General features: G+C 38.6%; 53 protein-coding genes and 1 pseudogene (2 of these 54 cut by a window edge). 29 read left to right on the top strand and 25 right to left on the bottom strand.

Annotation, left to right across the window (positions count from 1 at the left end; all coding sequences use genetic code 11):
* Together ACFSR8_RS16140 and ACFSR8_RS16135 are read left to right on the top strand one after the other, a co-directional pair.
* Positions 1 to 1,750, top strand: the 3' portion of a protein-coding gene (locus ACFSR8_RS16140) for a T9SS type A sorting domain-containing protein (RefSeq protein WP_380293924.1). Its footprint begins 410 nt before the window's first position; the window shows 1,750 of its 2,160 coding nt (coding positions 411-2,160); its start codon lies off the left edge, out of view; its stop codon occupies positions 1,748 to 1,750.
* 113 nt (positions 1,751 to 1,863) lie between these two features.
* Positions 1,864 to 2,274, top strand: a complete 411-nt coding sequence (locus ACFSR8_RS16135; RefSeq protein ID WP_380293922.1) for a LuxR C-terminal-related transcriptional regulator — start codon at positions 1,864 to 1,866, stop codon at positions 2,272 to 2,274.
* Between the two features lie 361 nt (positions 2,275 to 2,635).
* Here ACFSR8_RS16135 and ACFSR8_RS16130 read toward each other — a convergent pair whose 3' ends face one another.
* Positions 2,636 to 4,672, bottom strand: coding sequence for a dipeptidyl-peptidase 3 family protein (locus ACFSR8_RS16130; RefSeq protein ID WP_380293920.1), 2,037 nt, complete (start codon positions 4,670 to 4,672; stop codon positions 2,636 to 2,638).
* Positions 4,673 to 4,859: 187 nt separating this feature from the next.
* Between ACFSR8_RS16130 and ACFSR8_RS16125 the strand changes: the two genes are divergently transcribed.
* The 3 genes from ACFSR8_RS16125 (at position 4,860) to ACFSR8_RS16115 (ending at position 7,357) form a co-directional block, all read left to right on the top strand.
* A complete protein-coding gene (locus ACFSR8_RS16125; protein WP_380293918.1) occupies positions 4,860 to 5,882 on the top strand; it encodes an SRPBCC family protein in 1,023 nt (340 codons plus the stop codon).
* Positions 5,883 to 6,062: 180 nt separating this feature from the next.
* On the top strand, positions 6,063 to 6,428 hold the full coding sequence (gene crcB, locus ACFSR8_RS16120; RefSeq protein WP_380293916.1) for a fluoride efflux transporter CrcB: 366 nt from the start codon (positions 6,063 to 6,065) through the stop codon (positions 6,426 to 6,428).
* A 131-nt stretch (positions 6,429 to 6,559) separates the two neighbouring features.
* The gene (locus ACFSR8_RS16115; RefSeq protein WP_380293914.1) at positions 6,560 to 7,357 is read left to right on the top strand and encodes a nucleotidyltransferase domain-containing protein; all 798 of its coding nucleotides are present in this window, start codon (positions 6,560 to 6,562) and stop codon (positions 7,355 to 7,357) included.
* Between the two features lie 90 nt (positions 7,358 to 7,447).
* Here the strand turns inward: ACFSR8_RS16115 and ACFSR8_RS16110 are convergent, their stop codons facing one another.
* Positions 7,448 to 8,191: a DUF1684 domain-containing protein gene (locus tag ACFSR8_RS16110; protein WP_380293912.1), complete on the bottom strand. Its 744-nt coding sequence runs from the start codon at positions 8,189 to 8,191 to the stop codon at positions 7,448 to 7,450.
* A gap of 365 nt (positions 8,192 to 8,556) precedes the next feature.
* Here ACFSR8_RS16110 and ACFSR8_RS16105 point away from each other — a divergent pair, with 365 nt between their 5' ends.
* Genes ACFSR8_RS16105 through ACFSR8_RS16095 form a run of 3 tightly spaced genes read left to right on the top strand, consistent with a single transcriptional unit; the run spans position 8,557 to position 11,117 of the window.
* Positions 8,557 to 9,771 (top strand): MDR family MFS transporter, encoded by a 1,215-nt coding sequence (locus ACFSR8_RS16105; protein ID WP_380293910.1) that lies wholly within the window; start codon positions 8,557 to 8,559, stop codon positions 9,769 to 9,771.
* Positions 9,768 to 10,733, top strand: coding sequence for a YpdA family putative bacillithiol disulfide reductase (locus ACFSR8_RS16100; protein WP_380293908.1), 966 nt, complete (start codon positions 9,768 to 9,770; stop codon positions 10,731 to 10,733). Before ACFSR8_RS16105 ends, ACFSR8_RS16100 begins: the two co-directional genes overlap by 4 nt.
* A gap of 3 nt (positions 10,734 to 10,736) precedes the next feature.
* Complete coding sequence (locus ACFSR8_RS16095) at positions 10,737 to 11,117, top strand: VOC family protein (protein ID WP_380293906.1); 381 nt, start codon at positions 10,737 to 10,739, stop codon at positions 11,115 to 11,117.
* Between the two features lie 5 nt (positions 11,118 to 11,122).
* On the opposite strand, the gene ACFSR8_RS16090 is transcribed toward ACFSR8_RS16095, so the two are convergent.
* Positions 11,123 to 11,566 carry an Lrp/AsnC family transcriptional regulator gene (locus ACFSR8_RS16090; protein ID WP_380293904.1) on the bottom strand — a complete coding sequence of 148 codons (444 nt, stop codon included), beginning with the start codon at positions 11,564 to 11,566 and terminating at the stop codon, positions 11,123 to 11,125.
* A 123-nt stretch (positions 11,567 to 11,689) separates the two neighbouring features.
* Between ACFSR8_RS16090 and ACFSR8_RS16085 the strand changes: the two genes are divergently transcribed.
* The gene (locus tag ACFSR8_RS16085; RefSeq protein ID WP_380293902.1) at positions 11,690 to 12,085 is read left to right on the top strand and encodes a hypothetical protein; all 396 of its coding nucleotides are present in this window, start codon (positions 11,690 to 11,692) and stop codon (positions 12,083 to 12,085) included.
* 1 nt (position 12,086) lies between these two features.
* Here the strand turns inward: ACFSR8_RS16085 and ACFSR8_RS16080 are convergent, their stop codons facing one another.
* The gene (locus ACFSR8_RS16080) at positions 12,087 to 12,521 is read right to left on the bottom strand and encodes a lipocalin family protein (protein ID WP_380293900.1); all 435 of its coding nucleotides are present in this window, start codon (positions 12,519 to 12,521) and stop codon (positions 12,087 to 12,089) included.
* 76 nt (positions 12,522 to 12,597) lie between these two features.
* Positions 12,598 to 16,098, bottom strand: a complete 3,501-nt coding sequence (locus tag ACFSR8_RS16075; RefSeq protein ID WP_380293898.1) for a methylmalonyl-CoA mutase family protein — start codon at positions 16,096 to 16,098, stop codon at positions 12,598 to 12,600.
* 147 nt (positions 16,099 to 16,245) lie between these two features.
* On the opposite strand from ACFSR8_RS16075, the gene purU reads away from it, so the two are divergent.
* Together purU and ACFSR8_RS16065 are read left to right on the top strand one after the other, a co-directional pair.
* Positions 16,246 to 17,100, top strand: a complete 855-nt coding sequence (purU, locus tag ACFSR8_RS16070; protein WP_380293896.1) for a formyltetrahydrofolate deformylase — start codon at positions 16,246 to 16,248, stop codon at positions 17,098 to 17,100.
* Between the two features lie 125 nt (positions 17,101 to 17,225).
* Entirely contained in the window at positions 17,226 to 18,323 is a 1,098-nt protein-coding gene (locus ACFSR8_RS16065) for an OmpA family protein (RefSeq protein WP_380293894.1), read from the top strand.
* A gap of 44 nt (positions 18,324 to 18,367) precedes the next feature.
* Here the strand turns inward: ACFSR8_RS16065 and ACFSR8_RS16060 are convergent, their stop codons facing one another.
* Complete coding sequence (locus tag ACFSR8_RS16060) at positions 18,368 to 19,486, bottom strand: TlpA family protein disulfide reductase (RefSeq protein ID WP_380293892.1); 1,119 nt, start codon at positions 19,484 to 19,486, stop codon at positions 18,368 to 18,370.
* A gap of 278 nt (positions 19,487 to 19,764) precedes the next feature.
* Here ACFSR8_RS16060 and ACFSR8_RS16055 point away from each other — a divergent pair, with 278 nt between their 5' ends.
* The 3 genes from ACFSR8_RS16055 to ACFSR8_RS16045 all read left to right on the top strand — a co-directional run bounded on the left by ACFSR8_RS16055 (position 19,765) and on the right by ACFSR8_RS16045 (position 21,017).
* Positions 19,765 to 20,469 carry a DUF4197 domain-containing protein gene (locus tag ACFSR8_RS16055; RefSeq protein WP_380293890.1) on the top strand — a complete coding sequence of 235 codons (705 nt, stop codon included), beginning with the start codon at positions 19,765 to 19,767 and terminating at the stop codon, positions 20,467 to 20,469.
* A gap of 126 nt (positions 20,470 to 20,595) precedes the next feature.
* Positions 20,596 to 20,793, top strand: coding sequence for a Lacal_2735 family protein (locus tag ACFSR8_RS16050; RefSeq protein ID WP_380293888.1), 198 nt, complete (start codon positions 20,596 to 20,598; stop codon positions 20,791 to 20,793).
* A gap of 77 nt (positions 20,794 to 20,870) precedes the next feature.
* Entirely contained in the window at positions 20,871 to 21,017 is a 147-nt protein-coding gene (locus ACFSR8_RS16045; RefSeq protein ID WP_380293886.1) for a hypothetical protein, read from the top strand.
* Here ACFSR8_RS16045 and ACFSR8_RS16040 read toward each other — a convergent pair.
* On the bottom strand, positions 20,992 to 21,780 hold the full coding sequence (locus tag ACFSR8_RS16040) for an ABC transporter substrate-binding protein (RefSeq protein WP_380293884.1): 789 nt from the start codon (positions 21,778 to 21,780) through the stop codon (positions 20,992 to 20,994). The two genes, ACFSR8_RS16045 and ACFSR8_RS16040, sit on opposite strands and share 26 nt — an antisense overlap.
* Positions 21,781 to 21,782: 2 nt before the next feature.
* On the bottom strand, positions 21,783 to 23,195 hold the full coding sequence (locus ACFSR8_RS16035) for an MATE family efflux transporter (RefSeq protein WP_380293882.1): 1,413 nt from the start codon (positions 23,193 to 23,195) through the stop codon (positions 21,783 to 21,785).
* A 195-nt stretch (positions 23,196 to 23,390) separates the two neighbouring features.
* Here ACFSR8_RS16035 and ACFSR8_RS16030 point away from each other — a divergent pair, with 195 nt between their 5' ends.
* Positions 23,391 to 24,080 carry an HAD family hydrolase gene (locus ACFSR8_RS16030; RefSeq protein WP_380293880.1) on the top strand — a complete coding sequence of 230 codons (690 nt, stop codon included), beginning with the start codon at positions 23,391 to 23,393 and terminating at the stop codon, positions 24,078 to 24,080.
* Here ACFSR8_RS16030 and mscL read toward each other — a convergent pair.
* The 5 genes and pseudogenes from mscL to ACFSR8_RS16005 all read right to left on the bottom strand — a co-directional run.
* Positions 24,070 to 24,507 (bottom strand): annotated as a pseudogene (gene mscL, locus ACFSR8_RS16025) (large conductance mechanosensitive channel protein MscL); the annotation flags it as partial. The gene ACFSR8_RS16030 and the pseudogene mscL overlap by 11 nt on opposite strands.
* 96 nt (positions 24,508 to 24,603) lie before the next feature.
* Positions 24,604 to 27,897, bottom strand: a complete 3,294-nt coding sequence (gene ccsA / locus ACFSR8_RS16020; RefSeq protein ID WP_380293878.1) for a cytochrome c biogenesis protein CcsA — start codon at positions 27,895 to 27,897, stop codon at positions 24,604 to 24,606.
* Between the two features lie 222 nt (positions 27,898 to 28,119).
* Positions 28,120 to 28,548 carry a DUF4268 domain-containing protein gene (locus ACFSR8_RS16015; protein WP_380293876.1) on the bottom strand — a complete coding sequence of 143 codons (429 nt, stop codon included), beginning with the start codon at positions 28,546 to 28,548 and terminating at the stop codon, positions 28,120 to 28,122.
* 151 nt (positions 28,549 to 28,699) lie between these two features.
* Complete coding sequence (locus ACFSR8_RS16010; RefSeq protein WP_380293874.1) at positions 28,700 to 29,374, bottom strand: ZIP family metal transporter; 675 nt, start codon at positions 29,372 to 29,374, stop codon at positions 28,700 to 28,702.
* 72 nt (positions 29,375 to 29,446) lie between these two features.
* Complete coding sequence (locus ACFSR8_RS16005; RefSeq protein WP_380293872.1) at positions 29,447 to 30,178, bottom strand: class I SAM-dependent methyltransferase; 732 nt, start codon at positions 30,176 to 30,178, stop codon at positions 29,447 to 29,449.
* A gap of 282 nt (positions 30,179 to 30,460) precedes the next feature.
* Here ACFSR8_RS16005 and ACFSR8_RS16000 point away from each other — a divergent pair, with 282 nt between their 5' ends.
* Positions 30,461 to 31,618, top strand: coding sequence for a THUMP domain-containing class I SAM-dependent RNA methyltransferase (locus ACFSR8_RS16000; protein WP_380293870.1), 1,158 nt, complete (start codon positions 30,461 to 30,463; stop codon positions 31,616 to 31,618).
* A gap of 231 nt (positions 31,619 to 31,849) precedes the next feature.
* Here the strand turns inward: ACFSR8_RS16000 and ACFSR8_RS15995 are convergent, their stop codons facing one another.
* Positions 31,850 to 32,788 carry a hypothetical protein gene (locus tag ACFSR8_RS15995; RefSeq protein WP_380293868.1) on the bottom strand — a complete coding sequence of 313 codons (939 nt, stop codon included), beginning with the start codon at positions 32,786 to 32,788 and terminating at the stop codon, positions 31,850 to 31,852.
* A gap of 396 nt (positions 32,789 to 33,184) precedes the next feature.
* Between ACFSR8_RS15995 and ACFSR8_RS15990 the strand changes: the two genes are divergently transcribed.
* A complete protein-coding gene (locus ACFSR8_RS15990; RefSeq protein WP_380293866.1) occupies positions 33,185 to 33,484 on the top strand; it encodes a GIY-YIG nuclease family protein in 300 nt (99 codons plus the stop codon).
* Positions 33,485 to 33,638: 154 nt separating this feature from the next.
* Here ACFSR8_RS15990 and ACFSR8_RS15985 read toward each other — a convergent pair whose 3' ends face one another.
* From ACFSR8_RS15985 to rlmD, 3 genes are all read right to left on the bottom strand, one after another.
* Positions 33,639 to 34,382 carry a DUF6048 family protein gene (locus ACFSR8_RS15985; RefSeq protein WP_380293864.1) on the bottom strand — a complete coding sequence of 248 codons (744 nt, stop codon included), beginning with the start codon at positions 34,380 to 34,382 and terminating at the stop codon, positions 33,639 to 33,641.
* Complete coding sequence (locus tag ACFSR8_RS15980; RefSeq protein ID WP_380293862.1) at positions 34,354 to 34,893, bottom strand: DUF6452 family protein; 540 nt, start codon at positions 34,891 to 34,893, stop codon at positions 34,354 to 34,356. The genes ACFSR8_RS15985 and ACFSR8_RS15980 overlap by 29 nt, the downstream gene beginning before the upstream one ends.
* Positions 34,894 to 34,969: 76 nt before the next feature.
* Positions 34,970 to 36,379, bottom strand: coding sequence for a 23S rRNA (uracil(1939)-C(5))-methyltransferase RlmD (rlmD, locus tag ACFSR8_RS15975; protein ID WP_380294058.1), 1,410 nt, complete (start codon positions 36,377 to 36,379; stop codon positions 34,970 to 34,972).
* Positions 36,380 to 36,508: 129 nt separating this feature from the next.
* Here rlmD and ACFSR8_RS15970 point away from each other — a divergent pair, with 129 nt between their 5' ends.
* The 3 genes from ACFSR8_RS15970 (at position 36,509) to rocD (ending at position 38,949) form a co-directional block, all read left to right on the top strand.
* Positions 36,509 to 37,072 (top strand): RNA polymerase sigma factor, encoded by a 564-nt coding sequence (locus ACFSR8_RS15970; RefSeq protein ID WP_380293860.1) that lies wholly within the window; start codon positions 36,509 to 36,511, stop codon positions 37,070 to 37,072.
* Entirely contained in the window at positions 37,062 to 37,448 is a 387-nt protein-coding gene (locus ACFSR8_RS15965) for a DUF6768 family protein (RefSeq protein ID WP_380293858.1), read from the top strand. Before ACFSR8_RS15970 ends, ACFSR8_RS15965 begins: the two co-directional genes overlap by 11 nt.
* Before the next feature lie 220 nt (positions 37,449 to 37,668).
* Positions 37,669 to 38,949 (top strand): ornithine--oxo-acid transaminase, encoded by a 1,281-nt coding sequence (rocD, locus tag ACFSR8_RS15960; RefSeq protein ID WP_380293856.1) that lies wholly within the window; start codon positions 37,669 to 37,671, stop codon positions 38,947 to 38,949.
* Between the two features lie 67 nt (positions 38,950 to 39,016).
* On the opposite strand, the gene ACFSR8_RS15955 is transcribed toward rocD, so the two are convergent.
* Together ACFSR8_RS15955 and gyrA are read right to left on the bottom strand one after the other, a co-directional pair.
* Positions 39,017 to 40,264: a tetratricopeptide repeat protein gene (locus ACFSR8_RS15955; RefSeq protein ID WP_380293854.1), complete on the bottom strand. Its 1,248-nt coding sequence runs from the start codon at positions 40,262 to 40,264 to the stop codon at positions 39,017 to 39,019.
* Between the two features lie 16 nt (positions 40,265 to 40,280).
* Positions 40,281 to 42,827, bottom strand: a complete 2,547-nt coding sequence (gene gyrA, locus ACFSR8_RS15950; RefSeq protein WP_380293852.1) for a DNA gyrase subunit A — start codon at positions 42,825 to 42,827, stop codon at positions 40,281 to 40,283.
* Between the two features lie 262 nt (positions 42,828 to 43,089).
* Here gyrA and ACFSR8_RS15945 point away from each other — a divergent pair, with 262 nt between their 5' ends.
* The 5 genes from ACFSR8_RS15945 (at position 43,090) to ACFSR8_RS15925 (ending at position 48,731) form a co-directional block, all read left to right on the top strand.
* Positions 43,090 to 45,639 carry an ATP-dependent Clp protease ATP-binding subunit gene (locus ACFSR8_RS15945; protein WP_380293850.1) on the top strand — a complete coding sequence of 850 codons (2,550 nt, stop codon included), beginning with the start codon at positions 43,090 to 43,092 and terminating at the stop codon, positions 45,637 to 45,639.
* A gap of 120 nt (positions 45,640 to 45,759) precedes the next feature.
* Complete coding sequence (locus ACFSR8_RS15940; protein WP_380293848.1) at positions 45,760 to 46,323, top strand: RNA polymerase sigma factor; 564 nt, start codon at positions 45,760 to 45,762, stop codon at positions 46,321 to 46,323.
* Between the two features lie 12 nt (positions 46,324 to 46,335).
* Positions 46,336 to 46,902 carry a hypothetical protein gene (locus tag ACFSR8_RS15935; protein WP_380293846.1) on the top strand — a complete coding sequence of 189 codons (567 nt, stop codon included), beginning with the start codon at positions 46,336 to 46,338 and terminating at the stop codon, positions 46,900 to 46,902.
* Positions 46,880 to 47,974, top strand: a complete 1,095-nt coding sequence (locus tag ACFSR8_RS15930; protein WP_380293844.1) for a hypothetical protein — start codon at positions 46,880 to 46,882, stop codon at positions 47,972 to 47,974. Before ACFSR8_RS15935 ends, ACFSR8_RS15930 begins: the two co-directional genes overlap by 23 nt.
* Before the next feature lie 10 nt (positions 47,975 to 47,984).
* Positions 47,985 to 48,731, top strand: a complete 747-nt coding sequence (locus tag ACFSR8_RS15925; protein WP_380293842.1) for a head GIN domain-containing protein — start codon at positions 47,985 to 47,987, stop codon at positions 48,729 to 48,731.
* A gap of 70 nt (positions 48,732 to 48,801) precedes the next feature.
* Here ACFSR8_RS15925 and ACFSR8_RS15920 read toward each other — a convergent pair whose 3' ends face one another.
* From ACFSR8_RS15920 to ACFSR8_RS15910, 3 genes are all read right to left on the bottom strand, one after another.
* On the bottom strand, positions 48,802 to 49,473 hold the full coding sequence (locus ACFSR8_RS15920) for a lipocalin family protein (RefSeq protein ID WP_380293840.1): 672 nt from the start codon (positions 49,471 to 49,473) through the stop codon (positions 48,802 to 48,804).
* Between the two features lie 156 nt (positions 49,474 to 49,629).
* A complete protein-coding gene (locus ACFSR8_RS15915) occupies positions 49,630 to 50,934 on the bottom strand; it encodes an MFS transporter (RefSeq protein ID WP_380293838.1) in 1,305 nt (434 codons plus the stop codon).
* Between the two features lie 60 nt (positions 50,935 to 50,994).
* Entirely contained in the window at positions 50,995 to 51,819 is an 825-nt protein-coding gene (locus tag ACFSR8_RS15910) for a M48 family metallopeptidase (protein WP_380293836.1), read from the bottom strand.
* A gap of 215 nt (positions 51,820 to 52,034) precedes the next feature.
* Here ACFSR8_RS15910 and msrB point away from each other — a divergent pair, with 215 nt between their 5' ends.
* Both msrB and ACFSR8_RS15900 read left to right on the top strand, forming a co-directional pair.
* On the top strand, positions 52,035 to 52,508 hold the full coding sequence (msrB, locus tag ACFSR8_RS15905) for a peptide-methionine (R)-S-oxide reductase MsrB (RefSeq protein WP_380293834.1): 474 nt from the start codon (positions 52,035 to 52,037) through the stop codon (positions 52,506 to 52,508).
* A gap of 15 nt (positions 52,509 to 52,523) precedes the next feature.
* On the top strand, positions 52,524 to 53,075 hold the full coding sequence (locus tag ACFSR8_RS15900) for a DUF1572 family protein (RefSeq protein ID WP_380293832.1): 552 nt from the start codon (positions 52,524 to 52,526) through the stop codon (positions 53,073 to 53,075).
* A gap of 75 nt (positions 53,076 to 53,150) precedes the next feature.
* Here the strand turns inward: ACFSR8_RS15900 and ACFSR8_RS15895 are convergent, their stop codons facing one another.
* A complete protein-coding gene (locus ACFSR8_RS15895; protein ID WP_380293830.1) occupies positions 53,151 to 54,440 on the bottom strand; it encodes an NAD(P)/FAD-dependent oxidoreductase in 1,290 nt (429 codons plus the stop codon).
* Positions 54,441 to 54,605: 165 nt separating this feature from the next.
* Between ACFSR8_RS15895 and ACFSR8_RS15890 the strand changes: the two genes are divergently transcribed.
* Together ACFSR8_RS15890 and lpdA are read left to right on the top strand one after the other, a co-directional pair.
* Positions 54,606 to 55,136 carry a YceI family protein gene (locus ACFSR8_RS15890; protein ID WP_380293828.1) on the top strand — a complete coding sequence of 177 codons (531 nt, stop codon included), beginning with the start codon at positions 54,606 to 54,608 and terminating at the stop codon, positions 55,134 to 55,136.
* Between the two features lie 151 nt (positions 55,137 to 55,287).
* Entirely contained in the window at positions 55,288 to 56,664 is a 1,377-nt protein-coding gene (lpdA, locus tag ACFSR8_RS15885; RefSeq protein WP_380293826.1) for a dihydrolipoyl dehydrogenase, read from the top strand.
* A gap of 176 nt (positions 56,665 to 56,840) precedes the next feature.
* Here the strand turns inward: lpdA and aroQ are convergent, their stop codons facing one another.
* Both aroQ and ACFSR8_RS15875 read right to left on the bottom strand, forming a co-directional pair.
* The gene (gene aroQ, locus ACFSR8_RS15880) at positions 56,841 to 57,254 is read right to left on the bottom strand and encodes a type II 3-dehydroquinate dehydratase (protein WP_380293824.1); all 414 of its coding nucleotides are present in this window, start codon (positions 57,252 to 57,254) and stop codon (positions 56,841 to 56,843) included.
* Positions 57,255 to 57,330: 76 nt separating this feature from the next.
* A protein-coding gene (locus tag ACFSR8_RS15875) for a porin family protein (RefSeq protein ID WP_380293822.1) crosses the window boundary here: on the bottom strand, positions 57,331 to 57,671 show its 3' portion. It continues 241 nt past the right edge of the window; 341 of the gene's 582 nt are visible here — the last part of the coding sequence; its start codon lies beyond the right edge, outside the window; the stop codon is at positions 57,331 to 57,333.

Raw genomic sequence — 57,671 nt, 5'->3', positions numbered from 1 at the left:
AGGTAATCTGTCCAACCTTTTATGGCTCGATTTGCGTTTTAATAGTTTTTCAGGAAGCATTCCGCAAGAACTAACCAATCTTGCTAGCTTGAATGTCCTCGTTTTATCTGGAAACCAATTTAGTGGACCTATTCCAAATTTCACCACCCTACTCCTTTTGAACTATTTTTGGATTGATAATAATAATTTTCAATTTGGCGACTTAGAACCTAACTTTAGTACGTATACAGGAACATCCGGTCTTGATTTTGTCTATTCACCCCAAAACAATATAGGCGAGCGCTATGATGAGGCCGTAGCGGTGGGAAGTTCCAGGACGTTTAACACGAATGTAAGTGGTTCTCAAAATACTTACGACTGGTATAGAATTAACGCAGACGGAAGTGACGGCGGTTATATTGGAAGCGGCATGAGTATTAACGTTACGGTCAATACGGTAGACAACTTCAAATGGTTTTACTATTATGATGCCACAAGCAGTCTAATCCCCGGCCTAACTTTGAGAAGTGAATTTTTCAAGCTAGGAGACCTCCCATCAAATCATCCCGACTATGATGCCCTAATAGCTGTTTACAATGCCCTTAATGATATCAATTGGGATACTACAAAGCCAATATATAGTTGGTCTCCCAACAATGACCTTACCTTTGACCCCGTTACAGATCGAGTTACTGAACTAAGAATTACGGGCAATAGCCCAATAACTGGAGTAATACCCCCTGAAATAGGCGATTTGACAGAATTGACATCACTAGATTTTTTTCTTGAAGACCTTTCTGGTGATATACCTATCGAACTCTGGAATTTAACAAAGTTAAAAACTCTCTTTTTAGGTGCCCAAGAATCAAACCTTTTAAGATTACCGAATGGTATTCCACCTCAAATTGCTAATCTTCAAGATTTGGAGTGGTTAAATCTTACACAAATACCACTTACCCAACCTCTTCAACCTGAATTGTTTAATCTGCCCAACCTTCAACGGCTTCGTATTGTGGGTTGTGGTCTTACGGGAACAATTCCAAAAGAACTTGCTTCAATAACTGATGTTTTGGCCTCTGACAATGAATTTGAAGGGACTATTCCCCAGGAGTTTATAGATGCCATAGGAAATCAAACGCTAAGTATAACTGGGAACTATTTTGATTTTAATGACCTGGAACCAATGGTTCTAAACCACAGCTACCAAAACTTTTTTTACAACCCCCAGCGCACAAAAGATGTGGAGCAAGATTTGGAGTTTCTTCCAGGTAATGATATCACACTTACTGTTGATGACACACGCCACAATAAATTTAAAAACTCCAAAGGTGCTGGAGATGTATACCAATGGTTTAAGGATAACGTAGCGATTAGTGGCGCAAATGCTAGCAGTTACACAATTACTAATGCGCAAGCATCAGATAGCGGAGTGTACTACTGCCAGATTACAAATACACTAGTTCCTGATTTGGTAATCAATAGGGCAAATATCACTTTACTTATTGATACCAGTTTATCTATAGATGAAAACGACAAAGAACGGTTTGCCGTTTACCCCAATCCGTCATCAAATTTTATTAATGTAAGACTAAATAATATTGACAAGGAAGCAGTGGTTTCAATCTTTGACACCAATGGACGAAAAATACGAGAACAGCCTTTAAAAACGGAAAATACCGTTTTGGATATCAGCGGTTTAAATTCAGGTATGTACCTTCTTCAATTGAAAACAACTGAAGGCATAATAACCAAACACATTGTGAAATATTAATTAACCAAATTTGGTCAAATGATCTTGGCCAAAAACCTAAAAAATCCCCTGTAATGGGGATTTTTTTATACTCATAAATGATTTACGTTTATGTTATCATATTAATGTTTTAAATGACAGCATACAAAGAGATTATCCGCACCATAAACGATTTAAAAAAGAACGGTTATTTTCTTTCAAAAAAGGATATCATTATGATCTTAAAAGCTACAAAATCCATAACCCCTCATAAAGACACGGTAAATTCACTCATTGTCTTTTTGAGCACATTGGATTCAACCTATGATATTGACAACCTTACAAAGCGGGAAGTACAGGTTTTAAAACTAATAGGCAATGGTGCATCCTCATTGGATATTGCAAAGAAATTAGAGCTAAGCTCTTCAACCGAGGAAACCCATCGTAAAAATATTCGGAAGAAACTAAAACTAGTCGGCAAGGGTAAGCTCATTCAATTCGCCATCCTTTATAATTTGAAGCATCCCAGTGAAAAAAAAGCCAAAAAACAAACTGGGAAAAAATAAAAAGTAACTGTTTTATAAAAAAGTAAACTATTTCACGCAACCATTTTAAAAGTGGTGCATCTAGTAAATAACTAAACTACACCAATATGAAAATTCTATTGATAATCAGTGTTCTAATTATCATAAACATTTTATTGTTAGTTTTTAGTGTAAACAACAAAACGGAGCCTTGATGAAGTAGTTGATGACAAAATAAAGTCTTTTCGATGTACTTAAAAATACAATTAAGACATTATGGAACTCATCTTAATTATTTCGCTCTTAATTTTAATTAACCTACTTCTGTTACTTTTTAGTGTCAATAAAAAGACAGAACCTTAATGCTTAAGACTCTGCCTTGTTACACATTGCTATTTCTTTCCTAATTTACTTCTGGAAGGTTGCTGTAACGTTTTGAATAATCCAGCATTTGCTCCGCTAAGGTTTTGGGTTGAGCTACGCTAATTTTTGTGATTTCGCCATTTTCTTCATCCGCAATTAAAACTGGATTGACAAATCCGCTATATGGCGCTGACTTAAACTGCTTGTTACGCTCTAAAACTTCGGCGTGAATAACTTGATCTACTTTCACCCCGTAGGTTTCCACTAATGTTTCTACGGCATTATAATCGCCTTCCGATTTGATACGTTGGGTTTCCCTAAGTAATTGCCCGAACAGCTCGCGTAATTTATCGTAGTTTTTAATATCGAAATAGGTTTTACCGTCCCTGGTCACTTTTTCAATCACATTATCCTTTTGGCCTTTGTCAAATACCCAAGCAGAAATCCATTGTCGGTTTCTCATATGAGCCTCTTCAACATCATCCCCTAAATTTAATCGGATCAACTGGGTCATTAATCCATTGCGAATGTATGCATCATACGAAGCGCGACCTAAGGCCTTCCAATCATCCGTCAAACCTAGCTCCTGTAATTTTGGGTTGTACATGTAATATAGCGCTACCAAATCTGCCCTTCCCTCTTCCAACGTTGAAGCATAATTTTTGAGGGTTTCTTTCGTCTCCCCTACACCTGGATTTAACTGTCCTGATGCATGACCAATCACCTCGTGTAAAGCGGTTTCCAGTTTATCGGCCACCTCACCATATTTTTCATGATTTTCCAATTCTTCTTGGTCATGCACAAATTCCTTTAATCGACCAGTACTCCCTGCATTATTGTATGCATTGATGATGTTTCCAAGAGACACAGATTTACTGCCAACCGCCTTTCGAATCCAATTGGAATTTGGCAAGTTTACCCCAATTGGAGTACTTGGTGAAGCATCACCAGCTTCCCCAGCAATAGTCACCACTTTATAAGTTACACCAACAACATTTTCCTTTTTATGCGCATCCATTAATGGAGAATTATCCTCAAACCATTGGGCATTATCGGAAAGTACTTTCATCTTTTGGGACATATCAAAATCCTTAATCTGAACAATGTTTTCATAAGAACCCCTGTATCCCAATGGGTCGTTATACACTTCAATAAAACTCTGGATGTAATCAATATTGCCTTCCGTCGCTTTTGTCCAGGCCACGTTGTAATCATCCCAAGTTTGTAAATCGCCTGTTTTGTAATAATCGATCAATAAACCCAATGCATCGCCCTGTGCCTCATTTTCGGCAACGCCTTTTGCCAACTCCAACCATTTTATAATTTTATCAATAGCCTGTCCGTACAAACCACCTGATTTATACACACGCTCCTTCAAAACACCGTCTTCCTTAACCAATTGAGAGTTCAGACCAAAAGCTAAAGGCTTTTCAGGATCTGGTGATTGTTTTTGTTTATAAAAGTTGGCTACATCCGCATTGGTCACGTCCGGGCCATAAAAGTTAACGGCTGATATCGCCACATTATCCACACCTTTGGACTGATTCACTTTTTTGGAATCCTTATCATTGAAAATAACATCAAAAGGCTCACCTTCAAGGGTAGTATTCGTTTCAGTCAGCAAAGTTTTTAAATAATCTGAGGAAAATCCAGGTTTCAATTTATCATTGGAATAGTGGTGGTGAATCCCGTTGCTAAACCAAACGCGTTTTAAATACACCTCGAAAGCTTTCCAATCTTCGGAAGCCTTATCACCTTCATAGTTTGCATATACATTTTCTAGTGCATTTCTAATCTTCAAATTGTGGCGATAATTTTGGTCCCAATTAATATCGCGCCCTTCCAAACCAGCCTGTACCAGATAATACACCAGTTTTTGCTCATTCAACGAAAGTTGGTCCCAACCCGGGATTTGATACCGTAAAATTTTAATATCTGCAAATTGCTCAACATCGTAATCAAACGTTTCGGATGTTTTCGTAGCCATGTCATCCGTCTTCGTTTTTGAGGGTTCATTGCCACATGAGATCAGCATAACGCCGACCAGTAGCAAACCAAGAATTGATTTTAATTTCATCTGTGTATAGTTTTCTTTTTAATTATAACCTAAAACCGAATTCTGACATCTAAAAACTATTAATTTTTAAGAATTAGTAACATTTAGCTATCAAAAATTTAATTTTAGACCAACAAATGTAATAATTTATTAAGCGAAATTGAAAAATGATTATATTTGATTTATCTAATTTTCAAAATCAAAAAACATGAAAGTCTTAAAGTACATTTTATTCCTTTTGCTGATCGTTGTTATCGGTTTGGCCATTTATATTGCAGTGCAACCGAATGAATTTGATTTTTCAAGAAGCAGGGTGATAAAAGCACCTAAGTCATTGTTGTTCAGTAAAGTGAACGATTTTAAAAACTGGCCTAGTTTTTCACCTTGGATTGAACAAGAGCCATCGGCGACGTTGACTTATGGCGATAAAACTTCTGGAGTGGATGGTACTTATGGCTGGAATGGCGAGATACTTGGCGAAGGCAGTATGACGATAAAAGGAATTAGAGAAGGTGAAGCTATCGAGCAACACATACAGTTTATCAAACCTTTTGAATCTGAATCCGATATCAATTGGACGTTTGAAGATACGGATGAAGGTACCAAAGTAACTTGGAACATGAAGGGCCAACAAGATTTTATGACGAAAATGTTTACCACCTTTGCGGGGTCTATTGAGGATATGACAGGTCCTGATTTTGAAAGAGGACTGTTTAAGCTGGATAGTGTTGTGGTGGCCGATATGAAAAAATATACTATCAATGTGGATGGTGTGGCGCAACACGGTGGGGGTTATTATATTTACAACACAACCTCTTGTAAGATTAGCGAATTGGCCAACAAAATGCAGGAAATGATGCCGAAAGTGGATACGTATGCCATGAATAATAACATTAAAATGGCCGGCGCACCATTTACCTATTACCATAAATGGGATGAGGAAAATAATTCAACTATGTTTTCCTGTTGCGTGCCTACTACGGAAAAAGTAATTACTTCAGAAGCCGATATTTTAACGGGACAATTGAAGCCGTTTAAAGCCGTTAAAACTACCCTGAAGGGCGATTACGACAACTTAAAAGAAGCTTGGGAAACCGGGATGAAATACGTTCAGGATAACGGGATGGAATTTACCGCTGATGGCCCAATACTAGAAGTGTACCTTACTGACCCGATGTCCCAGCCCAACCCAGCGGAGTGGGTCACCGAAATTTATATGGCCGTAAAGTAAATGATGTCACTAGCGTGTCACACTGAGCGCAGTCGAAGTGCAGACAAAAAACTATCAAACTTAGATTGTAACACTGGATTCCTGCCTAAGCAGGAATGACAGAATGCTTAAACATTTATGGAAATTACAATGCCAATTTTAGAGGTTTTGTGTCCGAACCTAAATTTAACTAATTATTAAATGAAGCAGTTTTTACTGGTGTTTCTGGGCGGTGGAGTTGGTAGTGTGCTGCGTTATATTATTGGTAAATATTTAAACAGTACCGAAAGTGGCATTCCGTACGGGACGTTTTTAGCCAATATTTTAGGGAGTTTGTTAATCGGCATTATCCTAGGTTTGGCCTCCAAAAATGATACGCTGACCCAAAGCCAAACCCTATTATTGGCCACAGGCTTTTGTGGTGGCTTTACCACCTTTTCAACCTTTGCCTATGAAAACCATGTGTTTTTAAAAGTTGGAGATTTTACCAGTTTTGCTTTGTACACCATTGCTAGTTTTGTAATTGGTTTTTTGGCGGTTTTTGCGGGGATGTTTTTGGTGAGGTAGGACCTCACTTTGTCCGAATAAATTATCAAATGGGTGTATTATGGCTTTAATGCAGTGAAATGGGCTTATTCTTGGTAACATTGGCTTACATTTCAAGTAAAATAAAATTGAGACTATAAACTAGAAAAGCGATGTACACTGAAGTCTTACCTCATCATCAACGAGCAATCCGTACTCTTGTACAAGAATATCAGGACGATGAGCGGTTTTTAGCCTTAATTATTGGAGGGTCTGTGGCCAAAGGATGTGCTAGGCCTGATTCAGATATCGATTTTATGATCGTTGCTACAGATGAAGAATATAAAAACCGACAAGAAATTGGGGACTATTTTATCAACCGAACGGACTTAACAGATTATCCTGGTGGCTATGTGGATGGCAAAGTCATCAACATGCATTATCTCAGGCAAGTGGTTGACAGAGGAAATGAACCTACCCGATCGGCATTTGATAAAGCATTCATTGCCTTCACAAAAGTAGACGACCTTGCTAGTATAGTTCATTCTATCCAAAAATATCCTGAAGCCGATCGGGACTTAAAAATTCGAAAATTCTATTCGATGAGTTTTATTCAGCATTGGCTAATGGGTGAAGCAGAGCGACATGGCAATATTTATACAAAAAGCCGGGCCGTATCACAGCTTGTGCTCTTTACAGGAAGGTTAATACTGGCATACAATCGCGTATTTTTCCCTTACCATAAGTGGTTTTACGAATACTTGTCAAAATGCAATGCAAAACCTCCGAACCTGATCAATGAAATGAATCAGGTTTTAAACGAACCTACATTGGAAAATGCCAGTCGGTTGTTCGAAACCGTCCGAGGTTTTAGAAATTGGAATGTTTCTGATATTGAAGCTTTTAGATGGTTTATGGAAGATGTAGAATGGTCTTGGAGAGACAAAAAGCCACCCCTTGAGGATTGGTAGCTCCGGGTAAAATATTCTAAAGGGACCTACATTGTATACTTGATATCAATACTGCAAACATTTGTGGCAACATAATAGGCATGCTTTAAATCATCCCTTCTCAAAACCCATAACCCCCGCCTCTACCCGAGTCTTTAAATAATTGACTCTCGGCACGATTGGGCAGGAATATTTGTCATTGTATGCGCAATACGGATTGTAGGCTTTATTGAAATCAATAACCATGGTATCCCCTTCGGGAATTCTGGCGTCGATATAACGGCCACCACCATAGCTTTCAAGTCCGTTGGTTTCGTCTAAAAAAGGTAAAAACAGATAGTTTTCGTAGCCTTCTTTTTTGATCAACCCTTGGTTTTGATAGATGTTCAATGTAAACATTTCACCTTTTATATTGAAAGTCAGTTCGCCATATTTTATGTACTCGGGCAATCTGTCCGTTGTGGTTTTCATTTTAAAGGGTTTCTCGCTTGGGGTTTGTTTAAAACTGGCTGTTACCACATAAGTGGAATCAAACTTAAAAAAGTTTAAGCCATCAAAATTTTTGAGGTCTTTCTTTTTTAATGGGGATGTTGAGGCATCTTTAAATTCGGCATTCTGTTCTCGCTGAAATTCGGTTTCGCCCTTAATGGGACGTTTCTTTTGGGCACAGCTTGTGCTTGACAATACCACCACAAGTAAGAGGGTAATTAGGTGTTTGAACTTTGCTGGCTGGTAGGCCCGCGTTAGGGATTGAACGGCATGTTTGAGCTCCTCGCAGAGAGCGAGTAGTGAAAGCCCGACCCTGACGCTTCGGTCAGGGTAACGCCCAAAATATTTAAGCCTTGATAGTTGCATAGTAAAAAATTATCAGGGTAAAAATACAACTTCCGCAAAATTTCCCTAGCTTTGGACTTTCAAAATAGATAAAATGCACTATTTCGTCACAATTTGTAAAAAACAATGGACCGCTTCATTAATGATGAGCAGGCGGACTTGTAATATATTGTGATGATGAATTAGATAAAAATTTCATTTTAGATATATAAAAGTCCGGCTGTTTAGTCGGACTTTTTTTGTTCCACAGTTTCCCCTCTAAAAAGCTTGTGCTGAGTGTATCGAAGTAAGGAAATTAAAGGGTGTGTAATTATATAAAAACAAAATATGACATAAATGAATTAAAAGATTCCTGCCTGCGCAGGAATGACAAACACTTAGAACTCATGGGAAAACTATTTCACAATTACTTGAACACATTTAACGGGCTTTCGCGGGAAGTTTGGTGGTTGTCATTAATCACCTTGATTAATCGGGCTGGCACCATGGTCATTCCTTTTTTGTCTTTGTATTTAACCGAGGACCTGGATTTTACGCTAAGTAATGTGGGTACGGTTATGGCTTGTTTTGGGCTGGGGTCGGTAGTTGGGTCATGGTTGGGTGGCAAGCTTACTGACGTTATTGGCTACTATAAAGTGATGGTGAGGAGTTTGATAAGCACAGGTGTTTTGTTTATTGCATTGCAGTTTTTAAATACATTTTATGCGCTTTGCCTTGGGATATTTTTGGTGATGGTTGTGGCCGATATGTTTCGCCCCGCGATGTTTGTGGCATTAAGTGCGTATAGCAAACCTGAAAATAAAACACGGAGCGTAACACTGATTCGATTGGCAATAAACTTGGGATTTTCGGCGGGGCCTGCCGTTGGCGGTATCATTATTACTTCCATTGGATACTCGGGGTTGTTTTGGGTGGACGGTATCACCTGTATTTTGGCAACCGTTGTTTTGGTACTTGTTTTGAATCCTAAAAAATCCAAAGTTTTGGATGTGGTGAAAGTGGAACATCCCGAATCGGCTTACGCCGATAAGGCCTTCGTGATATTTTTGGGTGCCATGTTTTTGTTTGGATTTATCTTTTTGCAATATTTCTCAACCATGCCTTTGTATTATCGCGACAGGCATGTGTTGAGCGAGTTTGAAATCGGATTGCTTTTGGGAATGAACGGTTTTGTTATTTTCCTTTTGGAAATGCCTCTCATCAGTTGGCTGGAAAAGAGCGGTTTATCAAAGATGACTTTGATATTGATCGGTGCGCTTTTAACTACGTTGAGTTTTTTGGTGCTTAATTTTACACCTTGGTCTGGGGTACTCATCATTGGAATGCTATTGATGACCATCGGCGAAATGATAGCATTCCCGTTTTCAAATGCCTTTGCCTATGAACGTGCAAGCAAGGGCAATCAAGGTGAATATATGGCATTATACACGATTTCGTTTTCACTATCGCACATTTTTAGCCATAAAATCGGCATGGAAATGGTGGCTGATCTAGACTACGATAATACTTGGTACATCATTACCGCAATAGGCGCTATTTGCGTATTTTTATTGTTCTTTTTGAAAAGCTATTTAAAAGGAGAAAAGAAACTATTACGATGAAAGATGTCATAATTATCGGCGGAGGCCCCATTGGGATTGCTTGCGCATTAGAATGTAAAAAACGAAATTGGGACTATTTAATAATCGAAAAGGGAGCCTTGACCAACTCTCTTTTCAACTACCCTAAAAACATGACGTTCTTTTCCACTTCGGAAAAATTGGAAATCGATGGCATCCCTTTTATCAGCAAAAATCCAAAACCCAATCGTGATGAAGCTTTGGAATATTATCGACGGGTCTCCACTTCAAATAGCATCAATATTAATTTATATGAAACCGTTTTATCCCTTGAAAAGAAAGCGGACTACATTTCCGTAACAACGGATAGATCTTCATATCAAGGAAAGAAACTCATTTTGGCTACGGGCTTTTATGACATTCCAAATTTGTTGAATGTTCCTGGTGAAGATTTACCAAAAGTCACCCATTATTACAAAGAAGCGCACCCTTATGCCATGCAGGATATTGTGGTTGTTGGAGCGAGCAATTCCTCTGTTGATGCCGCTTTAGAAATTTGGCGCAAAGGAGGTAATGTCACCATGATTGTTCGAGGTGAAGCCATTGGCGAACGCGTAAAATATTGGGTGCGCCCCGATATTATCAATCGCATTGAAGAAGGCAGTATTAAAGCCTATTTTAATGCTGAAATTACTGAAATAAAGGAAGACGAACTTACTTTTAGAACGCCCAAAGGGTTAAAGACCATCCCCAACGATTATGTGGTGGCGCTGACTGGATATAAACCAAATTTTGAGTTGTTAAACCAAATTGGGATAGAGCAGTCGGATGACGAAAAACGTTTGCCAAAGTATAATAAAGAGACCATGGAAAGTAATGTGGAGGGCGTGTATTTGGCTGGCGTGATTTGTGGTGGTATGGAAACCCATAAATGGTTTATAGAAAATAGCCGCATCCATGCTAAACAAATTACTGAGCACATTGAGTCAACATTTGTTAGTTGAGTTATGAATCTGAACCAAATTACTGTTCCGTCATTAAATGTTGAAAAATCCATTGGTTTTTATAAAGCCTTAGGTTTAAAATTAATTGTTGAAGCCCTACCAAAGTACGCTCGCTTTGAAAGCCCTAATGGTAGTGCAACGTTTTCTATTCATTTGATAGAGCAACTGCCAAAAGGAACTGGTGTTTCTATCTATTTCGAAGATGAGAATTTGGATGAATTGGTCGCTCAACTTCAGGAAAAAGGCATTGCCTTTGAAAGCCTGCCCGAAGATCAACCTTGGCTTTGGAGGGAGGCCAGTTTGAATGACCCTGATGGGAACCACATTATATTATATTTCGCGGGAGATAACAGAAGGAATCCGCCTTGGCGTATTAAAGAATAGTTTATTTAGCCAGGTAGCTTAATTGTCTTTTGCTTCACAACTCTTGACAGCACAATCTGCGTTTTAGATTCACCATAAATAATTAGATTATCAATGAAAGCCTCCAAATGCTTTTGATTTTTAAGCACAACTTCCATTACAATATTTTCGTCACCTGTAATGCGATAACAATTTACCACTTCATCAAAGGTTTTTACCTTTTCTAAAAAAGGTTTTAGTTTCCCCATAAAGGCGCGCAAGGTGATTATGGCCTTGAGTTGATAACCAATTTCAAAGGGGGAAACCAACGCTTTATAACCCTCTATAATTCCCAAGTCCTCCATTTTTTTAATACGCTCTGATACGGCTGGCGAACTAATGCCCACTTGCCTTCCAATTTCGGCATTGGACTGCCTAGCATTGTCCTGCAAACATTTTAAAATTTTAGAATTAAGTTCGTCGATGTGCATCTTAATATTATTTACTACCAAAAACATAAAAACTAAAGCAAAAATACAGAATTACTTTAAATATTAAAGTTGAATCTCATTTCTTGTGGTTAATTTTGGGTAATTGCTAAGAAATTTTGTGTCATGAGCCATAAAACCCCAGTAAATCTATCGGAATTACCGATTTATCAAAAAGCTATCGAGATTTTTACCCTGTCTCAAAGCATCTCTTCATACTTAAATGAGGACCTATCTTCCCTAAAAGAAGATGGTTCAGAAGACACACATATTTATTTTACTGGAGACATCATACAACAGTCTGTATCATTGGCGCCTGAAATCGAAAGTGCTGAGCGCGAACGCTATTCTGAAAGAAAACATCGCCATGTTGCGTCTTTAAGACGATTGACCAATACTCTTTACAAAAACTCATATCGTCTAGAAAAAAGCAACAGCAACGGTAAAGATTTTTTACCCGTTTTAAGACGAGAATTGAAGAAGTTCAAGAAACTACAGCATAATTGGATGTTGACGCTGTAAGCTAGTCAACTTTCTCGAATTTTTGACCGCAAGGTTCAATACATAAATACCATAAAATCAAATTACCATCCAAAGGCAGGTTAAAAAATACTTTGGCAGAACGCGAATTACATGTGTTTGGAATAATTTCCCCTTCATAGGTTGTATCTGCGGTATTATCACCAGTGATTTCATAAGTCCCGGTTTCAGCATCCCCGACCTCACTGGACATAAAACAAAGCACACCGTTAACTTCAACGGTGCCATCACTAAAAAACTGAATAACCCTATCGCTTTCTATTGGCTGAAATGTACCACTACCATCTCCAGGGTCGACCAATTGTTCTATCAATTTCCATTTTCCAATGAGTTCGTTATCTGGAGTTGGCCTGCCATGATCCGAGGTGCAAGCCATAGATAACGACGCGATTAGGAATAAATGTAGAATACTTTTCATTTTTAACCAGTTTTGTTCCTTAAAGATGGCTCCACTATCAAAAGGTTGCGTTCAAAATACCAGAATAATCCAGAATTTACATATTCCTCCGATACTGCCCTCCCACCTCAAATAATGCTTTAGTGATTTGGCCAAGAGAGCACACTTTGCAAACCTCCATCAGTGTTTCAAAAATATTTTCATTTTGAACAGCTGTATTTTGAAGGTTTTTGAGCAGTTGCTCCGTATCATTTGCTTTATGAAGATGTTCCAAAGTTTGGATTTGAAGCTGCTTTTCCTCCTCGGTGGCCCGAATCACTTCCGCAGGCAAAACTGTTGGTGATCCCTTACTGCTTAAAAAGGTATTGACTCCAATAATTGGAAACTTGCCACTGTGTTTCAACGTTTCATAATACAAACTTTCCTCTTGGATTTTTGAACGCTGGTACATCGTTTCCATAGCACCTAAAACACCTCCGCGTTCAGTAATCCTATCGAATTCTACCAAAACAGCTTCCTCAACCAAATCCGTCAATTCTTCAATGATAAAAGCCCCTTGGATGGGATTCTCATTTTTAGCTAGCCCCAATTCCTTATTGATAATCAATTGAATAGCCATGGCACGCCGAACGGATTCCTCAGTCGGAGTAGTGATAGCCTCATCATAAGCATTAGTGTGAAGGGAATTGCAATTATCATAAATCGCGTACAGCGCCTGAAGCGTAGTTCGGATGTCATTAAAATCAATTTCTTGGGCATGCAAACTCCTTCCCGAGGTCTGAATATGGTATTTCAATATCTGCGCCCTTGGGTTTGCACCATATTTATGCTTCATCGCTTTTGCCCAAATCCTGCGGGCCACTCTACCAATTACGGCATATTCTGGGTCAATACCATTCGAGAAAAAGAAGGATAGGTTTGGCCCAAATTGATTGATGTCCATCCCTCTACTCAAATAATATTCTACGTAAGTGAAACCATTGGACAAGGTCAACGCCAATTGGGTTATAGGGTTCGCTCCGGCCTCAGCAATATGATACCCTGAAATAGATACCGAATAAAAATTACGAATGTTATTTTCAATAAAATATTCCTGAACATCGCCCATTAACCTAAGCGCAAATTCCGTAGAAAAAATACAAGTGTTTTGAGCTTGGTCTTCCTTAAGAATATCAGCCTGAACCGTCCCCCTTACTTGCGAAACGGTTTTCCTTTTTATGTCCTCATAAACACCTTTAGGTAAAACCTGGTCTCCAGTTACACCCAATAACATCAATCCCAAGCCATCATTACCATCAGGCAATTCACCATTGTATTTTGGACGTTCCTTGCCTTTATAAATACTTTCAATTTTAGAAGTAACCTCCTCTTCAAGGCCTTTTTCCTTTATGTAAATTTCGCATTGCTGGTCAATGGCGGCATTCATAAAAAACCCTAGTAACATGGGAGCAGGGCCATTTATGGTCATACTTACCGAGGTCATCGGATCGGCCAAATTAAAACCTGAGTACAGTTTTTTGGCATCATCCAAACAGCAAATAGATACCCCTGCGTTACCAATTTTCCCATAGATATCTGGGCGATTGTCTGGGTCGTGGCCGTATAATGTTACGCTATCAAAAGCGGTAGACAAACGTTTGGCCGGCATACCAGCACTTACATAGTGAAAACGCTTATTGGTACGTTCTGGGCCACCTTCTCCAGCAAACATTCGGGCAGGATCCTCCCCTGTTCTTTTAAATGGATATAATCCAGAAGTGTATGGGAACTCCCCTGGTACATTTTCCTGTAAGCACCATCTTAAAATATCACCCCAAGCTTGGTATTTTGGCAGAGCTACCTTTGGAATTTTTGTATGGGACAAAGATTCAGTATGCGTTTCAATCTTAATTTCCTTATCACGAACCTTAAAGGTGTACTCAAGGTTTTTATAACGATTTACTTTTTCGTTCCATCTTAATATTATGTCCCAATTGTGAGGACTTAAATTCATTTTTGCCCTGTCGAATTCTTTTAACAGCAGATTTATTAGTCGTTTCTGAGATTCCTCGTCAGTCGTACCTCCTTCTGTCGGAATGACATGCCCTTCGTCATTCAGAGCAAAGCGAAGAATCTCATTTTCATTTAGTCCATTTTTGACTAGAAAAGATCGCTTCGCTTCATTACCTTCAACATTAAGGACGGATTCTATAGTTTTAAAGATCCCATAAAGCTTTTGAGCAATCTCAACTTGAACTGTAACATCTTTATCATAGGCGCGATTACTTTCAGCTATTTCGGATAAATATCGGGTTCGAGAGGGAGGAATCACGAATATTTTTTCACTCATTGTATCAGAAACCTCAAATGTAGATTTCAAATCCGAACCAACTTTTTCAACTAAAGTATCCATTACCGCCTTATAGAGAGCGTTCATCCCAGGATCGTTGAATTGTGAAGCGATAGTCCCAAAAACAGGCAAGTCATCTTGGGCAACATCCCATAGATTATTATTGCGCATATACTGCTTTTTCACATCTCGCAATGCATCTTTTGCTCCACGTTTATCAAACTTGTTGATGGCTACTAAATCGGCAAAATCCAACATGTCAATTTTTTCCAATTGGGTAGCCGCGCCAAATTCTGGTGTCATTACGTAAAGCGATACATCGGAGTGCTCAATAATTTCCGTATCACTTTGCCCAATGCCTGATGTTTCCAAAATAATCAAATCAAAATCGGCGAGTTTTAACACTTCAATGGCCTCCCCAACATGTTTTGATAGCGCCAAATTGGATTGTCGTGTGGCCAAACTACGCATGTACACCTTTTCATTATTGATAGCATTCATTCGGATTCTATCGCCCAACAAAGCCCCACCTGTTTTGCGCTTTGAGGGGTCAACGGAAATTATGCCTACGGTTTTTTCTGGAAAATCAATCAGAAAACGTCTCACCAATTCATCCACTAAACTGGACTTACCGGCACCGCCAGTTCCAGTGATGCCGAGGACAGCCCCTCCCTGCCTCCCTGAAGGGGAGGTGTTCTTACTCAAACGAGTAATTATAGCTTGGTAGGCATTGTGATTGTTTTCCGCAAGTGAAATTAACCTGGCAATGGTTTTGGAATCCTTTTGGCCAAGAGTTTCTAGAATATCATCTTTTCTATCAATTTCGGGAAGGGGAACATCTGACTTTTCAACCAAGTCATTAATCATCCCCTGCAAACCCATGGCTCGACCGTCGTCCGGGGAGTAAATCCTCGCAATTCCATACTGCATTAAATCTTTTATTTCAGAGGGAAGAATGACACCTCCACCTCCGCCGAATATTTTAATATGGCCTGCGCCTCGTTCATTCAGCAGGTCAAACATATATTTAAAATACTCGTTGTGCCCCCCTTGATACGAAGTCATGCAAATGGCGTTTACATCTTCTTGAATGGCCGTATTGACAACTTCCTCCACACTTCTGTCATGGCCCAAATGTATCACCTCCACTCCGGTGGCCTGAATAATCCTGCGCATAATATTAATAGACGCATCGTGCCCATCAAAAAGCGATGCGGCGGTTACCACACGAATAGGATGTTTTGGGCTATATGAGGATTGTTGAGTCATTCTGAAAAAATATTGAAATTATGGCTTGCAATTTACGAATAATTCAAAAAAATATTGAGTTTGCATAATATTATCTAAAAGATTTAAGGGTACACTTCCTAAAGATATTTTTAATTTAATTTTGACGGTCAGCTACTTGAATTTCATATGAATAAGATTACCATTTTAATACATTGTAAGGACCGCTCAGGAATTATTGCCAACATTACCAGTTTTATTGCTAAAAAGGATGGCAATATTGTTTATATAGACCAGCACGTGGACCGTGAGCAGAATATCTTTTTTATGCGTCTGGAAAGTGAATTTGATTCCGACGAGTTTTCTACTGACAGCTTCAAGAAATGTTTTAAAAGGGACTTGGCTGAGAAATTTCAAATGAAATGGCGTATATATTCTTCGGAAAAGAAACCAAAAATGGCACTGTTCATTTCGAAATATGACCATTGTTTATATGATTTATTGGGACGTTACAATTCGGGTGAGCTGAATTTAGAAATCCCCTTTATTGTGAGTAACCACAAAGATTTAGAGCATATTGCCCATAACTTTGACATTCCGTTTTATCATATTCCTGTGACTAAGGACACCAAAAGCGAGGCTGAAGACCAGCAGTTGGCTTTGCTTCAGGAACATCAAGTAGATTTTATTGTTCTGGCGCGTTATATGCAGATTGTTTCTGAAAAAATCATCAATCAATATCCTAATAAAATCATTAACATCCACCACTCATTTTTACCGGCTTTCGTTGGTGCAAAACCTTATCATTCCGCCTATAAACGTGGGGTTAAAATTATCGGCGCTACAAGCCACTATGTTACAGAAGAACTGGATGCTGGCCCAATTATCGAACAGGATGTTACCCGGGTAACCCACGCGCATTCCATTTCAGATTTAATTGCAAAAGGGCGGGATTTAGAAAAAATCGTTTTGGCCAATGCCGTAAAACTTCACGCCAATAGAAAGGTAATGGTCTATAATAACAAGACAGTTATTTTCACATAAACACCTGAAATACATATTTTTACTTTCGCTTTTATAAAATACACAAATGTTAATCGTGACTTTGTCATTTTCTGTGTGTCTCACAAACAGAAGAAAAAATTACCATTAACTAATTTGTAAATTTTATGAAATCAAATTTTATTTTATGCCTGGTTTTTATGTTGGGCATCGGACTGACCCAAGCCCAAAACTTGCCTGCTAATCCAGATCCCGGAAAGTGTTATGTGAAATGTATCACTAAAGACGAGTTCAAAACTGTTGAGGAAACCATTGAGGTGTATCCAGCATATTCCAAGCTTGAAGTGGTGCCAGCCACCTATCGTACCGTTGAAGAACGTGTTTTAATTAAAGAGGCTTCTAAAAAATTCGTTTACGTGCCTGCTACTTACGAAACTATTGAAGTGCCTTATGTAAGCAAAGAGGGAAGAACCGATTTGAACATTATTCCTGCATCTTTCGGTTCGGACTCAAGAACTTTCGAAACCTACCCAAAAACTTCTGGTTGGGAATACAGGGAAACTGCCTGTGATTCTCCAAACAAAGAAGATTGTATGGTGGCCTGTTTTGTGGAGTATCCAGCTCAGTTTAGGGATGTTAGTTTTACGACACTTTCTAGCGATGCCTCAACTAGCAATGTACCTGTACCCGAACGTGGCACTACTTACAAAAAGCGTGTGATTAAAACACCTTCAAGAATGGACGAAATCGAAATTCCCGCTGAGTACAAAACCATCACGCGCCAGGTATTGGCAACTCCCGCAACCACTAAAAGTGTGACTATTCCAGCCCAATCAAAAACGGTTACCAGAACTGTATTAGCCAAAAAAGGTGGGTTAACCACTTGGGAAGAAGTGGATTGTGGTCTTTTAAATGCTAATGTATTACCTATTTTCTATGAATTGGGTAGTGCTCGTATCACTCCAGCTTCTAAAAAAATTATTGATGAAACTTTGTTACCATTATTAAACAGCAAGCCTGTTAGTATTGAACTAATGTCTCATACAGATTCTAGAGGTAATGATGATTTCAACATGTCTTTATCGCAACAACGTGCTAATTCCGTTGTAAATTACTTAGTATCAAAAGGTATTTCTAGGAGTAGATTATCTGCAAAAGGATATGGTGAGTCTAGATTGGTAAACCGTTGTTCCAACGGTGTGGACTGTTCTGAAGGTGAGCACAGAAAAAACAGAAGAACCGAGTTTAGAATTATCGGAAACTAAATCCCTAGGATTAAGTTTTAGTTTGTTGACAGGAAGGCACCTTTTTAAGGTGCCTTCTTTTTTATGGTATATTTTGGATAAGTGGCCACTTGCTTTTTCGCTTCGATACCGTACGTGTCACTTAAACCCGAGGCCATTAACTCGAAATATTTATAGTGAATTTCCCAATCGTGAAGAGCATTGGCAACCGATTGATTTTTGATTAGCACTGGGATTTCCAAAAGATTGGCCAACTGATATCCCACTTGATTCAGTGAAACATTATCCGCTTTTAAATCGCTATCCCCAATTAAAAAGTGGGGAGAATCATTACCCCAATCGATTTGATCGATATCCCAAAACCGTGCGTTTTTAATGTTCAAAACCAATGCCTCTCCGTTGGCTAGATCACTGGAATACTCCAACTTTAAGGCTTTTAAAATCCTTTCGGATAGATTGCTGGAAACATCTGTTTCATTTTTAAAACTTACACGATAGGAATGATTAAACTTAGACGGTACATCAATTTGTTTTTGATAAGTATGGCTCGAATACGCCAAAATAGCTTGTAAACTGCCTTTTAATTCAAAGAAATCCGTATGTTTTTTTATTTCAAAATTTGGATAGTCCGATATTTTTGTGATTTCAAATTCCTTCTCGAAAACAACTTCTTTTTGGGTGAATGTTTTTGGAGTGTTTTGCAACAAAAACATCTTGTCCAAAGATATTTTTTGTTTGTTCGTGCTTAAATAGCCATCCAAATGGTAGCCCTTAAATTCAGCTGGATGGCCTTCCCACAAGGTTTCACCTTGCGCATTAAAAAGAATACCATAAGGCAAACTTGATATATGATATTTAGAAAAGGTTTCGCCTTGGTAATCAATCGCTACCGCCAGCCCCATTTCGTGTTTGGTCATAAAACGTTTGACCACATCCGGATTTTCTTGGCTCAAGGAAAGGATATAAAAGTTATCAGGATACTGCATTTGTAACGCACTTAAATATTTGGACGCATGAATGCAAGGCCCGCACCATGTAGCCCAAAAATCCACGAAATACAAGGCGTTTTCATTGTTCTTTGCAATTGAGGATGTTTGGATATTTTCGGAAATTTTTATCTGGCCAAATATCACTGTTGGTATCAACAATGCAATTAAGCGAATAAACGATTTTCTAAAATTCATTTTTTTGTTCAATATAAACACAACCTCTACATAACAACAATTATGCTAAAATAGTATTTCTCAAATAATAGTTTCAAATTCCACGGCTTCAAAAAATAATTAAAAAAAATTGTGACCCTTCAAAAAATGCTGTGTCTTATTTATTGGTAAAGCAATCCAATTAATTGAGGGATTAATTAGATTCATGTGATTCATATAGCTAAGACACTCAAATTTTACTTTGGGTGTCTTTTCATTTCTTTGCTTAATCTTATATTTGAAACCAAAAACCCAATACCATGATACGTAAACTTTTTTTAGTCTGTTTTATTTTCAATTTAACAGCGTGTGCCGAGCTGCAAGGTGTTATTGACCAATTGCCACAAGAAGGCACTATTTCGAATGCCGATATTGCCTCTGGCCTGCGACAAGCCTTGGATTTTGGTATCGACAAACAGGTCACCAAGCTTACCCAAAAGGATGGTTTCTATCGCAATGAATTGGTAAAAATCCTTTTGCCCGAAGAACTTAAAAAAGTAGACAAAACGTTGCGTGACATCGGCTTGGGCAAGTTAGCTGACGAGGGGCTTAAAGTTCTGAACCGTGCTGCCGAGGACGCCGTAAAAGAAGCTACACCAATTTTTGTAAATGCTGTGAAAGGCATCACTTTTGACGATGCCAAAAAGATTCTTTTAGGTAATGATGATGCGGCTACCCAATATTTAACTGGAAGAACGCAGACTGCGCTGTATGACAAATTTAATCCCGTGATTAAAAATTCGTTTAGCAAAGTGGGTGCCGATGATATCTGGAGTAATTTGATTACCAAATACAACAACATTCCTTTTACCAAAGATGTGAATCCGGATTTGACGGATTATGTTACGAGCGAGGCGTTGGACGGCGTGTATACTATGATAGCTGTTGAGGAAAAGGAAATTAGGAACAAAATAGGCTCAAGAACTACGGATTTATTGAAAAAGGTATTTGCCCTTCAGGATTAGTGGCATCATAATTATGCATTTCCTCAAATCATATGCTGATATTTTGAAAATATCTTTAAATTTGATGTGAATTCTTTTTGAATTATCAACAAAAACTGTAAATTTAGGTACTCTCATTTTCATGTCATGAATAGAATTGAAATTATAAGAAGCCACCAAATCAAACTTAACGAAAAGTATAAAAGGCTAATGGAGCGGGCTTATAATTTTAGGCAGACCGATGCCTCCTTAAGTGATCTTTCGGAATACAAAGCCATCAAACTTCTCAATAAAATCAACAAGCTCAATTACCTTTACAGAGAACAGCAACAACAGGCTTCGTAAAACTTTAGTGTTTTCTTAACAATTCCGTCACGTCCAAAAGACGTTTTTTCTCGTACTTTACTTAAAAACAATACATTATGAACCCCCATTTTTGCAGAGTTGGCAAAATCAAGGCCAACGTTAATCCGTTAGTGAGCTTAAAAGAACTAGAAAAAAGAATTGCAAACTTTGTTGACGATGTTACCAAAGTTGAATATTCTAAAGATTGGAACGAAGCGATTTAAAATAATCGAAAGCTTTCGCCAATCTTGAGCCATACCAAGAGAAGTATTCCCCATCTACCAATAGGATTTTGGCATTTGGGTAGAATTCTTGCAGTTCTTTTATATGTACTTCCTTGAACGGAAATGGCTCACTGGACAGCAAGACTAAATCTACTTCCTCTTCAATATTTAGTTGGATTTCGGGGTAGCGGTTTTCACCGCCATAAAAGTTTTCAAAACGGTTCAATTCCATCAGATGGTCAATAAATGTTGACTTACCAGCTACCATCCAAGGGTTTTTCCAAATGAAATAAACCGTTTTTAGGGATTTATAGTCTTCAATAAAACTTTCAAAACGCAAAGCTTCTCCCTGAATTTTATCAATCAGCACTTTTGCTTCATCTTCCTTTATAAACAATTGTCCGTACTGTTTTACAAGTTCTAAGCTATCGTCCAAGTTAAAAATATCCGAAACGTGAACAGGGCAAATGGTTCCGCACACTTCAACTATTGCTTTTGTATTCTCTTCCTTATTGCATAAAATGATATCCGGTCGCAACGCCTTGATTTTATCAAAATGTACCTGTTTTGTGCCACCAATAACTTTTGCCTTAGATTTTACGTGTTTAGGATGAACACAAAACTTTGTAACACCAACTATGCTGTCTTCCAAACCCAAATCACACAATAGTTCGGTTTGACTTGGCACCAAGGAAACAATCCTTTTGGGAGGTTCGGAAAGGTTAAGCCGTCTTCCTATTTGGTCAATTAGTTCACTAGCCATACTTACACTTGAACCTTTTTCCAATTTCCTTTTTTGAACCAAACTATCGCAATTACTGCTATCAATACTTCCGCCAAGGTAATTGCCCAAAATACACCTGATGGTCCAAAATTTAGGGTAAGTGCCATTAAATAAGCAAAAGGCAACTGCAATAGCCAAAAGCACACAAAGTTAATGTAAGTTGGTGTTTTGGTATCGCCCGCACCATTGAAAGCATTGATAACCACCATACCGTATGCATAAAAAATATAACCTGCGGCCAACACTCTCAAACACTGGCCTCCATATTTTACGACATCTGAAGTTTGATTGAACAACGCAATAATCTGTGGCGAAAACACCAAATAAATGATAGACACTGCCCCCATAAAAATGGCACAGTACTTCCCGGTTTTCCAAACAGATTTTTCGGCACGATCGGGTTTCTGGGCTCCCAAGTTTTGTCCCACCAAAGTAGCTGCAGCATTACTCATGCCCCATGCGGGCATTAATGTGAACATCATCACACGGATGGCAATGGTATAGCCAGCCAAAACTTCACTACCAAATTCACTCATAATTCGCATTAAAAATACCCAAGACGACGTGCCAATTAAAAACTGACCGATACCGCCAAGGGACACTTTTATGAGATTAAGCATAACACCCAACTGCACTACTAAATCGCGAATACCCACCTTAATTTTACTAAATCCGAAAAACAGCACTGCCAATTGAAATACCACTGCTGTACCCCTGCCAATGGTTGTGGCAATAGCCGCGCCTTCAACTCCAAAGGCAGGTACTGGGCCAAAGCCAAAAATAAAAATAGGGTCAAGAATTATGTTTAGCCCATTGGACAACACGAGTGTCCACATAGCTACAGAAGCATCCCCTGCTCCCCTAAAAATAGCATTGATTAAAAATAGGAGCATGATGGTGACGTTACCACCTAAAAGTACTTTAGTATAACCAAAACCTTCTTCAATTAAATCGGGCTCACCACCCATTAGCCCCAATATTTCCTTCGGATAAATTATTCCGATAACACTGATAACTGCTGCTACCGCTATACCTAGAAATATAACCTGAACGGCCGCGGTTGAGGCGCCTTTTATATCCTTTTCCCCCACCCTTCTGGCAACAATAGCCGTGGCCGCCATACTCAACCCTATGGCCACTGCATACACTAACGTAATTACAGATTCAGTGAGGCCGATAGTAGCTACGGCATTAACGCTAACCTGGGATACGTACATGATGTCCACAATAGCGAAAATGGACTCCATGAGCATTTCCAAAATCATAGGGATGGACAGCATAAAAACTGCCCTGCGAATACTACCAGAAGTAAATTCTTGTTCCTTACCGGTTATGGCAATTTTCAGATACTTTAGAAATTGTTTAAATGTGATTTTATTTGATGTTGATTGCATTTTGAATAGTTTAAAACATAAACATTGAACCAAACCGAAAGTGTTCAGTCTTTTATACCCGAGGGCAGTTCTCGAAATAGCCGGAAGTCAACTTATGCAATCATGTAACAAAGATGTTGAATTAATTTCTATTTACAAAATGAATTCTTTAGGTGATGTTTTAGAGTTAGGCTATCTTCGCAAAAACTTTATAGGATGCTAAAAGCTGTTATTTTTGATATGGACGGGGTGATTATCGACAGTGAACCCATGCACCATAAAGCTTACCATGACATGTTTGATGAAGTAGGAATTGACGTTCCAAGAGAACTTTACGATTCCTTTACTGGCCAATCTACTTTAAATATTTGCAAACGTCTGTGCGACCATTTCAATTTAAAAGAAAGCCCTGAGGCCTTGGTAGATATCAAACGTAAACATTACAAACAATTTTTCGATAAAAATTCAGATTTGGAATTAATCGATGGAGTCTTGGATTTAATAAAAAACTATCATGATAATGGATTGATATTGGTTTTAGGATCTTCGGCAGCCATGACCAGTATCAATATGATTTTTGAGCGTTTTGAATTGAACCCCTACTTTAAGGCGAAATTAAGTGGTGGTGATTTGAAACAGTCCAAACCCCATCCTGAAATTTTTGAAAAAGCTGCAGAAGCTTCTGGATTCAAAAGAGAAGAATGTATTGTAATCGAAGACTCTACAAATGGTATTCAAGCCGCCAAATCCGCAGGCATCTATTGCATTGGCTATGATAGTTTTCACTCCAAAAATCAAGACTACTCCAAAGCCGATCAAGTGATTACTAATTTTAAGGATATCTATTTTGATAAAATCAGCAACGTATTCAATAGGAAAAAACAGACATCTAAAACTAGCTTTTAGACTTCAAGAAGGCATTTTGCTCCTCCATCAGTTTTGTGAGTTTGTCTAATAGTTCGATGTCCTTCGGTGTCACTACCGTATCGTCCGTGGTATCTTGCGCTTTCTTTTTCAATCGGTTCATGGATTTGACGACGATAAATACTGTGAAACCGATAATGATAAAATCCAAAAAAGCTTCACCTAAAGCACCGTAACCGATAGCCACCTCCTCAGTGATGACCGCACCATCTGCAGCATTGGAAGCTTCCTGTAAAATGATTTTCTTGTTTTGAAAATTCACTCCATTCGTTAACATAGACAAAGGGGGTAGCAACACCTTTTTCACCAATACATCGATGACCTTATTAAATGCCGCACCGATAATAATACCGATGGCCATGTCCATCATATTACCTTTTACCGCAAACTCCTTGAATTCTTTAAATAATTACCTTGCCATAATTTTTTTGTTTTGTGCAAAATTATGGGATTCGCATTAACAATTAAATGCAATACAAAGAAAAGTTAATTTGAATGAGACGGCTTATTTTTTATAGTACTTGGCATAACCCCTATATGCAAAGAATCCAAGAACGGCAACACACACGCAAGCAATGGCTATAAATTTCAAACTCACAATCTGGTCGCCACTGGCATAGGAATGCAATCCAGCCAAATAGAAGTTCACCCCAAAATAAGTCATCAAAATACTTGAGAAAGCGACAATAGACATCAAATTAAAAAACCAGCGTCCGCGAAGCCCAGGTACCAATCGCATATGGATCACAAAGGCATAAATCATAATGCTGATAAGCGCCCAGGTTTCCTTTGGGTCCCAGCCCCAGTAACGCCCCCAGCTTTCATTGGCCCACATGCCACCCAGAAAGTTCCCGATGGTCAACATTACCAATCCAACGGTCAATGCCATTTCGTTGATGATCGTCAGCTCTTGAATATTCAAGGACATCACTTTTTTGTTTTTCTCCGTTGTGAAAGCCATTAAAAGTAATGCGACCACTCCCAATATCATACCCAATGTAAAAGGCCCATAACTGGCCACGATAACCGCCACGTGGATCATTAACCAATAACTATTCAACACTGGTTGCAGATTAGCAATAGCAGGATCCATCCAATTCCAATGCGCAATCATTAAAATCATAGAAGTAACAAAAGCGGCTGCGGCAATAGTAAGGTTTGAAGACTTGCTTTTAACAATACCATAAAGCGGAATAATAACAGAAGTTATCACTCCCCCTAAGGTACCTTTTTCGGGTTTTTTGGATTTACTGATTCCCGTAATCAATCCGAACAACATGGTTGACCAAGCCACATAAATCATGGATTCGTAGGCATCGCTCCAGGGTGCGTGTCCGGAAATATACCAACGCACGATCAAACCAGCAGTATGCAACAGAAACAACCCAACAATAATCCATTTAAAAATTGTGACAATAATATTTAAACCATTATTCCTGTCATTAAATATTTGAACAATTAGCAAGACGAAAAGTAAAGTTCCGGCATACATATACCAACTGAACAGCTTTTTGAAAATATCATATTTATTGTACAATACTTCGGTTTTAATCTTGTCATCGCTCAACATCACCGCAGCACCATAACGTTTTTGGGTTTTCTTAAAAGCTTCCAATAGTTTTAAGGCTTCTGAAAAATCACCAGTTTGTTTCCCTTCATTTACTTTAAATAAATACGCCCGAAACCCATTTTTTATGAAATTGCCATACAAAGAATCTTTTACATTATAACCGTCCATAAGGTAGTCGTAATTGGAAACCCATTTGTTGTTATCATCATTGGGAAGCGGAAATATTTTTAATGAACGTCCTTGAATCGTATTGTACAGCAAATTTACACGTTGGTCGGTTTCTTTAAATTCCTTTTGAAAACCATTAGGTATTTGTGCCTTATAAGCCTCATCCAAAAATGGAGCTAGTTTATAACGGCCATCATTGGTAAAGAAATCGGAGAGCGTAACATATTTTTCGCCTTTTTCAGTTCCAATCAAACTCCTGATAGAATCGCCTTTTTTCAATTTCAAATAAATAATAGGCACATTGTACCACAATTGCGGACTTTCCTGCATGGACAAAAATACCTGATTGGCATCAAAATTCTCATAGCTGTCATGCTTGCTCAACTTCCGTAGCATCTCAGAAGCATAGGTATTCACCGGCATCATTCGCCCACTTAAATCCTGTATTACCAAGTGGCCAAATTCATCCGCATGGGCCTTTGGAGTGATGTTTGCCTTGAGAACAGAATCAATCTGGACCTTTGTAGGCTTCGAGAATTGATGGGCATGGATATGTCCGTCATCCGCCGAATGTTGCTCCGCAGTTTGGGCAAATCCATTTATACCAATCAATAACGCTATGGCGCCTAAAAGTTTAGCTTTTTTAGCTTTAACGGTTTTTAAACGCTCTTTTAAATCCCCAAACCGGGAACCCTTGCTGAATAAAATCGCCATCAGCCCAAAATAGAGCATGATGTAACCAATATAGGTAATCAAGGTCCCCCAATAATCATGGTTAACTGAAAGAATTGTTCCCTTTTCATCGGGATCAAAACTAGATTGAAAGAATCTATAGCCCTTATGGTCCAGAATATTGTTCATGAAGATTTTATAATCGTAACTACCTGTTTCATCATCCAAAACGGTTACTTCACTGGAATAGGCAGAATAACCATTTTCAGTTCCAGGATAGCGTTCGGCTTCAAAATCATTCAACTTTAAGGAAAAAGGTAATTCCAAAACTTTGGAGCCGTAACGGAAAGCGAATTCTAATCCCCCTACTTCAATTTGCTTATAGTTGCTGCTCCTACCCTGTCCGCCCAAAAGCCCAAGTCGTTTTGTTTCACCGTTTGTAGAAATCTTTAAAACCACTCCGTCATCATCATTCCTTAACATTTGAGATTTTTGGACAACATCAAAAACACCCTTGGTCACGGGTTTGGGAAACACCATTTGCATATTCCCAATCACATATCTTGAACGCAAATGCAAAGGTTGTAAACTATCCTTAATAAGTTTGCCCTGGGCCCGGGTTGCCATTGTCATATATTGGCCTTCAAAAGGAGATTTTATAGTTAAGGAATCTCCAGCATAAGTAATGTTGATAGCGCCCTGGGTTGGTTTATTTAAAGCAAATAAAATATTATGAATACTGGAAACTTCACCTAGTTTTAAAAAGTGATTGTGCGGGCCATTAGCGCCTGCTTCTACTACCTTTAAATAGGATTCACCATTTTCGTTAGGGATGATATCCTCTTCCGCCCCTGCAATAAACTTTTCCAGTTCAATAGTAATGGGCTGTTCATTGTATTCTGTTTCAATCTTAAAATCGTTGTTCAATCTCGGGGAAAAATCTACTTCCTCTTCAATCACACGCATTTGGTTCACGCCATTTACCTCATAATCCCCATAGATATTACCTGAAATATAAGTTTTCTGTGACAAAAATTGATTTTCCGTGGCTCCCTCGCGAATGCCCATCATCCCCTCAAAACTCACATACCTCGTGATGAACGCACCTATCAAAATAAAGAGAAACGCAATGTGCAAAATAAAAGTAGCCCACTTTTCTTTTTTGTAAAGTCTGAACCTAAAAATATTCCCGGCAAAGTTGATGACAAAAAACACCATAATGGCCTCAAACCACCAGGCGTTGTAAATTAAATTCCGAGTGTACGGTGTTGGCGATGTTTCCTGCCCAGCATCCAAAAATGTTCCGGTAGCCATCGCGGCCGCAAAAACAATAAATAAAATAGCTGTAAGTCGGGTAGAAAAAAAGATTTTTGCGAGTTTCTCTTGCATTTTGAAGTGCCTATTTTTTGCTCGTGCAAAAATACGGAATTGTGGTGATTAAAACCTGTGTTTTAACATGGTTTGATGATAAAAAGAAAACTGGTCATTCAGAACTAAGTGAAGAATCTTTCTACCGGAGTGAGATTCATCAGTCGTAAACTTCGTTTATCTATTTTCAATCAAAATATATTTTGATTTCAATAACCTTCTGAATGACAACATATGAAGTTGTCACCCCTCAATCACTTCCTTATATTCCATAAAAAAGTCTTCAAACAAACTCATGGTTTCATTAAAAAATTCCATCACTTCTCGCCACGAGTTCTTATTATGAATGGACACTTTTTGCTCCAAAGCCACATAAACTCTAGAGATTTCCTTTCCGTTTTTCAAAAAATAGGTTTCTTCAAAAATAGCATCGGGCAAATAATCATCCATTAAAATAGACTTTAATGCCACTAGTTTTTCCCAATATTTGATTCTGAATTCTAAATCATCTTCCAAGTCCAACGCTACCAAAGCCTTTTTGGTATCAAAGTGAAATTTGAAACTAAGACCCTTTAATTTGGTATTGTACAATATCCATTTTCTAGGAAAGGATTTCCCAAAACTGGTCCAAAATTCTTGTCGTAATATGCGAGATTCTTCTTTGCTGAACATAGAGAGGCCCCTTCTTAATCTTCCCCAAAGGGGAAGAAACACTCAAACTTTTAAAAATATTTAAAATTCTCTTTGCGACTTAGCGCCTTTGCGCGACTCTTTAGCGCAACAGTTCCCTTTCCTATGGAAAGGGTTAAGGAAAGGCTTCTCTTTATATAAAATAAGCAATCCCAACTCCTAAAATAATAGCCACAAACTTCCCGAGGTTAAACTTATGCCCTTCACCACTTTCAAATAAAATGGTGGTGGAAATATGGAAAAAGATACCAATAACTATTGCATTAATGCTATGCGACAATTGCAAACTAAAATCAGAAGTATTGGAAATCAACGTGCCTAAAGGGGTCATTGCTGCAAATATGGTTAAAAACATAACCATTTGGGCAACACTATATTCCGATCGAAACAAATAAATACTCACAAGTGCCGCAATCGGGATTTTATGTACCAACACCCCATAAACCATATCGTTTTCCTCATGAATGGGAAAACCTTCCAAAAAACTATGGATACACAAACTAATAAACAATAGCCAAGGAAATGCCTTTGCATATTTATGAATATGTACATGCCCATGTTCCGCTCCTTTTGAGAATAGTTCCAGAACAATTTGTAACAGAATACCGCACATAATAAACAGCCCCGTCATCTTCGTATCCAAATGGTCATAAACCTCTGGCAACAATTCAAAAAGTGTTAAGGCTAATAAAAAGGCCCCACTAAAGGACAGTAATAATTTAGTGTTCCAAGTACGTTGATGCTTGGTAAGCCTCGCAATAATAACCCCAGCTATAACAGCATAAATGGGAAAAAGAAATTTATTCATTTAAAATTTTAGTTCAATCTAGTTTTTGGTTTCGCTCCACAAGAGTGAGATAAATAAATGTCGATTATCGACCTATTTAAAAATCATTACCAAACGCTCCGAAGTCTCTGCATCAAATTTTCGCAATTTATAGTCGCCAAAAACATCCAGCAAATATACTCCCGCCGCTTCAAACATCATTTCAAAATCCGCTAAGGTAAACGCTTTTACCCTTTCCTCAAAACTATAAGCCTGTCCGTTCGTTTCAAAATCAATCGTCTTGATAATATAACCATCCCTCAAAAAACGCTTTAAATTAAAAGTAATCCCATCCACAGTTTTAGTATCCTCCGGCACAAGATTGGCCAGCACAAAATCCGTGTTCATAAAATCAATCACTCCAAAACCAGTGGCGTTCAAATCCGCCTTTACGGCCTTAATCGTGTTCAGGTTGTCCTCGTCCCTATCAAAATACCCAAAACTGGTAAATAAATTAAACACCGCATCAAACTGTTTAGGATAGGGCCTGCACATATCGTGCAACTCAAACTTCAATCGGTGGTTTTCAAACTGTTTGGCATGCGCAATGCTATTCACGCTCAAATCGATCCCTGTCACATCATAACCCAACTTGTTCAAATACCGAGAGTGTCGCCCTTTGCCACAGGCCAAATCTAGTATGCTCCCACCCTCGGGCAAGTTTAAATACTGCGTCAGGTTATCCATAAACACCTGCGCCTCGGTCGCATCCCTGTCCCGGTATAAAATATGGTAAAACCGCGTATCAAACCACGATTTATACCATGTTGTAGTCTCTGCTGCCATATATTATTTTGGGGGTTACCCCCGCTTTTGGGCGGGGGTCGGGCTTTCCGCTATATCTTTTTTGCATGTCACCTTGAGCGCAGTCGAAAGGTCACTGCAATATGCAAAAAAGGATGCCGCTACAATCCCTAACCCACTTATCCGCTCACGTCCTTAAATTGACCGCAAAATTACACTATTTTTGCAATCTTATAGCCCCACCCGCAATTTCTAAAAAAAGAAATTGCGACCTCCCCAAAGGGGAGGTATAACGGAACACTTATTAAGACTTGGACGAAAACTATGGCCGAAAATTTCAACATGGTAGCCAAAACCTTATTTGGTTTTGAAGAACTTTTGGAAAAAGAACTCACCCAACTTGGGGCAATGCACGTTAAAAAAGGCGTGCGTGTTGTTGAATTTGTGGGCGACAAAGGCTTTATGTACAAAGCCAATTTGGCGTTACGCACCGCCATTAAAATTTTAAAACCCATAAAAACTTTTCGTGTTCGAAACGAAAGCGACCTTTACGATCAGATCAAAAACATACCTTGGGAAGAGTATTTAAAACCCACCGGTTCTTTGGCAGTGGATGCCACGGTACATTCCGAAATGTTTAAACATTCCCTGTTTATCGCCCAAAAAACAAAAGACGCCATTGTTGACCGTTTTCGAGAAAACACAGGGCAACGCCCCAATGTGGATTTAAAGTTCCCCGATTTAAAAATCAATGTGCGCATCTCCAGGCAGGAATGCACCGTGTCTTTAGATACCTCAGGTGAATCTCTGCACAAGCGCGGGTACAAAATGGCTACCAATATTGCACCCATCAATGAAGTATTGGCTGCAGGATTAATACTGTTATCGGGTTGGGACGGCCAATCCGATTTTATGGACCCCATGTGCGGTTCGGGCACCATCGCCATCGAGGCGGCAATGATTGCCTGCAATATTCCGCCAAACCTGTTGCGAAAGGAATTTGCCTTTGAGCGCTGGCAGGATTGGGACGTTGATTTATTTGAAAAAATAGAAGAATCGCTTTTGAAAAAAACACGGGATTTTCATCATCAAATTATTGGTTACGACAAAGCCCCAAGTGCCGTACGTAAAGCCCAAGAGAACGTAAAACATGCCAATCTCGAAGATTTTGTAACCATCAAGCACGAGGATTTTTTTAAGACCCAAAAAGGCGGACAGGAAAAATTACACATGCTATTCAACCCACCCTACGGCGAACGCCTGAATTTGGATATGGAGGAATTCTACCAAAACATAGGCAACACCCTAAAACGAAATTATCCCGGCACAGAAGCCTGGTTTATCACCTCAAACCTCGAAGCCTTAAAACACGTTGGCCTCCGTCCCTCTAAAAAAGTACAGCTCTATAATGCCAAACTGGAATCCCGATTGGTAAAATATGTGATGTATGAGGGGAGTAAGAAAGGGAAGTATATGAAGTAACAAATACCTGAGAAAGCAAGTATCTTTTGGTTTCAAAATTTAAGCTTGAATCAAAATAACAGTCGAATGTCATTCCGAACGCACGTGAGGAATCTCATCCTCAGATGCGATAAGCATTATGTGATTTCTCCTGTCGTCGAAATGACTCAGAAATTAAAATTAAATCCCGTTTGGTAAAATATGTGGATGTATGAGGGGGCAAGAAGGGGAAGTATATGGGGTGATATTACTTCATAAATTTTTGAGTTCTATCAAATAATCATGGAGAGCATCTTCAGAAAGTTTTTTATTTAATAATCTGCTCATATATCTATCATTTAATAAAACCAAATCAATAGTATCTTCCGTTAAGTTCTCCCCAACTAAGTAAGCACATGTTTTTAGTCTTCTATAAGAAAAATCATCGGTATAATTAATTCCCAAAACAAATATCACCTTATCTAATTCATTAGGATTTATGTTAATTTTCAACGAGAACCATTGATCAATTCCATCGCTATTTGCCATCTTTAATGGTAGAATTTGATCATTTATCCTTTTCATATTTATACTATTGAGTTCGTCTTTTGAAGATCTATAATAGTATATTTTTACTACTGGCTTGATATTTTTGGCATCTCTTTGCCCTTTGTTTTCAAAGGTATATTTAAACTCTAACATTGAGCTATTTATAGTATCTCTAATTAGATATGCCTTTTTACTATTTATTATTAATTTCGCTTCATTCTGTCTAAATTTCACCTCCTCCAATCTAACTAATTCTTTCGACTTTTCTACAGCCCCTTTTAAAATTTCCACTTGATCAGATACACTATCTCTCACCCCTTTTAAAACACTATCAATTTTCGCGAGGCTTTTCCCTGTTTCCTTTACTGATTCAATATTTTTCCTTAAATCCTCTTCAATCAACCTTGTATTAACAGTCAAAGTATCAGACTGCCTAATTATTGTATTTGCCTTTTCAATCAATTCATCACCTTCATTAACTTCATTGACTACATCAAAAATTGACAAAACTGACAGAACAATCAAAAAAGCTAACAATACCCTTCGTTTATACTTGCTACTAACTTTCTCAATTACCTTAAAAGTTTCATCGAAAAGCAACAATAGTGTAATGAATGTTATAATTAACTTAACCCACATAAATTCATAAAAAAATCTCTTCAAAGTTAATCTGAAATATCAGAAAATCTATGCGTATTGAAAGAAATTATCAACAATTATGACATTATAATAGGTTGGGAACTATCAAGCCTGTACTTAGGTGACCGAAGTAAAGCAATCTTGTTCCTTTCAAGGCTAATCCTAGATTGCTTCGTTCCACTAGCAAGGACGAGCCCAACGTCATTACGAAGGAGGCCGCGACGAAGTAATCTCAACCTATACCCTTATAACATTATAAAGATTGCTTCACTGCGTTCGCAATGACGTAAAGAAAGATTGCCACGTCCTCCGCGTCATTACGAGGAGTGGGCGACGAAGTAATCTCAATCATCAAAAAGCCGAATCCGAGATTGCTTCGTCCTTCGTCCTCGCAATGACGGAGAATAATTATATTTGAACATGCACAAATCCTACGTTTATTTCTTGACCAATCAGAACAATACTGTTATTTATATTGGTGTTACCTCAAATTTAGAAAAGCGTATCTATCAACATAAAACCAAGGCATTAAAAGGATTCACCGCTAAATACAATTGTGATAAACTCGTTTATTTTGAAACCTTTTCAGATATCAATGATGCCATAGCCAGAGAGAAGCAATTAAAATCCGGAAACCGTAAACGAAAAGAGAATTTAATCAATGAAGACAATCCTGAATGGAATGACCTGTCTGACGGATGGTTGTTTTATTTTGATTGAGGTTTAGTCGTGTTTTAATTTAAAGATTGCTTCGCTTTGCTCGCAATGACGCTCGTCCCGTCATTACGAGGGAGGTACGACTGAAGTAATCTCATCCTTAAAAGGAACAATCCTAGATTGCTTCGTCCTGCGTCCTCACAATGACAAAGTAACCTTACTCAATCGGCACAATCACCTTGTCCTTCTTATACAAAGGAAGCCTATAGGTTATAGTGTAGGCATAACCAGAGCCTAATCGAGAGCTGTCATAGGTTTTTTGATAGCCCGGAATGTAGATATTTTCAAAATTATCGGGGATGGTTTCCGAAATCAAAGCTTTAAGTTGTACGTTCAGACCCATATAAAGGTTGTTGAACAATTCGGCCTTGATACCAATTACCAATTCAGACCAAATTGCCGAAAGCCCATCTTTTTTGATCTCCGTTGGAGCCGTAAATTGGGGTTCCCAATATTGATTCGTACTATACACATTGAATGAATTTATGGTGTGGTTAAAGGTACTGGCACCTACCCTAAACCCAAAATAGACCATATTGTCCATGTCCAGCCAGTTTTGGTAAAGATTATAATCAATACCCGCCCTAAGGTAGCTTCCGGTGGTGGTCACATCCAAAAAATCCGTGATATTATCTTTGGTTTCGTTACCCAACTCTCCCGCGATGTACAGTTTTTTTGTGAGGCGGTAATCGGCTACAACCTCAAAACCTGTGTATTCATCATCCAAAAAGGTTCGTATCAATTTGCTGGTATCCACCCCAAATCGCAAACCGTATTTCACCTTCACGGTAATGGAGTCATTGGAAGTTTCTTGTTCGGTATCATCCTGTGCTGTGGCAACATCGGTTCCAATCCAAAAAAATAATATGATGCTAAAACAAAAGCTTAAAGTGTGTTTCATTTTCATCTTCTACAGTTTGGTTTGAATTGATTGCTTGAATTTGAGTAACCCAACCATCACCTGGCGTAACAGTTACATTTTTAAAAATAGTTTTATAGCCACAGGCCCGAGACACGTAAACTTCTTCCCTTTCATATCGAATGGTCACGGTGTCCGTCTCCCCTTCGGTAGGATTGCCATCGTCATCCACGGCATACTCCTGAATAAAAGTATAGACGGTTTCATCGCCATCCGTTCGTAAAGGAAGGTATATTGTAGAGACATTTCCCGTACCATCATAAGTAACTTCATTTTCTGTTCCAGGCAAAAAAATGGAAAGCGGGTTTTCCTTACCCTGCCCTACAATACGCAAATCAAAAATGTTCTTGCTTTCCTCCTGATCGGAAATATCAAAACTTTCAATAATTAATTTGGGAGTGGTTGGCGTAGAATCGGGACAAAGGTCGTCGCGTTCGCAACTGTAATTGCCCACTATAAATAGCATTAAAACCAGTACACTTATTTTCTTCATCAATATTTGATATGTTTATTCGTTGATGGGTTTATTTGTTTAGTTGTGCTTTGTACTCGTTAACAAATAAACCTTTTTAACGTTTTTGCAATAAAACCACATTTTCTACATGAAAGGTTTGCGGAAACATATCTACAGGTTGTACTTTCACAACATTGTACATATCTTTCATCAATGCCAAGTCACGTGCTTGTGTGGCACTGTTACAGCTTACATACACAATCTTTTGAGCCCCAATATTGAGCAACTGAGCAACAACATCCTTGTGCATCCCATCGCGTGGCGGGTCTGTAATGACCACATCCGGTTGCCCGTGTTTGGCAATAAAGGCATCATTGAATACCTGCTTCATATCCCCAACCACAAATTCAACGTTATCAATCCCATTTAATTGTGCGTTCTCTTCGGCTGCAGCAATGGCATCGGGAACGGACTCTATGCCTACCACTTTCTTTGCTTTTTTTGAAACAAATTGAGCAATGGTTCCCGTACCTGTATATAAATCATATACCAACTCATCCCCTTTTAAATCCGCAAACTCCCTAGTGATTTTGTACAATTCATAGGCTTGTTCGGAATTGGTCTGATAAAAGGACTTTGCGTTTATTTTAAAACGCAACCCTTCCATTTCCTCAAAAATATGATCTTGCCCATGATAGCAAATTACCTCTTGATCATAAATGGTATCATTGCCTTTGCTGTTAATCACATACAATAGAGAGGTAATCTCAGGAAATGTTTCAGTCAAGAAATCCAAAAGCAGCTCCCGTTGCGCCACATCTTCTTTAAAAAACTGCAATAAGACCATCACATCTCCAATACTGGATGTACGAATCATCATAGTCCGTAAAAATCCGGATTGTTGCCTTGTATTAAAAAATGACATTCCATTTTCAACGGCAAATTGCTTTACCGCATTCCGAATGGCATTGGATGGATCACGTTGCAAATGGCACTTCTCAATATCTAAAATCTTGTCCCACATGCCCGGAATATGAAACCCGAGGGCATTTCTATCTCCTAAATCTTTATCTGACTGGATTTCCTCCTGCGTGAGCCATCGACTATCGCTAAAGGAAAACTCCATTTTGTTCCTATAAAAGTACTGCTCTTTTGAGCCTAAAATTGGAGTAATACTAGGCAATTCCAGATGACCAATTCGAGTGAGGTTGTTCACCACCTCTTTTTGTTTGTAGTACAACTGATGCTCATAACCCATGTCCTGCCATTTACAACCGCCACAAGTACCAAAGTAATGACAAACAGGTGCCACGCGTTTTTCTGAAAGCTTATGAAAATTTGTGGCCTTGCCTTCGTAATAAGCCTTTCGCTTTTTAAAGGTTTGAACATCTACCACATCACCAGGCACGGCATTAGGCAGAAATACCACCTTCCCGTCAGGTGCTTTGGCCACGGTTTTTCCCTTGGCTCCTGCATCAATCACCTCCAGGTTTTCAAATACCTGATGTCGCTTTTTTCTAGGCATGGTGCAAAAATAACAATAGCCATAAATAAATGCTGATTTATTTGGGTTAACTTTAATCTTTTCCATTTTTATATAGAAATGAACCTTTTTCACTTTTATCCGTCTAGCAATTAAAAGGGTGATATTTCAATGGCGAAATACCAAAATGACATAGACCGTGAGCTTATTCTGAAATTTCAATCAGGGGACAAAACAGCATTAAATACATTGGTAAAACGCTGGCACAAAACCTTTTGCGAAAAAGCATACTGGCTAGTAAAAGATGCGGATGTTGCAAAAGATATTGCACAAGAAAGCTGGACTGTCATAATAAACAAAATAAACACTCTAGAAAAACCTGAAAGCTTCGGAAGCTGGGGATTGCGTATCGTTTGCAACAAATCTATGGACTGGTTGAACAAGAAAAAGCGAAGCCAAAAGCATATGGAGCAGATGAAACATAAAGAGGAAATTTTAAGTTCGCCAGATGAGGGAGCGGACATAAAAGAGCAACTAAAGGTGAAACTCTTGGAAGCCATCAACCTTTTACCACCCCAACAGCAAATAGTCATTAAATTATTTTATGCTGAAGATTACTCGCTTAAAGAGATAAGCAAAACTTTGAATATATCTGTTGGAACAACAAAATCAAGACTGTTCCATTCACGCGAAAAATTAAAACAACTTTTAAAACAATATCGTTATGAAAACTAATATGGAAGACATTGACAAATTGATCAAGGAAACTTTAACAGAGGAAGAGGCCAAATTCTATGATGAATTGGACGAGCAAAATATACTTCAAATGCTTTGGGGCGTTTTTAAAGGAAAAAACTCATGGATCGCCTTGATTATGAATGCCGTTAACGTACTGGTGTTTATTTTACTGATCTATTGCATCATCCAAACCATGGAAGTTGAAAACACCAATGACCTCTTACTTTGGGTTGGGGCCACATTACTGTGTTTTTTAACAATGAGCATGATTAAAATCTACATTTGGATGCAGATACATAGAAATGCTTTGACCCGTGAAATTAAACGTTTAGAACTGCAAGTATCTTCTCTATCCCATAAATTGAAGGCGTAGCGTTTTTTGGAAAGCTGTCAATATTTATTAACTTGCACACCTGTCCAGGGATGATTTCTCTCCCACGCTGCTTTTTCGTCCCGATAACTATTGGGATTTCCGAAAGAATAAAGGTACAGAAGGAATGGTTATTTTATCCGCTTAGCGGCACTTAATTATTATGATGATATTTTAGATATTTCACATAATGAACAAGGTAAATATTTTAAATTATCTTAAAATGACTGTTTTAGAACAATTAACTTCAGGTGATGCAATTGCCTTAGAAAACAAGTATGGTGCGCATAACTACCATCCGTTACCAGTGGTACTGACCCGTGGCAAAGGAGTCCATGTCTGGGATGTTGAAGGCAAAAAGTATTATGATTTTTTATCCGCTTATTCAGCAGTTAACCAAGGGCATTGCCATCCGAAAATTGTGAATGCTATGACTGAGCAAGCTCAGGAATTAACTTTGACATCAAGGGCTTTTTACAATGACAAATTAGGGCAATACGAAAAATTTGCATGTGAACTATTTGGTTTTGATAAACTATTACCAATGAATACTGGGGCGGAAGCTGTTGAAACTGCCTTGAAAATTGCCCGAAAATGGGCTTACGAAGTCAAAGGTATTGATCAAAATAAAGCTGAAATTGTGGTCTGTGAAAACAACTTCCATGGAAGGACTACGACGATTATTTCATTTTCAAACGACGCTACAGCCCGTGAAAATTTCGGGCCTTATACCAAGGGATTTATCAAAATTGAATATGACAATATTGAGGCATTAGAAGATGTACTAAAGAACAATTCAAACATTGCTGGTTTTTTAGTAGAGCCAATTCAAGGTGAAGCGGGAGTTTATGTTCCCAGCGAAGTCTATTTGGCCAAAGCCAAGGCTTTATGCGAGCAATACAATGTTTTATTTATTGCTGATGAAGTTCAAACGGGAATTGCAAGAACTGGACGTTTATTGGCCACTTGCGGCAACTGCTCTTGTAAGAATAAAATGTGTAGTGGTACTCCAGATGTCAAACCAGATGTACTAATTCTTGGAAAAGCGTTAAGCGGAGGAGCCTATCCCGTAAGTGCCGTATTGGCCAACGATAGTATTATGAATGTAATAAGACCCGGTAACCACGGTAGTACATTTGGAGGCAACCCCGTTGCGGCAGCCGTGGCTATAGCCGCACTGAAAGTAATTCAAGAAGAAAATCTGGCGGAAAACGCTCATAAGTTGGGGAAATTATTCCGGGAAGAATTAAACAAATACATTGAAAATAGCTCCCTTGTAAAATTAGTAAGAGGAAAGGGGCTTCTGAATGCCATTGTAATTAACGATGATGAGAAATCCAATAAGGCTTGGGATATCTGCCTTGCACTTAGAGACAATGGTTTATTGGCAAAACCAACGCATGGGAATATTATTCGCTTTGCACCGCCATTGGTAATGACAGAAGATCAATTACTAGATTGTGTTTCAATAATCGTTTCAACGCTTAAGGAATTTGAGAAGTAAAAGGGATTAAACAAAAAATCCGGAGCTATGAAACTCCGGATTTTTTCAACCTGTGGTGAAGTATTGATTACCCACCCATGGCTTCTACTTTGGCTTTCATCGCCTTATATTTGTCGGTTTCGCCCAGCACACTGTAAATATTCATTAAAGTAGTGGCTGCACTTTCGCTCTTAGGATTTATTTCCAAAGCCTTTTCCAAAAACGGTATTGCTTCTTTGTATATAGATTGGCGCTTCTCCTTCAGTTCCTCATACTTTCTATCGTCTGCTGCGGAACTTCCCAAGTTGTTCATCTGCTCAATTATTTTGCTTTCTTCACTTAATACCAATACGGCAGAATTGATGTATGCGTTAACGTAATCTGGGTTCAGTTCTATGGCTTTCTTGTAGTATGCCTTGGCTTCTTCTGGATGATCGGATTCGGCAGCGATAACTCCTAAATTGTATTGCAATTCGGCATTATCAGGTTCCATTTCTGTTGCCTTTTTTAAAAGCTCCTGGAATTTTTCGGTGTTACCCATTTTATAATGGATATTTGCTTCTGAAATTATAAGGCCTACATCTTCAGGGTTTTCAGCTCTAGCGTCTTCCATGGCCTTAATGGCCTTATCGTCATCTCCCCGAGAAACATAAATTAAAGCTACATTCTTTACAATCTCTCCTCTTTTGGATTCGCTCATTTCGTCAGTAGGGTCCTTGTGAGTTTTAGAGGCAACTGAAGCTTTCCTAATAGCATCGTTTGGAAAACTTTCTTTTTCCCCTGTGGCAACGTTAACCGCATAAAGCTGTTTAGTTATCCCAGTATAGCCCAATTGCTTTAATTTTTCATACAATTTCAAGGCACGGTCGTAATCAGGAACATTTACGGCAGTGGCGGCGGCATAGTAAAGATAAACTGTATCCTTTTTACTTATACCATATAGCTTTTCAAAATAATCTGAGGCTGGACCATATTTCTTATTTTCATATGCTTCATTGCCTTTATTCAGAATACCTGTCATCATCTGAGTTTTTAACTCCGCTACCTCCTTTTTGTATTCGCCTTCGGATTTTTCTAAGGACACTAATGCCTTGTCCAAATCGGCGTTATTGGCTGCTCCATTTGAATATAGTGCCAAACCATTTAAATAATGATACTTGGCCTTTAAGTCGTCATCCATAGAACCCAACATAGGCTCCACTTGTGACAAAAGCGTTTTCGCCTCTGCAAAATTGTTTTGTTTTATGGCCTTTTCTACCGTTTTTAGCTCTTTCTTCTGGGCAAATGAAAATATGCTAATTGAAAAAGCTAGGCCTAAAATAATCTGTTTTCTCATTTTAATTTAATTTGTGTTATTCATTATTGTTGTCTTCACTATCTGAATTATCAATAGTTGTGCCATCATTAGAAACATCTGTTTCTGCAGTATGGTCTACTTCTTCGTCACCATTTACGTCATCCTCATCATGCATCACCTTGGCCACAGCTGCAATGGAATCTTTGCCTTTAAGATTTATCAATTTGACACCCTGCGTAGCACGTCCCATCACTCGCAAATCCTCGACTGCCATTCTTATGGCAACACCTGATTTATTGATAATCATTAAATCATCGTTATCCGTCACATTTTTAATAGATACTAAATTACCTGTTTTTTCGGTAATCGAAATGGTTTTTACGCCTTTTCCTCCCCTATTGGTAATACGATAATCGTCTAAACTAGAGCGTTTTCCATATCCGTTTTCTGAAACCACTAGGATGTTGCTTTCCATGTCATCTACGGCAATCATTCCTATCACTGCATCATTGTCATTGGCTAGTGTAATACCTCTAACACCTGAGGCGTTTCTACCCATCGGTCTGGTTTTTGCTTCTTCAAAACGGATAGCTTTTCCGGATTTCAATGCTAACATCACCTGGCTTTCACCCGTTGTTAACTTTGCTTCAAGTAGCTCATCATCTTCTCGGATGGTAATCGCATTGATACCGTTGGTTCGTGGCCTTGAATATTGCTCTAAAGACGTTTTCTTAACCTGACCCTTTTTGGTGGCCATAATGACGTAGTGACTATTAATATAGTCTTCATCCTTTAAGTCCTGAGTACAAATAAATGCCATCACCTTATCATCCTGCTCAATATTAATCAAGTTTTGGATAGCGCGCCCTTTGGAGGTTTTTGCCCCTTCAGGAATTTCGTAAACGCGCATCCAAAAACACTTTCCTTTTTGGGTAAAGAACAACATATATTGGTGGTTGGTCCCCACAAAAAGGTGCTCCAAAAAGTCCTCATTTCTGGTGGTAGATGCTTTTTGTCCAACGCCTCCTCTATTCTGAGTTTTGTATTCATTAAGCGAAGTACGCTTGATATAACCCGCATGCGAAATGGTGATAACCACTTTTTCATTTGGAATCATATCCTCGATGCTCAAATCACCACCAGAGTATTCTATATTAGAACGTCTTTCATCACCATACTTATCACGGATAACAATCAATTCTTCTTTGATGATGTCCATTCTGCGATCTTTCTTGTCCAAAATATCTTTTAAATCAGCAATAGTCTTGATGATTTCTTCGTACTCCGAACGCAATTTATCCTGCTCCAGTCCTGTTAACTGGCGCAATCGCATCTCAACTATCGCTCTGGCCTGAATTTCAGAAAGCTTGAAACGCTCAATTAAATTGTTGCGCGCTTCATCCGCATTTGAGGATGCTCTGATAATTTTTATCACCTCGTCGATATTATCGGAAGCGATAATTAAACCCTCCAAAATATGAGCGCGTTCCTCGGCTTTTCGCAATTCATAAGTCGTTCTTCTAACGACAACCTCATGTCTGTGCTCCACAAAGTAATGAATCAAATCTTTCAGGTTCAACAACTGCGGTCTTCCTTTTACTAATGCAATGTTATTCACACTAAATGAGGACTGTAGAGCAGTATACTTATATAATTTGTTTAATACAATATTTGGAATAGCATCGCGTTTTAAAACGTAAACGATACGCATTCCTTTCCTATCGGACTCGTCTCTAATGGTGGAAATACCTTCCAGTTTTTTCTCATTGACCAAATCGGCAGTCTTCTTAATCATTTCTGCCTTATTGACCTGATAAGGAATCTCGTCAACAATAATACACTCACGCCCATTTACTTCTTCAATATTAGCCTTACCTCTTAAAACAATACGGCCTCTACCTGTTTGAAACGCTTCTTTTACACCATCATAACCATAAATGGTACCGCCTGTTGGAAAATCAGGAGCTTTTACATGCGTCATCAACTCCTCTACCTCGATATCGTTATTTTCAATATAGGCAATGGTTCCATTTACAACTTCTGTTAAGTTGTGGGGTGGCATATTTGTTGCCATACCAACGGCAATACCTGAAGCACCATTAACCAATAATCCTGGAATCCTAGTGGGCAAAACGGTAGGTTCCTGCAAGGTATCATCAAAATTCAACTTGTGGTCTACGGTTTCCTTATCGATGTCTGCTAACATTTCTTCAGATATCTTCTGCATTCTCGCCTCAGTGTAACGCATTGCCGCAGGGCTATCGCCATCGATGGAACCAAAGTTTCCTTGTCCGTCCACAAGCATATAGCGCAAACTCCAATCTTGGGCCATACGCACCATCGCGTCATAAACTGAGGTATCACCATGTGGGTGGTACTTACCTAAAACTTCCCCAACTATTCTCGCTGATTTTTTATGTGCCGAGTTTGCTCTAACTCCAAGTTCGTGCATACCGAAAAGCACACGTCTGTGAACAGGTTTTAAACCATCCCTTACGTCCGGTAAGGCACGTGACACAATGACCGACATTGAATAATCAATGTAGGCGGATTTCATTTCATCTTCAATGTTAATAGGTATCAGTTTTTCTCCTTCTGCCATATGAAATTTTATTTAATTTTTATCAAATTTTCAAAACGTGCTAATATACGAATTTCCGTAGTGTTAATGAGCGATATCCGTTTCGTTTTTGGTACTTTTTATTAACAATTTCACCCCCTTTTTTCGTTAATAAGTTATCCATGAATATCCTTTGATTTTATCGATATTTTTTCGTCAATTAGCCTGACTGCTACATTTTAAGGAACAGTTTTTGCCGTTAGTAAAATGTTTTAGTATTTTTAATGCAGAAAGGAACTTGACTATGGATGATAATTTTTCCCCAAGAGTAAAAGACGTAATTGCGTATAGCAAAGAAGAAGCCTTGCGTCTTGGCCATGATTTTATCGGCACCGAACACTTGATGTTGGGGCTGTTGCGTGATGGCAATGGTAAGGCTATCGACATATTGAACGCTTTGGATATCGACCTTAACCATTTAAGAAGAAAGGTTGAAATTTTAAGCCCGGCCAATCCAAATATCAGTGTGGCTTCCAATCAAAAGAAGAACCTTCACTTGACAAGGCAGGCGGAACGCGCTCTAAAAACTACCTTTTTAGAGGCTAAGCTGTTTCAAAGTTCTTCTATCAATACCGCACATTTATTATTATGTATTTTACGTAACGAAAATGACCCAACTACCAAACTACTGAATAAACTTAAGGTAGACTACGATAATGTTAAAGAGCAATTTAAACAAATGATTACAAACGAAAACGATTATATAGAGCCTAAAGCGGAATCTTTCCAAGATGATGATTCCAATTTAGGAGACGAATCTTCTAAAGAGAATATTTTTAATACGCCTTCCGGCAAGTCTAACAAGAAGTCCAAAACTCCTGTTCTTGACAATTTTGGGAGGGATTTAACGGCTTTAGCCGAAGAAGGCAAGTTAGACCCCGTTGTGGGTCGCGAAGCTGAAATACAGCGCGTTTCTCAAATTTTAAGTCGAAGGAAGAAAAACAATCCACTTTTGATTGGTGAACCCGGAGTAGGTAAATCTGCAATTGCAGAAGGTTTAGCCCTTCGTATTGTAAAGAGAAAAGTATCCAGAATTCTGTTTAATAAGAGAGTGGTGACGTTGGATTTGGCCAGTTTAGTAGCGGGAACAAAATACCGCGGACAGTTTGAAGAGCGCATGAAAGCCGTAATGAACGAGCTGGAAAAAAATGACGATGTTATTCTTTTTATTGATGAAATCCACACCATTGTTGGTGCTGGTGGCGCTACGGGTAGTTTGGATGCGTCCAATATGTTTAAGCCCGCTTTGGCACGTGGTGAAATTCAATGCATCGGGGCGACAACTTTGGACGAATACCGACAGTATATCGAAAAAGATGGTGCTTTAGAGCGGCGTTTCCAAAAGGTATTGGTACAACCTACCACTGTTGAGGAAACCATAGAAATCCTGAACAATATCAAAGGAAAATATGAGGAACACCACAACGTTGATTTTACCCCAGAAGCAATTGAAGCTTGTGTAAAATTGACCAACCGCTATATGACGGATAGATTCCTGCCGGACAAGGCTATTGATGCTTTGGACGAAGCAGGTTCTCGCGTTCACATTACAAATATTGATGTGCCTCAACAGATTTTGGAATTGGAAAAGAGATTGGAACAGGTTCGGGAAACTAAGAATTCTGTCGTTAAGAAGCAGAAATACGAGGAGGCGGCCAAATTAAGGGATGATGAAAAACGTTTGGAAAAGGAACTCTCTATCGCCCAAGAAAAATGGGAAGAGGAAACCAAACAGCATCGAGAAATTGTAACAGAGGACAATGTGGCAGATGTGGTGTCGATGATGACAGGTATTCCTGTTAATAGAATTGCACAGACAGAAATCAACAAATTGGCCGAGTTGCCCAACCTTATAAAAGGTAAAGTCATTGGCCAAGATGAAGCAGTTGCTAAAGTGGTAAAAGCCATTCAGCGTAACCGTGCTGGGTTGAAAGACCCGAATAAACCCATCGGTTCGTTCATTTTCCTCGGACAGACAGGTGTTGGCAAAACACAGTTGGCTAAGGTATTATCTCGTGAATTATTCGATAGTGAAGATTCTTTGATTCGAATCGATATGAGCGAGTACATGGAGAAATTCGCCATTTCCAGATTGGTAGGTGCACCTCCGGGATACGTGGGTTACGAAGAAGGCGGACAATTGACTGAAAAAGTGCGTCGCAAGCCTTATTCCGTAATTCTATTAGATGAAATTGAAAAAGCACATCCGGATGTGTTCAACATGTTGCTCCAAGTTCTCGACGATGGACATTTGACGGATAGCTTAGGCAGAAAAATAGATTTTAGAAACACGATCATTATTATGACTTCTAATATTGGCGCCAGAAAACTTAAGGATTTTGGTACAGGTATAGGTTTTGGAACGGCTTCTCAAAAAGCCCAGGAAGATGCCAATGCGCAAAAAGTCATTGAAAATGCATTGAAAAAATCCTTTGCTCCTGAATTCCTAAATCGAATTGACGATGTGGTCGTTTTCAACCCTCTTGAAAAAGAGGATATCAACAAAATTATTGATATTGAGTTGGACAAGCTTTTAGCAAGAATCAAAGACCTTGGCTATGTACTTAAATTGACCAAAAGCGCTAAAGATTACATTGCTGATAAAGGTTTTGATAAGCAATACGGCGCACGTCCATTAAAACGGGCTATTCAAAAATATGTTGAGGACGCCTTGGCTGAAGAAATTGTCGCATCAAATATTGGTGATGGCGATAAAATTATCATCGATTTTGACAAAAAGGAGAACGAACTAAAAATTGATATAGAAAAGGCCGAAAAGCCCACCGAGTCTTAATTTTTAGATAATTATAAAATATTTAAAACCTGCATCAAATTATGGATTGCAGGTTTTTTTTTGTTCCAAACTGTAACAAATTCAATTCAGGTGTATCTTTAATAACGAAACCGAGTTTTTTTGACGCCTAACCATCAAAATATTGAAAAACTAATCGCATTGTGCTTCGAGGGCAACCAAAGTGCACAAATGCAAGTCTATAACAGATATTATAAGGCCATGTACAACACGTCCATCCGAATAGTAAAAAACAGTTTTGAAGCAGAAGACATCATGCAGGATTCGTTTTTAACGGCGTTTACCAAATTGGATTCTCTGAAAGACATCAAAACCTTTGGACCTTGGTTAAAACGAATCGTGGTGAACAACAGTATTCATCATTATAGAAAAAGTATTAAGCATCAGGAAACGGCTTTGGAAGATGTACTCTATAAAATTGAAGATGAAAGTGACGGCATTGAAAGCGAGCAAACCTATCAAAATGCCAAAGTACAACAGGTTCTGACTGCCATGAGAGGACTAAAGGACAATTACAGAATAGCATTGACGCTGAGTTTGATAGAAGGCTACGATAATGAAGAAATAAGTGAAATTATGAAAATAAACCACGGTAATTGCCGCACACTTATTTCAAGAGCAAAAGACAGTCTTAGAAAAAGATTAAATGAAGTTTTGGTGAACTAAAACATAAAAGTGATGAACAAGGATAATTTGGACGAACTTTTTGAAAATTTAAAGGAGGAGTTTGATGTTGAAACGCCAGACGTTGACCATAAGCAACGCTTTTTGAACAAACTCCAAACCAATAGCGGGCCACGCTTGGTTGAGGTTCCTAAACAAAGGCGTCGTTTATGGAGGCCGTTAATCGGTGTGGCCGCTTCTATCGTATTGCTCATTGCATTGACTTTGAGCATACCAAAAGAAAGTGAATTTAGAGATTTAGCCAGTGTATCTCCAGAAATGGCGGAGGCCCAAAACTTCTTCAGTGCTGCGATATCAGAAGAATTAAACAAATTGAACGCGGAATCCGACCCTGATGCACAAATCCTAATTCTGGACGCTATAAAGAGATTAAATATACTGGAAGAAGAGTACCAAAATTTAAAAATGGATTTGACCGAAAGTGAAGAAGATAAACGCGTCATTTACGCCATGATTTCAAATTTTCAGACCAGAATTGACATATTACAAAGGACTTTGTTGGAAATAGAACATGTAAAACAATTAAAATCATCATCAAATGAAACGAGCAGTACCATTTAAATTAGCGCTTATACTCCTTTTGATTCCGTTGCTATCGATGGCATCGGAAAATCCGGGACTAAGAGGCAAACACAAAAAAGAAAAAGTCATTAAAAAGGAATTCAAAGTATCGGCAAACGCCAACCTTTCCGTAAACAACAGTTATGGTAATTTGGACATTGTCACATGGAACGAAAACCGCATTGTTTTTGAAATTACGATTATGACCTCCGGCAATAATGAAGAAAAAGTCCAAGATAGACTGGACGACATTACGGTTGAATTTGAAGCGGACCGTAGCAATGTTTCCGCTAGGACAAAATTTAACAAGGGCAAATCTAGCTCTTGGTGGAATTGGGGCGGTAAAAATAATGTCCACATGAAAGTGAACTATATCGTAAAAGTCCCAATTACTAATAGTATCGATTTAAACAACGACTACGGCAACATCAATGTAGGCAAACTAAAAGGTCGCGCAAAAATCAATTGTGATTACGGCAAAATCACAACCAAAGAGCTATTGGCCGATGACAACCAACTTTCATTTGATTATACCAGCGGTTGTTATTTCGACTACATTAAAACTGGTAAAATAAACGCAGACTATAGTAGCTACAAAGTGGGTAAAACTAAAGCTTTGGATATCAATGCGGATTACACTCAGTCTGAGGTGGATATTGCCGAAGACGTGACTTACAACTGCGACTATGGGTCTTTAAAAGTACATAATGCCAATACAGTAAGTGGCAACGGGGATTATGCGACGGTTATTATTGGAGACATTTACAAAGCCGTCTCTATCAAGGCAAGTTATGGAGCCATTAAAATTGAAAAACTATATCCCAGTTTTAAAGGTCTCAATATTAAATCGGACTATACTGGCATCAAAATTGGATACGACTCTAGTTTGAATTTTGATTTTGAGCTAGACCTAGAATATGCTGATATCAGTGGTGATACAGATTTTAATTTCTCGCAACGTATTCAGGAATCGTACAGAAAAAAGTATTATGGTTATTATGGGGCGCAAAATTCCAGCAACAAACTTACCATTTCTTCGGACTATGGCGGGGTAACTTTCTACAAACATTAAATCATCAATTATGAAACGAACAGTTATGAAATCAATCAGAAAGAAACAATTCGCATTTACGTTTTTTGGCTTATTATTTGTCTCAACGTCATTCGCCCAATGGGGAAAGGGTATAAAAGGCAACGGAAAAGTAACCTCGGTTACCAGGTCAACAAGTGATTATGAAGGCATAAAATGCGCGGGTTCAATGAATTTTGTTCTTGTAAAAGGAAAAGAAGGTAACATTGAAATTGAAGGCGAGGAAAATTTATTGGAATATATCATTACCGAAGTAAAAGATAATAAACTTATCGTGAAGACAAAAAAAGGGACCTATATAAAACCAAGCTGGGGAAAGCCGATTAAAATCACGATTCCTTTTGAAGACATAAGTTCTGTATCATTGAGCGGTTCAGGAGACATAGTAAGCGAGGATATTATTAATGCTGAAAATCTATCTGTCTACCTTTCGGACTCAGGTGATATTGTTCTAAATATCAAAACAGAATCTACCGAAAGTGCCAGCTCAGGTTCAGGCGATATCACCTTAAAAGGCGTTAGCAACAATCTGAAAACCAAAATTACAGGCTCAGGAGATTTCCACGGATTTGATTTGGACACTAACAATACAGAGGCCTCAACTACCGGTTCCGGTGATATTGAAGTAGTGAGCAACAAATTTTTAAAGGCTAGAGTAACTGGCTCCGGGGATATCGAGTATAGAGGCGATCCTAAATTAGATACAACGGTTTCTGGTTCTGGGAGTATTAGAAATTAACTTCAATCTACCTAATTATCGGAATAAAAGTTTAGTCAAAACGTAAATGGTTTTTATGTTTACGTTTTAACTATTGCCTTTCGTAGGTATAAATATCAACATAATTCACCCCTAATTCAGTATAGGAATCTTGCAATTTGAGTGTAGTCTCACTTAACTCTAGGACCTCTACTTCCACCTCTACACCGTCTCCAGTAGTATAGGAAAGAATATTATTTGCATCCAAATTGTAGCTTAAAACCTCTCCAACTTCCTCTATGTTACAATCATCACCTGAATAATCTACATCGGTTATTGTTTCAGTTGTATAAACTTCGTGCCAATAACATATTCCGGCAGCTTCGAGCTCTTCAGGAAGTTCTTCAATTCCATTAGAAGTCAGCGATACAATTCTCCAAACCCCAACGATACTAACTTGCATATCACCCACGATACAATCACCCAATCCGTCAATTAATATTTGAAAAGTGCCATCTGGATCACCGCAAAGCGCCACCTGATTCTCTAAAGCCTTCTTATAAGCATTACAAAATTCACCATAATTGGAATCAGATATAGAAACCCCTTGAAAAGTTAGGGCCACTTCAGTCGTATTTTGTGTCGCCTCAGAACAATTCGAAGCTATAGGGCCACCACTATTATCGGTTTGCTCGGGAACTTCGCCTTCAAAAGGCTCGATGTTGCAGGAGACAAAAATTAAAGCCAAAATAACAATTTGGGGAAGCGGTTTCATGAATTTCATTTGGGTAATGCTTTTGTTTAGCACTCACAAACATAGGGATTTATGACAATTAATAACACCGTTTTCCTCTTAACCTGCTGACTTTTCTATGAAGTGACTTAGATTAAAGTTGAACGGCAAATCCGATAGCAATCTTATCAATCATATTCAAATCAATTAGGATTGTGTTGAATCCAGTTTTGGGACTCTAAATAGTAAAATTATCCCGGCAAGGAAGAAGACTACCAAAAACAAAATAGCATTGCGCATACTACCGGTTATTTGGTCAATTGTTCCGTAAATGACCATCCCTATTACAATCCCTATTTTTTCAGCAACATCAAAAAAACTAAAATAAGATGTGGTGTCTTCTGTTTGGGGTAAAAATTTGGAGTAAGTAGAACGCGCTAAGGATTGTACGCCACCCATTACAAAACCAACAAGGCTAGCCCCAAAATAAAACTGATATGGTGTCACCATAAAATAGGCATAGACGCACAGTGCCATCCAAATGAAATTAATGCCAATTAAAGTTCTAATGTTGCCATATTTTGAGGACGCCCGTGAGGTTAAAAAAGCCCCTAATATTGCCACGAGCTGAATAATAAGGATACTCCCTATTAATCCAAAGGTTTTACTGTCACTACTGCCCCATGCTATTTCTTCCTCTCCAAAATACACCGCCACCAACATAATCGTCTGCACCGCCATACTAAACACAAAAAAAGCATAGAGGTACCTTTTTAATCGAAGATTTTCTAATAACTCCCTCCAAACCGCATGCAATTCCCTAAATCCGTTAAAAACAACATCCTTGGTGATTTTGTGCCCTGAGGATACCCCTTTTGGTAACCATTTAAATGAATATTGGCTGAATAAGGCCCACCACAACCCAACCGTAACAAATGAATAACGCATCATGTCCATTTTTGATTCACCGGACTCCTGAGTCATTACCATTGCTAAATTGATCATCAATAAAAGTACACTTCCCACATAACCCATAGAAAAGCCTTTGGCACTAATGCTATCCTGTTGTTCAGGAAAAGCGATATCTGGTAGATAGGAATTATAATATACCAAGCTACCCCAGTACCCTATGAGCCCCATAAAATAAAAGAGCAAACTTAGATGGATACGGTCCAAACTAAACCAATATAAACCAATACACCCAGCGCTGCCCAAATAGCAGAAAAACTTCAAAAAGTTTTTCTTGTTACCAACATAATCAGCTATCCCCGAAAGGATCGGTGACATCACCGCCACCACCAAAAAGGTAAATGCCGTAACAAAAGTAATGAGCGCAGTACTTTTAAATTCCGTACCAAAAGCTTCTACTCTTTTAACTTCCGACAGAAACAATGCGGAATAAAAAATCGGAAAAATGGATGAAGTAATGGTAAGTGTATAAACCGAATTGGCCCAATCGTAAAATGCCCAGGCATTCAGTAGTTTTTTACTTCCTTTTTTAAGTTGGTTCATAAAAAAAGTCACGCTTTATTTGCGTGACTTCTAAAGTAATGAAATATTTTATTCTGAAAGCTAATTTATGCTTCTAAAGGAAGAAACTCCAAATTTATTGGCTTCCTTTTTTGCAAGTGGAGCCCATTCTTTTAAATTGGTAATCCTCGTATCATTTGAAGGATGCGTACTTAAAAATTCAGGTGGTGCTTGCCCTCCACTATTAGCTTTCATTCGTTTCCACAATTCAGAAGCCTCGTCAGGGTTATATCCAGCAATGGCCATCAAATAGATTCCTATTTTATCAGCTTCACTTTCGTGGCTTCTACTAAATGGCAACATCACCCCTACGGTAGAGCCAATCCCATAAGCTTGATTAAACATATCTCTCTTCCTTCCGTCTTGAATGGCAATATTTCCTGCAACGGCGCCCAGCTGTTGTAACATGCCTGCACTCATTCGCTGTTGACCATGGTTGGCCAAAGCGTGTGCTACTTCATGTCCCATAATCGCGGCTACACCGGTTTCACTTTTTGCAATCGGCAAAATCCCGGTATAAAAAACTATTTTTCCACCTGGCATACACCAAGCATTCACCGTTTTATCATCTACTAAATTATATTCCCATTGATAATCCTCTAAATATCCTTGGTGATTATTCGCGTTTAACCAACGTTCTGCAGCAACCGCAATTCTTTGTCCCACCCTTGTAATCATTTCGGCATCTTTGGTACCTTTTACTACCTTATTTTCATTCAAAAACTGGTTGTATTGCGCGAAAGCCGTTGGAAACAATTGGGAATTAGGCACTAAAGCCAAGGTTTTCTTTTGAGTAAATGGATTCGTTGCACAAGCCACGATAACCAACAGCACAACAGTTCCTATAATTGTATTTCTTAAATTCATAATTCCTTTAATTTAGAGTTAAATGTACAAAATCGAATCCTAATTTTAAGACCCTTTTAGTTTTAATTGGTCACATTTTATTCAATATTTGGCTATTCAATTGTTTCTAAAATCAAGTTAACAAATGTTTGCTTTTTCACTTAGATGAAATTATTCATTAGATAGCTGTTATGATTTGAATGGAAAACCGACCTATGTAAAACAAATTCCATACCATGAATAAATTCTTCACCCTTTTAGTTTTAACGGTTTTATTTAACTGCAACTCCAATGCTCAAAAGCAACCTAACAAACAATATGACATAACTAAAACGGAAGCCCAATGGAAAAGCCAATTGACAGATTTGGAATTCTACGTTTTGCGGAAAGCGGGCACTGAAAGGGCCTTTACAAGCCCTTTAAATAAGAATTACGAGAACGGCATTTATTTGTGTAAAGGCTGCGATACACCTCTTTTCAAAAGTGAACATAAATTTGATTCAGGGACGGGTTGGCCTAGTTTTGACCGAGAAATCAAGGGGAATGTGGAATACTCCACAGATTATCATTTGGGCTACGCCCGAACCGAGGAACATTGCGCTACCTGTGGAGGTCATTTGGGACATGTGTTTAATGACGGCCCAAGAAATACTACAGGAAAAAGGCACTGTATCAACGGGGTTTCGTTGAAGTTTGTTCCGAAAAAATAGCATTATATTTATAGAATGGAAAGCTATTTAACCAGTGTTATCAAACAGTTTGAATATTATAAATCTTTGGGCGATAAAACCTTTAAAGATTTGTCATTTAAAGAATTGCAAAAAGAGTTTGCCCAAAACTTCAATTCCATTACTATTATTGTAAAACATTTAGCAGGCAATATGCTTAGCCGTTGGACCAATTTTCTAATCGAAGACGGAGAGAAAGTATGGAGACATCGAGATGCCGAATTTGAGGATTCCTTTATCTCAAAAAATGAAATGCTTGATGAATGGAACAAAGGTTGGAAATGCCTTTTTGATGCCATCAGGCCTTTAAATGAAAAAGATTTAGAGGACATAATTTATATCAGAAACCAAGGCCATACGGTTACCGAAGCCATCAATCGCCAGTTGGCACATTACGCATATCACGTGGGACAAATCGTATTTTTAGGTAAACTTCTAAAAGGTGAAGATTGGCAATCGCTGTCCATACCTAAAGGCGATTCGAAAAAGTATAACACCGAAAAATTCAGTAAAGATAAAGGGAGAAGGCATTTTACAGATGACCTATAGTTCACTTCGAAGTCTCAGTATTCAGTGGATAGTTTTCGGCAAACAAAGCAACATTCAATTCTTCCCTTGCCAGAGTCAAACCTCTACTTTGTGCTTGTTTTTAAACGGCCTGATAATCAATCTTGCCTCCCTATCAAATCGCACGTAATTATAAACCCAGTTTACAAAAACCACCATACGGTTTCTAAAGCCGATAAGGAAAAACAGGTGGACATACATCCAAACATACCAAGCAAAAACACCCTGAAATTTCCATTTTTTAAGATCCACCACTGCCTTATTTCGCCCTATGGTGGCCATAGAACCTTTGTCTTTATAAACAAATGGCTTTAGAGGCTTTTCCTCCAAAATTCGCAATAAATTGTCCCCCAATTGTTCTCCCTGTTGAATTGCAGGTTGGGCCATCATTGGCAGTCCATGGGGATGCTCTTCGTTAACCATACAAGCTATATCTCCAATAGCAAAAATATGCTCAAAGCCTTTGATTTGGTTAAATTCGTTCACAATAATACGATTTCTATTGGCAACCAATTCTTGAGCGTCAACGCCTTTTATAGTTGCACCTTTTACTCCTGCTGCCCAAATCAACGTGGCGGTTTCAAGGGTCAAATCAGTATTTGTAGTAGCTGTTTTACCGTCATAATTCGTAACGCGCACATTCTTCCAAACATTAACTCCCAGTTTTTCTAAAAAATCTTCTGCTTTCTGAGACGCCTGAGCACTCATTCCTTTCAGGATACAATCACCAGATTGGACGATATGAATTTGGGCCAGTCTGGTATCCAAATCGGGATAATCCTTTGGAAGAATTCCTTTTTTTATTTCTGCTAAAGCCCCGGCCAACTCAACACCAGTAGGGCCTCCGCCGACGATAACGAAATTCATTAGAGCGTTACGCTCATTCAAATCCGATGTTAAAAGGGCATCTTCAAAATTCTCGAGAATCAGGCTTCTCAAATTAAGGGACTGCGGTATGGTTTTCATCGCCATACTATGCTTCTCAATTTCAGAATTGCCAAAATAGTTGGTTTTCGAACCAGTGGCCACTACTAGGTAGTCAAATTTTAAATTGCCAATATTCGTTCTAACCTTGTTCTTTTTTGTATCAATTTCTTCAACATTAGCCAGTCTGAAATAAAAGTTTGGGAAATCTTTCAAAATCTTTCTTATCGGATATGCAATAGAATCAGGCTCTAAGCCTCCAGTAGATACTTGATACAAAAGTGGTTGAAACGTGTGATAGTTATTTTTGTCCAGCAAAACCACCTGAACTTCCTGTTTCGACAGCTTTTTGGCTAAGGCTACACCAGCAAAACCACCACCGATAATTACCACTCTCGGAAAACTCATTCTAGGAATATTCATAGGACAAAAAGTTGAAGCGCAAAGTTAGCAAAAGCATTCATACTTAGAGTTCTTAAATTTAACATTAGGCTGTAATGTTTCAATATAATAACGACTTAAATAGCGCTTATTTCTTTATCTTTATCAGAAAATTGCTTCAGTCAATTTGTCAAAAAAAACAATGTTATGAAACCATTTAAATTTGCCCTTCTTATCTTGTTCTGCTTCGGAATTTCTACTGCCATTGCACAAACTATTGATACCAAAAAATCAAAGGTAGAATTTCATATTACCGGAGGAGGTCTTTTTAAAGTTAAAGGGACTTTTACGGGTATGAAAGGTGATTTCAATTTTGACAAAACCAATTTAAAAAACTCCAATTTCAATATTTGTATTGATGCGAGTACTATCAACACCAAAAACAAAAAGCGGGATGCCCATTTAAAAGATCCTGATTTTTTTGATGTGGATAAATATCCAACTGTTTGTTTTGAATCTACTGCTGTTGTCCGGACCGCGAGCGGATTTGTCACTAATGGAAATATGACAATTCTTGAAACGACACGCGCTGTAGAAATCCCATTTACCTATGAAAACAATACGTTTCTCGGTGAGTTGGTTATTGACAGGTTTGATTATGAACTGGGCAAAGAGTATGGCACCATTCGCGTAGGGAAAGAAGCTACTATTACTATCAAATGCATCGTACGGAATTAGATCACCTAATTTCAACTGACACTTTATTACTACCAATATTTCATGGGTCCAACCCATGATTCGCTATGCCCAGGTGTTTTTTTATATTAATAACGCTCTTAATTTATTTTTCAAATTCGATTTCGTAAATTCGTACCCTAAATTTTAACAAATGAGTAAATACGATATTATAGTTCTTGGAAGTGGCCCAGGTGGATACGTTACTGCAATTCGCGCGTCACAATTGGGTTTTAAGACCGCTGTTATTGAAAAGGAAAATCTTGGAGGTGTATGTTTGAATTGGGGCTGTATCCCAACAAAAGCGCTTTTAAAATCAGCCCAGGTGTTTGAATATCTAAAACATGCTGAAGATTATGGCTTAAAGGTGAAGGATGCCAATCATGATTTTGACGCTGTGGTAAAACGTAGCCGAGGCGTTGCCGAAGGGATGAGCAAAGGTGTTCAGTTTCTAATGAAGAAGAACAAAATTGATGTCATCGACGGCTTTGGAAAATTGAAACCCGGAAAAAAGATTGACGTTGATGGCAAAGAATATAGCGCAGACCATATTGTCATAGCCACTGGAGCACGTTCTCGGGAGTTGCCAAGTTTGCCCCAAGATGGCGAAAAGGTAATTGGCTACAGAGAAGCCATGTCACTTAAAAAGCAACCTAAGAAGATGATTGTAGTAGGTTCGGGAGCAATAGGCGTGGAATTTGCCTATTTTTATAATTCTATCGGAACTGAAGTTACAATCGTTGAATATTTACCGAATATTGTACCCGTTGAAGATGAAGAGGTATCAAAGCAATTAGAGCGTTCTTTTAAAAAGAGTGGCATTAATATTATGACTTCAGCCGAGGTTACCAGTGTAGATACTTCCGGAAAAGGTGTTAAGGCCAATGTAAAGACCCAAAAGGGTGAAGAAGTTTTAGAGGCGGATATCATTCTTTCTGCAGTGGGCATCAAAACCAATATCGAAAACATTGGTTTGGAAGATGTGGGTATTGTTGTGGATCGTGATAAAATATTGGTGAACGATTATTACCAAACCAACATTCCTGGATATTATGCCATTGGTGATGTTACCCCAGGACAAGCTTTGGCACATGTCGCTTCTGCAGAAGGCATTTTATGCGTTGAAAAAATTGCGGGCCATCATGTTGAGCCTATTGATTACGGTAATATTCCTGGATGCACTTATTGCTCGCCAGAGATTGCCAGTGTTGGGCTGACAGAAAAGCAAGCCAAGGAAAAAGGATTTGATATTAAGGTTGGTAAATTCCCATTCTCGGCATCTGGTAAAGCAAGTGCCGGAGGAAATAAAGAAGGATTTGTAAAAGTGATTTTCGATGCAAAATATGGTGAATGGCTGGGTTGCCACATGATTGGTGCCGGTGTAACCGATATGATTGCTGAGGCCGTTTTAGGCCGAAAATTGGAAACTACAGGACACGAGGTTTTAAAAGCCGTACATCCTCACCCAACGATGAGTGAAGCTGTTATGGAAGCCGTAGCGGCGGCTTATGATGAGGTGATACATATTTAGAAAACAAGCCCCTCCTAGCCTCCCCGAAGGGGAGGAACTCTTACTCGGGTGAAAATAAAAAGACAAGGTTCGAAATTCTTTCGAACCTTGTCTTTTTGCGTATAGTTTTTTCCGCTTGAGTGATACACCTCCCCTTTGGGGAGGCCGGGAGGGGCCAGAAGCTAGTTGGGGCTTTTCTAAAAACTCTGAATCGCCAATTCGTAACTCTGCAGGCCAAAGCCTAAAATTACACCCTTGGCATTTGGCGAAATATAGGATTGATGCCTAAACTCTTCACGCCCAAATGTATTGGATATATGCACTTCTACGACAGGAGTTTCGATGCCTTTAATAGCATCCCCTATGCCCACGGAGGTATGGGTATAGGCTGCCGCGTTTAAAATAATGCCATCATAACTAAACCCTACTTCGTGCAATTTATCAATCAACTCCCCCTCTATGTTGGACTGAAAATAATCAATATGAATATCAGGATATTTGCTTTTCACCTCTTCCAAAAACTCTGTAAAGGTTAAGCTTCCATAAATATTTGGCTCACGCTTTCCCAATAAATTCAGGTTTGGGCCGTTGATGATGATTAGTTTTTTCATCTGATAAAAGTACAAAACTTATGCATAAAAAAAACCGAAGCATAGGCCTCGGTTTTTACATGTTAAATATATAACTTTAAAACGTCCAACTACCGCCTATCTGCAAAACATTGTTGTTTATTTTAAAGGTATCGCTGTTTTCATTTATATTACACAGTCCAAAAGTATATCGAGCATTGGCGCCTAAATGATCTGTAATTTTATATTCCACTCCTATACCGGCACTAAGATCAACCGTTTTGAAACTGTCCTTAATATCTTCTTTATCGTTATCGTCAATGTATTGCGCATCAACTAATAATCCTACCTGTGGCCCTGCTTCAACATAAAGCCTATCAACGACCTTATATTTGGCCAACACAGGAACATTGACATAGGCTAAGCGATACCTCTCATTATACATTCCGTCATCCCATC

This window comes from Hyunsoonleella rubra (assembly GCF_042684665.1).
Classification (GTDB): Bacteria; Bacteroidota; Bacteroidia; order Flavobacteriales; family Flavobacteriaceae; genus Jejuia; species Jejuia rubra.
This window is presented reverse-complemented; position numbering and strand designations above follow the sequence as displayed.

Coding starts and splice junctions, on each gene's coding strand:
- ACFSR8_RS16085 (WP_380293902.1), top strand. CDS start 11,690: ATGAGCCATAAAACCCCAGTAAATCTATCGGAATTACCGATTTATCAA.
- ACFSR8_RS16055 (WP_380293890.1), top strand. CDS start 19,765: ATGATACGTAAACTTTTTTTAGTCTGTTTTATTTTCAATTTAACAGCG.
- ACFSR8_RS16110 (WP_380293912.1), bottom strand. CDS start 8,191: ATGCAACTATCAAGGCTTAAATATTTTGGGCGTTACCCTGACCGAAGC.
- ACFSR8_RS15910 (WP_380293836.1), bottom strand. CDS start 51,819: ATGAATTTAAGAAATACAATTATAGGAACTGTTGTGCTGTTGGTTATC.
- ACFSR8_RS16130 (WP_380293920.1), bottom strand. CDS start 4,672: ATGAAATTAAAATCAATTCTTGGTTTGCTACTGGTCGGCGTTATGCTG.
- ACFSR8_RS16065 (WP_380293894.1), top strand. CDS start 17,226: ATGAAATCAAATTTTATTTTATGCCTGGTTTTTATGTTGGGCATCGGA.
- ACFSR8_RS15970 (WP_380293860.1), top strand. CDS start 36,509: ATGGCGAAATACCAAAATGACATAGACCGTGAGCTTATTCTGAAATTT.
- ACFSR8_RS15930 (WP_380293844.1), top strand. CDS start 46,880: ATGAAACGAGCAGTACCATTTAAATTAGCGCTTATACTCCTTTTGATT.
- ACFSR8_RS15900 (WP_380293832.1), top strand. CDS start 52,524: ATGGAAAGCTATTTAACCAGTGTTATCAAACAGTTTGAATATTATAAA.
- ACFSR8_RS16135 (WP_380293922.1), top strand. CDS start 1,864: ATGACAGCATACAAAGAGATTATCCGCACCATAAACGATTTAAAAAAG.
- ACFSR8_RS16015 (WP_380293876.1), bottom strand. CDS start 28,548: ATGTTCAGCAAAGAAGAATCTCGCATATTACGACAAGAATTTTGGACC.
- ACFSR8_RS15990 (WP_380293866.1), top strand. CDS start 33,185: ATGCACAAATCCTACGTTTATTTCTTGACCAATCAGAACAATACTGTT.
- ACFSR8_RS16095 (WP_380293906.1), top strand. CDS start 10,737: ATGAATCTGAACCAAATTACTGTTCCGTCATTAAATGTTGAAAAATCC.
- aroQ (WP_380293824.1), bottom strand. CDS start 57,254: ATGAAAAAACTAATCATCATCAACGGCCCAAACCTGAATTTATTGGGA.
- ACFSR8_RS16000 (WP_380293870.1), top strand. CDS start 30,461: ATGGCCGAAAATTTCAACATGGTAGCCAAAACCTTATTTGGTTTTGAA.
- ccsA (WP_380293878.1), bottom strand. CDS start 27,897: ATGCAAGAGAAACTCGCAAAAATCTTTTTTTCTACCCGACTTACAGCT.
- ACFSR8_RS16050 (WP_380293888.1), top strand. CDS start 20,596: ATGAATAGAATTGAAATTATAAGAAGCCACCAAATCAAACTTAACGAA.
- lpdA (WP_380293826.1), top strand. CDS start 55,288: ATGAGTAAATACGATATTATAGTTCTTGGAAGTGGCCCAGGTGGATAC.
- ACFSR8_RS15955 (WP_380293854.1), bottom strand. CDS start 40,264: ATGAGAAAACAGATTATTTTAGGCCTAGCTTTTTCAATTAGCATATTT.
- ACFSR8_RS16075 (WP_380293898.1), bottom strand. CDS start 16,098: ATGACTCAACAATCCTCATATAGCCCAAAACATCCTATTCGTGTGGTA.
- ACFSR8_RS16040 (WP_380293884.1), bottom strand. CDS start 21,780: ATGGCTAGTGAACTAATTGACCAAATAGGAAGACGGCTTAACCTTTCC.
- ACFSR8_RS16090 (WP_380293904.1), bottom strand. CDS start 11,566: ATGCACATCGACGAACTTAATTCTAAAATTTTAAAATGTTTGCAGGAC.
- ACFSR8_RS16115 (WP_380293914.1), top strand. CDS start 6,560: ATGTACACTGAAGTCTTACCTCATCATCAACGAGCAATCCGTACTCTT.
- ACFSR8_RS16100 (WP_380293908.1), top strand. CDS start 9,768: ATGAAAGATGTCATAATTATCGGCGGAGGCCCCATTGGGATTGCTTGC.
- ACFSR8_RS16005 (WP_380293872.1), bottom strand. CDS start 30,178: ATGGCAGCAGAGACTACAACATGGTATAAATCGTGGTTTGATACGCGG.
- ACFSR8_RS15920 (WP_380293840.1), bottom strand. CDS start 49,473: ATGAAATTCATGAAACCGCTTCCCCAAATTGTTATTTTGGCTTTAATT.
- purU (WP_380293896.1), top strand. CDS start 16,246: ATGAATAAGATTACCATTTTAATACATTGTAAGGACCGCTCAGGAATT.
- rocD (WP_380293856.1), top strand. CDS start 37,669: ATGACTGTTTTAGAACAATTAACTTCAGGTGATGCAATTGCCTTAGAA.
- ACFSR8_RS16125 (WP_380293918.1), top strand. CDS start 4,860: ATGAAAGTCTTAAAGTACATTTTATTCCTTTTGCTGATCGTTGTTATC.
- ACFSR8_RS15915 (WP_380293838.1), bottom strand. CDS start 50,934: ATGAACCAACTTAAAAAAGGAAGTAAAAAACTACTGAATGCCTGGGCA.
- ACFSR8_RS15980 (WP_380293862.1), bottom strand. CDS start 34,893: ATGAAGAAAATAAGTGTACTGGTTTTAATGCTATTTATAGTGGGCAAT.
- ACFSR8_RS15895 (WP_380293830.1), bottom strand. CDS start 54,440: ATGAATATTCCTAGAATGAGTTTTCCGAGAGTGGTAATTATCGGTGGT.
- ACFSR8_RS16105 (WP_380293910.1), top strand. CDS start 8,557: ATGGGAAAACTATTTCACAATTACTTGAACACATTTAACGGGCTTTCG.
- ACFSR8_RS15925 (WP_380293842.1), top strand. CDS start 47,985: ATGAAACGAACAGTTATGAAATCAATCAGAAAGAAACAATTCGCATTT.
- ACFSR8_RS15965 (WP_380293858.1), top strand. CDS start 37,062: ATGAAAACTAATATGGAAGACATTGACAAATTGATCAAGGAAACTTTA.
- ACFSR8_RS16080 (WP_380293900.1), bottom strand. CDS start 12,521: ATGAAAAGTATTCTACATTTATTCCTAATCGCGTCGTTATCTATGGCT.
- ACFSR8_RS15945 (WP_380293850.1), top strand. CDS start 43,090: ATGGATGATAATTTTTCCCCAAGAGTAAAAGACGTAATTGCGTATAGC.
- ACFSR8_RS15935 (WP_380293846.1), top strand. CDS start 46,336: ATGAACAAGGATAATTTGGACGAACTTTTTGAAAATTTAAAGGAGGAG.
- gyrA (WP_380293852.1), bottom strand. CDS start 42,827: ATGGCAGAAGGAGAAAAACTGATACCTATTAACATTGAAGATGAAATG.
- ACFSR8_RS16035 (WP_380293882.1), bottom strand. CDS start 23,195: ATGCAATCAACATCAAATAAAATCACATTTAAACAATTTCTAAAGTAT.
- rlmD (WP_380294058.1), bottom strand. CDS start 36,379: ATGCCTAGAAAAAAGCGACATCAGGTATTTGAAAACCTGGAGGTGATT.
- ACFSR8_RS15890 (WP_380293828.1), top strand. CDS start 54,606: ATGAAACCATTTAAATTTGCCCTTCTTATCTTGTTCTGCTTCGGAATT.
- ACFSR8_RS16045 (WP_380293886.1), top strand. CDS start 20,871: ATGAACCCCCATTTTTGCAGAGTTGGCAAAATCAAGGCCAACGTTAAT.
- crcB (WP_380293916.1), top strand. CDS start 6,063: ATGAAGCAGTTTTTACTGGTGTTTCTGGGCGGTGGAGTTGGTAGTGTG.
- ACFSR8_RS16060 (WP_380293892.1), bottom strand. CDS start 19,486: ATGAATTTTAGAAAATCGTTTATTCGCTTAATTGCATTGTTGATACCA.
- msrB (WP_380293834.1), top strand. CDS start 52,035: ATGAATAAATTCTTCACCCTTTTAGTTTTAACGGTTTTATTTAACTGC.
- ACFSR8_RS16030 (WP_380293880.1), top strand. CDS start 23,391: ATGCTAAAAGCTGTTATTTTTGATATGGACGGGGTGATTATCGACAGT.
- ACFSR8_RS16010 (WP_380293874.1), bottom strand. CDS start 29,374: ATGAATAAATTTCTTTTTCCCATTTATGCTGTTATAGCTGGGGTTATT.
- ACFSR8_RS15985 (WP_380293864.1), bottom strand. CDS start 34,382: ATGAAACACACTTTAAGCTTTTGTTTTAGCATCATATTATTTTTTTGG.